This window comes from Mycobacteriales bacterium, from assembly GCA_030697205.1.
Lineage (GTDB): Bacteria > Actinomycetota > Actinomycetes > Mycobacteriales > SCTD01 > JAUYQP01.
This window is the reverse complement of record JAUYQP010000023.1, coordinates 1-57,494: the sequence shown is the minus strand read 5'-3', so window position 1 is coordinate 57,494 and position 57,494 is coordinate 1. Positions and strand designations below refer to the sequence as shown.

Sequence of the window (57,494 nt, the reverse complement as noted above, 5' to 3'; positions counted from 1 at the left end):
CCCCGACCTGCCCGCGCGTGCCTGTGACGCGGTCCTACTACTTCCACCTCACGGTGTCGCCGTCGCGCGCAGCAGGGGACACGGCCGGGTGAGGAGCAGGTGGAAGCAGTGGGACCGGCCCCGCCCGGCCCCGCCGCAACCGTGGTGATCTTCGCCTTGTTGCGGGTCGCCACGCTCGACGAATCGCAACAGGGCGAAGATCGTCGGCGCAAGGCGGGCGGTACGGGCTGCGCGGTAACAGGTGGGCGGGGGCGGCGGGGGTCAGGCAGCGGCGGGGGCGCCGGCGTCGTTGCCGACGAGCACCGGAGCGCGACCGTAGCGGCGGCGCTGCCGCCCCTCGAGCCAGCGGGCGACCTGCGACAGCGAGAGGCAGACCGCGATGTACATGACCGCGACGACGACCAGGCACTGCAGCAGGTCACCGGTCACCTGGCCGGCGATCTGGCCACGACGCAGCAGCTCCTCGAAGCCGATCACGAAGCCGTAGGACGTGTCCTTGAGGACGACCACGCCCTGCGCCACGATCGACGGGAGCATCCGGGAGATCGCCTGGGGGAGTACGACGAAGCGCGACACCTGGCCGGTGGTCATGCCGACCGCGAGCGCCGCCTCGGCCTGGCCGCGGGGCAGCGACAGGATGCCGGCGCGCACGATCTCGGCCATCACCGCGGAGTTGTAGAGCGACAGGCCGACGACGATGGCAGCGAACTGCCCGAGCCCGATCCCGAAGAACATGATGAGGATGAGCAGCAGCGACGGCAGCGCGCGGAACAGCTCGACGTAGGTGCCGGCGAGGTAGCGCAGGAAGGGGATGCGCGAGAGCCGACCGAGGGCCATGAGGGTGCCGACCGACAGCGAGAGCGCGACCGCGATGACAGCGACCTTGAGGGTCTGCACGAGCCCCCCGAGGAGCAACTCGAAGCCGTCCTTGGACAGGATCTGCTCCCAGTCCTGCTGGTCGAGCTGGCCCTGGCTGTCGAGCCGCCTGAGCGCGATGACGAGCAGGCCCAGGATGAGGACGAGGCCCGCGGCGGACGCGATGCGGGTGCGCAGCCGCCCCTTCGGACCGAGCGGGTCGCTGAAGGCCTGCAGACCTGCGGAGGTGCTCATCGGGCAAACGCCTGTTGCCGCTCGAGCCGGCCGAGGTAGAGCCCGGTGGGCAGGGTGAGGACGAGGTAGCAGACCGCCGCGCCGAGCAGAGCGCCGAGCGGGTCGACGGTCTGGGTGGTGACGGTCTCGCTGACGTTGGTGATGTCGCTGACGTCGACGGCGTAGGCGATCGAGGTGTTCTTGGTCAGCGCGATGAGGACGTTGCCGAGCGGTGGGATGACGGTGCGGAAGGCCTGCGGCAGGACGACGAGGGTGAGGGTCTGGCGGAAGCCCAACCCGATGGCGCGCGCCGCCTCGCCCTGGCCGACGGCGACGGAGTTGATGCCGGAGCGCAGGGCCTCGCAGACGAAGGCCGCGTGGTAGAGCGCGACCCCGAGGCACAGCAGCACGAAGAAGCTCGTGACGGGGACGACCTTGGGCAGGCCGAACGCGAAGAGCACGACGACGACCGGCAGCGGGAAGTTGCGGAAGGTCTCGACGTAGACGAGGCCGGCGGCGCGCAGGCTCGGCACCGGGCTCACCCGCATGGCGGCGAGCACGGTGCCGAGCGCGAGCGCTCCGACGGCCGAGACCCCGGTGATGGCCAGCGTGCCGACGATGCCCTCGGCGTAGGCGCCGAGGTTGTCGGTGAACGTGGACAGCTTCACGGGGCCAGGGGGCTAGCGGATCAGTAGCGGACGATGGTCGGCGGAGCCGGCATCTCGGGCGCGACCTTGCCGACGGTGGCGTCGTACGCCGCCTTGTAGGTGCCGTCGGCGACCGCCTTCTCGATGGCGTCGTTGATGAAGTCGCGGAACGCCTTGTCGTCCTTGGCGAGGCCGATGCCGTAGGGCTCCTCGGAGAACTGCTCCCCGACGACCTTCATCTTGAAGTCCGTGTTCTTGCTGACCAGGCCGAGCAGGATCGCCTCGTCGGTCGTGACCGCGTCGATCTGGTCGTTCTTCATGCCCTCGACGCACTCGCCGTAGGCGGCGAGCAGCGTCAACTTCGCGGTCGGGACGAGCTTCTTGACGTTCTCGGCCGGCGTGGAGCCCTCGACGGAGCACACCCGCTTGCCGGCGAGGTCCTCCTTCTTGGTGATGTCGGTGTTGTCGTCCTTGACGAGGATCGACTGGCCGGTCTGGTAGTACGGCCCGGCGAAGGAGACCTCGAGCTTGCGCTTGTCGTTGATCGTGTAGGTCGCGACGACGATGTCGACGGTGCCGGCCTTGATGAACGGCTCGCGGTTCTTCGAGACCGCCTCCTGGAACTCCGCCTTCACGCCGATCGCCTTCGCGACGATCTTGGCGATCTCGACGTCGAAGCCGGTGATGTCGCCGTTGATCTGCTTCTCGCCGTAGAGCGGCTGGTCGAACTTCGTGCCGACCTTGAGCACGCCGGCCTTCTGAATCTTCTCCATCGTCGAGCCGGCCGCGAAGGTCGGCTTCGTGTCCGGCGTGGAGACGTCGTCGCCGTCGTCGCCGCAGCCCACGGCGGCCAGCGCCAGGGCCGCGCAGGCGGCGGTGAGGCGGAGTCGGGTGGTCTTCATGCGGGTCCCCTCCAGGGTGATGTGCGTGGTGCCCGGGTCAGTGGGTCAGGATCGCGGCCAGGAAGTCCCTGGCGCGCGCGCTCTTCGGTCGGGTGAAGAAGGCGTCGGGGGTCGCGTCCTCGACGATCTCGCCGGCGTCCATGAAGACGACCCGGTCGGCGGCCTGTCGGGCGAAGCCCATCTCGTGGGTGACGACGATCATCGTCATGCCGTCGGCGGCGAGGTCCTTCATGACGTCGAGGACCTCGCGGACGTACTCCGGGTCGAGCGCGGAGGTCGGCTCGTCGAACAGCATCACCTTGGGCTGCATCGCGAGAGCGCGGGCGATCGCGGCGCGCTGCTGCTGCCCGCCGGACAGCTGAGCCGGCATCCGGTCGGCCTTGTCACCGATGCCGACCCGGTCGAGCAGTTCGCGGGCGGTCTTCTCGGCCTCGACCCGCGGCACGCCGCGGACCTTGATGGGGCCGAGCGTGACGTTGTCGAGGACGCTCTTGTGGGCGAAGAGGTTGAACGACTGGAAGACCATGCCGATGTCGGCCCGGAGCTTTGCCAGCTCACGGCCTTCCGCAGGGAGGGGTACGCCGTCGACGAGCACGCGCCCGCCATCGATGGTCTCGAGCCGGTTGATGCAGCGGCACAAGGTCGACTTGCCGGAGCCGGACGGGCCGATGACGACCACGACCTCGCCGCGCGCCACCGACAGGTCGACCGACTTCAGGGCGTGCAGGGCCCCGAAGTGCTTGTCCACCTTGTCCAGCACGACCAGCGGCGCATGCTCCGTCACGACGCGGAACCTAGCGGACGGATGTCACGAACCGCGCACAGCGACGCTCGTTAGTGTCACAAGCGTGACCCGACCACGCGTGCTGGCGGTTGTCGGGCCGACCGCGGCCGGCAAGTCCGACCTCGGCGTGGCGCTCGCCCGCGCGCTCGGCGGGGAGGTCGTCAACGCCGACTCGATGCAGCTCTACCGGGGGATGGACGTCGGGACCGCCAAGCTGACCGAGGCCGAGCGCGGGGGAGTGCCGCACCACCTGCTCGACGTCTGGGACGTCACCGTGACGGCGACGGCCGCGGCGTACCAGGTCCTGTGTCGCGAGCGGGTCGACGCCCTTCTCGCGGCCGGCACCACGGCGGTCCTCGTCGGTGGCAGCGGGCTCTACCTGCGCGCGGCCCTGGACCAGCTGGACTTCCCCGGCACCGACCCCGAGGTCAGGGCGGCGCTCGAGGCCGAGCTCGACGAGGTCGGCCCGCTCGTGCTGCACGCCCGGCTCGCGGCCCTCGACCCGGCCGCGGCCGAGCGGATGGAGCCGACCAACGGGCGGCGGGTCGTGCGCGCGCTCGAGGTGGTGGCGCTGACGGGGCAGATGCCTGGGCGGATGACGAGCTACGCCGCGCACTACGAGACGACCTACGTCGGGGTCGACCGCGCCGACCTCGCCGACCGCACCGACCTGCGCGTCGACCGGATGTGGGCCACCGGCCTGGTCGAGGAGGTGGAGTCGCTGCTGCCCGACCTGCGGGCGGGCGTCACGGCCTCGCGGGCGCTGGGCTACGCGCAGGTGCTCGCGATGCTCGACGGCACGCTCACGCCCGACGCGGCGCGGGAGGCGACGAAGGCGGCGACCCGGCGGTTCGTCAAGCGGCAGCGGGGGTGGTTCCGGCGCGACCCGCGCGTGACCTGGCTCGACGGCTCCGCACCCGACCTCGTCGGGCAGGCAATGCAGCTCGCGGGCTGAGCGGCCTGACCCGGCAGGAGGTCGGGCGCGCGTGGCGAACAGGTCCGGATGCGCCTGACCCGCCTGCTCGCCGTCGCCGTCGCGGCCTCCGTCGTCGTGCCCCTCGCCGGGACCTCCGGCGCCCATACCGGCCATGTCGCCGCCGACACCAGCAACGGCACGACGACCGGCCCGGTGCGCAGCACGTCCGCGCTGCCCGGCAAGGCCTCGACGAAGAAGCTGCCCGACATGGCGAAGCTCGACCCGGTGCGCTACAGCCTCAAGGACGCCGTCGTCGAGCACGCGCAGGTCCCGAGCCGCAACGGCATCGACACGATCTGGGTCGACATCATCCGGCCGAGGACCAAGCCGGGCGTCAAGGTCCCGACGATCATGGACGCCTCGCCCTACTTCAACACCCTCGGCCGCGGGTGGGAGGGCAACTGCAAGACCGCCCACCAGCCCGGTATCGGCGACCCGCTGTGCGCGACGGCGTCGGCCTTCCCCGAGTTCTACGACGACTACTTCGTGCCGCGCGGCTACGCCGTGGCGCTGATGGACCTGCGCGGGACCCGCAACACCAGCGGCTGCCAGGCCTACGGCGACCGCGACGAGGTCTTCGACGCCGTGGACGTCGTCGACTTCATCGCCGACCAGACGTGGAGCAACGGCAAGGTCGGCCTCACCGGTGGCTCTTACGACGGGACGATCGCCAACGGCGCGGCCGTCGAGCAGCCGATCAGCGGCCGGCACAAGAGCGCCGTCGCGGCGATCATCCCGATCCGCGCGATCGACCGCTGGTACGACTACCACTTCCTCAACGGCGTCCCGTCCGCAGGCCACGTCGCGACCCCGGCGGCCTTCACCGCGCTCTACGCCGCTCAGGACATCCAGAACAGCGGCACGTCGGACCCGCTCACCGCGGTCCGCATCGCCCAGCGCAAGGCCTGCATCCCGACCCTCGGGCTCGCGGCCGACGCGGGCTACGCGCCGACCTACCAGGACGCCACCAACCCGCACTGGTCCGAGCGTGACTTCGTCAAGGACGCCAAGGGCACCAAGGCGGCCGTCTTCATCATCCACGGCCTCTACGACTTCAACGTGAAGACCAACAACGCGGGCCACCTGTGGACCGCGCTGCCGAAGAAGGCCCCGAAGAAGATGTGGCTGCTCAACGGCGACCACGTCGACCCGGACAGCCCCGACGAGGAGACCGCGACCCGCGGCGGCCACGTCCTGCCCTTCACCTTCCAGAAGGCCTACCGCGACGCGACCCACCGCTGGTGGGCGCAGTTCCTCAAGGGCCTCAAGGCCGGCGCGCTCGACACCCCGACCGTCGAGGTCCAGGGCGCCGACGGCCGCTGGGCCGGCAGCCGGTCGTGGCCGGTCGCGAGCCGTGACCAGTCGCTGTCGCTTGCCGCCGGCGGCGCGCTCGTCACCGGCTCCGGTCGCGAGGGCGAGGTCAGCTGGTCCGACGGTCCGAGCAGCGCCCCGGCGACCCAGGCCTTCGTGGCCGCGCCGGTGAAGAAGGCGACCAGGCTGTCGGGGCAGGTGGTGTTCGACCTCGCCTACACCCTGACCGGTCCGGACACGACCCTCACGGTCCAGATCGACGACCTGCCCCCGGACGCCGCGGACGACGAGGCGGCCTCCGACCGCATCCTCGACGGCGAGCTCGACGGGCCGTTCACGATCTCCTACGGCTTCGCCCGTGCGGCCTACAGCGACGAGATCGAGCCGCGCGGCATGTCCACTCCCACGACGCCGATCCTTGTCGTGCCCGGCACCATGACCCGGACGACCTTCCCCTCGCTGCCCCTCGACTACGTCCTGAAGAAGGGCCACCGGCTGCGGGTGACCTTCGGCAACGACCTCGGCGGGACCCTCGGCGCGATGACCGGCGGAGACGTCTCCGTGCAGCTCGGCAGCCAGTCCACCGTCCGGCTCCCGATCGCGAAGTAGTCCGAACTGCGCCCGTCCGGTGGTCCCGCTGGGCCATGTTCCTCACCCGTGGGCGGGCTGATCATCGGTCCATGACGGCCACTCTTCTCCGCACCGAGGACCTCGCGGCGCTGCGGCGCTGTGCCCATGACGGCACGCTCGAGCTGCTGTACCAGCCCGAGGTCGACCTCGACACGGGTCGGATCGTCGCCATGGAGGGCCTGCTGCGCTGGCACCGCGGTGAGCTCGGGGTCCTCATGCCGCTGGACTTCCTCGACCTCGCCGAGCGCAGCGGTGACATCGTCTCCATCGGGGAGTGGGTGCTCTTCGAGGCCGCTGCGGAAGCCGCTCGCTGGCGGGACATCCCCGGCGAGGACCGACAGCTGTGGATCAACGTGTCGCCGGCCCAGCTCGCGAGCAAGGGCTTCGCCGATCTCGTCGCCGTCGCGGTCGCCGACGCCGGGCTGCCCTTCGGGGCGCTCGGCCTCGAGGTCACCGAGGCTTCGCTCGCGATGCTCGGGGGGCGCGCGGTCGAGGTGCTCTGCGAGCTGCGCTCCGCCGGTGTCGCGCTCGCCGTCGACGACTTCGGCACGTGGTACTCCACGCTCGGCGCCTTCGCCGACCTCCCGCTCGACGCGGTCAAGCTCGACCACCGCTACGTCCGCGGCGTCGGCGGCGACCTCGACGACGACACCATCGTGGCGAGCGTGATCTCGCTCGCGCACGCCCGCGGGCTCTACGTCGTCGCGGAGGGCGTCGAGTCCTGGTCGGAGAGCGCCCGGCTCACCGAGCTCGGGTGCGACCGCGCCCACGGGTTCCTCTTCGCCAGCCCGCAGCGCGCCGACCGGGCCCGCTGGCTGCTGTCCCAGGGCGCCGGCTGGCGGGGCGCCGTCTACGTGCCGGAGCCCCGCACCGACTGAGTGCGAGATGATCACCATGGTTGCGGCGATGGTGATCCACTCTCGAGCCGCGCCGGTGTGTCGTCGCGAGACGATCAGCCACCCCTCAGGAGTACGCCGACGAGGCGGGCGTCCGCGTCGACCACCGCGGCCGTGAGCCGACGTCACCGGCGGCCGCCCCCGGCGTACATCGTGTCTGATCATCTCGCGCGGATCCGCGGCGCGTCGTCGATGGTGATCATCTCGCGGTCCCGCCGTAGGGTGGACGCGTGATCCCCGGCACCGGTATCCGCTACCTCAAGGGCCACGGCACGGAGAACGACTTCGTGCTGCTGCCGGACCTCGACGGCACCCTCAAGCTCGACGCGGACCTCGTGCGCCGGCTGTGCGACCGGCGCGCCGGGATCGGTGCCGACGGGGTGCTGCGCGTGGTCCCCGCCGAGCTCGACCCCGACGGGTCGGTCTTCGCCGGCACAGGGGAGGGCGAGGCGCGCTGGTTCATGGACTACCGCAACGCCGACGGGTCGGTCGCGGAGATGTGCGGCAACGGCGTCCGGGTCTACGCCCGTTTCCTCGTCGACGCCGGCCTCGCCCGCCCCGGTGAGATGAACCTCGCGACCCGCGGCGGCGTCAAGCGCGTCGACGTCAGCCCCGGTGGCGGTCCCGTCACCGTCGACATGGGCCGCGCGGTCGTGGGGGAGCCGGTCGAGATCGACGGCCTGCTCGCGACCGCCGTGGACATGGGCAACCCGCACGCCGTCGTCCACGTCGCCGACGTCGACGCGCTCGGGGTGCTCGACCCGAGCCGCAAGGACCTCAACGTCGAGTACGTCGCCGACCTCGCCGAGCACCACATCGCGATGCGCGTGCACGAGCGCGGCGTCGGTGAGACCCGCTCCTGCGGCACCGGAGCCTGCGCGGCCGTCGTCGCGACCGCCCTGCGGACCTGCACCCCACGCGGCACCGCCCACCGGGTCGACGTCCCGGGGGGCACGCTCGACGTCACCTGGCAGGAGGACGGCCACGTCACCCTGCGCGGACCAGCGGTGATCGTCGCCGAGGGCGAGCTGCGCCGCGACTGGCTGGACCAGCGGTGACGAGCCCCCGCGACGCGGTCCGCGGCGCCGCCGGCCCGGTCGGCCGGCTCGGCGGGGCCTTCATGTTCGCCACCGAGACCCACGCGCGCGGCGCCGAGCTGGGCTTGCACGGCTGGAGCTTCTACCACCTCGGCCGCGGCGGGGTCCTCGGCGACTGCGACGCCTCGGTGGTCGTCGCGGCGTTCGGCTTCTTCCCGCCGGCGCTGCAGACCAAGGCCTGGGACAAGGGCCGCGATGTCATGAGCCCGACGCAGGCAGCCAAGGAGTACGCCGACTGCTGCACGCGCTACGGCACGGAGCAGTTCGCGTCGTACGCCGGAGCCGGTCGGCTGGCCGACCTGCTCACCGAGCTCCACGAAGGTGCCGGGGTCATGGGGCTGCCGCTGTTCGCTGGCTGGCGCGCCCTCGCCCGGGAGACCACCGCGCCGGACGACGGCGCCCGGCTCGCGCTCGCGCTGCAGGTCGGTCGCGAGCTGCGCGGTGGCGCCCACCTCGTCGCCGTCGCCGCGCAGGGCGTCGACCCGCTGCAGGCGGTGATGTCGGGTCGCTACGGCGCGACCAACACGGAGTTCTTCGGCTGGCCCAACACCGACGACGCGCCGTGGCCGGACCCCGACGCCGCGAAGGACCGGATGGCCGCCGCCGAGGCGCTGACCGATGACCTCGTCGAGCCTGCCTTCGCCCGGCTCGACGAGAGCAGCCGCACCGAGCTCGTCAGCCTGCTCCGGGACCTGCAGGCCGCCCAGCGGACCTGAGCGCGGCGGCAGCGGCCGCGGCCCGGTCGGGGTCGAGGAAGAACGGCGAGGTGTAGGCGATCGCGTTGCCCGCGGTCGTGTAGGCGGCGGTGGTCGCGCGCCCGTCAGCCTTCTGTGACGGGTCGCAGATCCGCAGGACCACCCAGCGCCCGTCGGCGACGTCGAGCGGCACGGTGAAGCGGACCACCGGCTGCGACGGCCGCGGCACCGTGACGGTGCGCTGTGCGACGACGGTCGGCAGCGGCCGGCCGGTCTGCAGGACCTGCACGACGAGCTTCTTGCCGTAGAAGGCCGGGCCGCGGTCGAGGTCGAGGGCGAAGGTCGCCGCGCCCGACCGCAAGCCGACGGTGGAGCCCATCCGGGCGCCGTTCATCGAGGCGTCCACGCGCAGCCCGCGCAGCCGGGTGGAGAAGAAGCGGCGGGCCTCCATCGCCTCGCGCACGCCGGCCCGGGTGAGGGCCTTCACCCACAGCCCGGTCCGGCCCTTGCCGTCGGGGTAGCCCCAGTCGGTGCCGTGCTCGTCGGTGACGCCGAGCAGCCCGACCTTCCACCCCGCGTCGAGGCACTCCGGCAGCGGTGATGCGAAGCCGGCGTCGGTGCCCTCGAACAGGTAGTCCTCGCCGCGGTTGAAGACCTCCAGCGACACGAGGCGCTGCTGGAGCCGCTCGTCGTAGGTGAAGTAGCCGAACCGTCCCGGCTCGCGCCCCGGGTGGTTGAAGCCGAAGATCGCGTCGGCCCCGCCGCCGAGCACCGGCCGCGCCGGGTCGGCCGCGAGCCAGTCGTGGAACAGCCGCATGCCCGTGCCCGTGGTGGGCAGCGCGCGCACCGCCTCGTCGAGCGGGCCAGAGATCGCAGGACCCAGACCGGGTATGTCGTGGGCGAACTGCCCGAGGCCCTCGCCGGTCGTGTTGCCGCCCGTGGACGCGGGGTCGATCCAGGTCTCGGAGAACCACACGTTCATGTGCCCCAGCGTCGGCGAGGACCACTCGAAGCCGCGGATGCTCGCAAAGCTGCCGTCGCGGTTGGTCTGGTCGGCGAGCCCGCGCGAGGCCTGCCACTTCCCCTCGTCGATGCCGACCAGCCCGCAGCCCTCCGGCCCGGTGCAGGCGAGCTCGGCGGCCTGGGCCGGCAGCGCCTTCGCGACCGTGGCGTGGTCGGTCAGCGCGGCGACGTCGAGGCCGGCGTCGCGCATCGAGGCGAAGGCGAGCGCGGGGTCGCCGGCGCCGTCGCTGTAGAGCGTGTGGTTGTGCAGGTCGGCGTGCGCGAGGCGGGTGCCCGGGAACAGGCGACTGGCCCGCGACGGGCCGGCGGCGACTCCTCCGAGCGGTGCGGCGAGCGCACCACCGCCCCCCACGAGCAGGGCACCGGCGGCGGTGCCCCCGGCGAGGAAGGTGCGACGGGAGACGGTCATGCCGTCAAGGGTGCGCGACGAGGGTGAACGCGCGGTGTACCGCGAGCGTCACAGCAGCGTGGCTGGAAGGCCCGCGAGCAGTGTTCGTGGCAGGCTGGGCCCTCTTACCCGGAGGTCACCATGGTCCGTTCCTCTGCGCGGGGTCGCCGCGCTCTCCTCGTCGTCGCCCTCGCGGGTGCCGTCGCCGCCCCCGTGGCGGCTGCCGGCCCGACGCTCATGAGCGCCGAGCCTGCCGCCCCCGCAGTGACGTGCCCGGCCGGCACTGCGCTCACGACGAAGACCGCCGGTGAGCGCGCCCAGGAGCGCAAGGCGGCAGGGGCTGCGTTCGAGGAGCTGCTGAGCAGCCTCGACCAGGCTTCCGCCGACCGGGCGGTCTCCTGCCGCCCGGTCAAGCAGCCCGAGCCCTATGCCGAGCTCGCCGCGATGCAGGCGGAGCGCAACCTCATCACCGCGGGTCCGCTGGGAGTCACGCCGCAGGGCGCGCTGCGGGCGGCCGTCCAGGCCAAGCAGGCCCTGCAGGCGGCGACCGGCGTCACAGGGACCTTCGCCAAGCTCGGCACGACCCCGCTGATCGCCGACGACCCTGACGCGCCCTCGGTCGCGGGCCTCGGCCTGGCCGACCAGGCAGGTCGCATCGACAGCTACACCTACGACCCGGTCAACAAGCGGCTGTTCTCCGCGCCGGGCACCGGTGGCGTGTGGGTGTCGACCGACGTCGGGCAGTCCTGGCGGTCCGTCGGTGACTCGCTGCCCTACCAGGCGGTCGGTGCCGTGACGTGGAGCCCGGCGGGCACGCCCGCGGACGGCACGCTCATCGTGGTCTCCGGTGAGGCCTCCGGCGGCGGCAGCGTCTACACCGGGCTCGGCGGCTTCTACAGCACCGACAGCGGCACCACCTGGAAGCAGTCGACCGGCATCCCCGACGGCCTCATGGGCTTCGAGATCGAGGTCGACCCGAGCAACCCGACGATCGTCTACGCCGCGACCTCGCAGGGCCTGTTCCGCTCGACCGACACCGGCCGCACCTACGTCAACGTCAACCTCCCGACAGGGGACTGCGCCGGCAACACCAGCGTCGGCAATGTCTGCCAGAACGCCAACTGGGTCACCGACGTGCAGATCAAGGTGCCCGGTGGTGTCGGTCTCGACAAGGACGGCGGGCAGGTCCTCGCCGCCGTCGGCTACCGTGCCGGCCGCCGGGCCTACCCGGGCACCACCACCCCGCAGTCGCCGGCCAACGGCCTCTACCGCTCCGACACCGGCGCGCCCGGCACCTTCGCCATGCTCGACGTGAGCGGCGACGGCACCACCCCGATCGGCTTCGCGCCGCAGGAGCGGATCGGGCGCATGGAGTTCGGTGCCGCGACCGGGCCGCTGCAGGACCACGACTTCGTCTACGCGATCGTGCAGGACGCCGTGCTCTTCAACGGTGGCGTCCCCGGCATTGACGCCGTCGACACCACGCCGATCACGGCTGCACCCAACAACACCGCGCTCAACGGCATCTACGTCTCCAGCGACTTCGGGACGTCGTGGATGCGGATGGCCGACGAGGTGGAGCTGCAGGCGCCGCTCACCGAGTCGGCGCTGATCGGCACCTCGCAGGTGCTGCTCTACGCCCCCGGTGTGCAGTCCTGGTACAACCAGTGGATCGAGCCCGATCCCACGTCCGCGACTGCGGCGGGCATCCCCACCCGCCTCGTCTTCGGCCTCGAGGAGGTCTGGGAGTCGCGCCTCCCGGGCACCCCGCAGGACGGCCTCACGCAGTCGGTCGAGCCCGCGTCGTTCCGCGTCATCGGGCCCTACTTCTCCGACGACACCTGCGCGTTCCTCGACAACCCGCTGCCGGTCTGCGCGACCCAGCAGACCGAGTCCGGTGACACCACCACCCACCCGGACCAGCAGTCCGGGATCTGGATCCCGCGCGAGGACGGCGGGGTGACGCTCGTCGTCGGCAACGATGGTGGCACCTACTCCCAGTCCGTCGGCGTCGGGGAGGACCTCACCAAGGAGTGGGGCCGCGGCAACCAGGCGGGTTACAACGCCAACACCCTCCTGCCCTACGATGCCTCCGCGGCCAAGGACGGCACCGTGGCCTTCGGCCTGCAGGACAACGGCTCCGGGGTCATCCGGCCCGACGGCCGGGTCGTGGAGACCTTCGGTGGCGACGGCTTCTTCGCCGCCATCGACCCTGACGACAGCGACGTCTACTACAACGAGACGACGCTGGCCGACATGCGCGTGACCCAGGACGGTGGCCGGTCCTACACGACGATCGCGCCGCCGGTCACCAACCCGATGTTCTCCAACCCGTTCGTCATGGACCCGACCGACGCAGACCACCTGCTCACCGGCGGACCGGAGATCGTCGAGCGCACCAGCGGACCGTCGGGCGAATGGGTCCAGGTCTTCAACCTCGACAACGAGGAGATCACCGGGCGTCAGATGACGGCCGTCGAGCTGCACGGCGATGCGGCGTACGTCGGCTTCTGCTCGGTCTGCGACATCGTCAACAAGGACCCCGAGCTCGGGCAGGTCTTCCAGAACGGCCTCGCGACCAACGTCGCCGGCAGCGAGCCGCCGGAGAAAGGCTCGAGCGCAGGCTGGCAGATCGTGCCGGCGAGCGGCCTGCCGAACCGCTACATCACTGGCATCGCGGCAGACCCGGCCGACCCCGAGACGGTCTACGTCTCCCTTGGCGGCTACGCCAACCGCCAGTGGTGGCCGCCGGGCTCGTTCAACGACCGCAACCCCAACTTCGGTGAGGGTCACGTCTACCGCTCCACCGACGGTGGGCGCTCCTTCACCGACGTCAGCGGCAACCTGCCGGACGTCCCGGCCCGCTCCATCGAGGTCCGCGGCAGCCAGCTGATCGTGGGTACCGACGTCGGGATGTTCGTCTCCGACGGTCCGACGTCGCCGACGTGGACGGCACCGCCCGGCCTGCCTGCCGCGCCGGTGGTCTCGGTGAAGAACTGGCCGGGTCGCCCGGACCAGCTCGTCATCGCGACGTTCGGCCGCGGGATGTACTCCTTCACCTTCGGCCCCGGCACCACGGTGCCGCCGCCGGTGGTCCAGCCCCCGCCGCCGAGCGCCCCCGGCGGCGGTGCGCTGCCCGCCACCGGCCTGCCGGTGACGGTCGCGCTGGTCGGACTGCTCGGGATCGCCACCGCCGTCGGCTTGCGCCGTCGGCTGGGGCAGCCCGCGGGTTAGTCGTTCGCGCCCATCGTCGCGACGTGGGACGATGGGCGCGATGACCACACCGACTCCTGACACGTCGTACGACCACCCGTCCGACGCCGGCCCCGACCACGCGATCCGCCTGGACCGCGGTGTCGAGCCGCCTGCCGACGGTGACGGCTTCCACGACATCGAGGGCGAGGGCTTCGAGCTCGAGGAGCGCAACGCGCTGCGGCGCGTCGCCGGGATCCGCACGGACCTCGAGGACGTCACCGAGGTCGAGTACCGCGCCCTGCGCCTCGAGCGGGCCGTGCTCATCGGCGTGTGGACCTCCGGGACCGCCGAGGACGCCGAGAACTCCATGAAGGAGCTGGCCGCGCTCGCCGAGACCGCCGGCTGCGAGGTCCTCGACGGGCTCATGCAGCGGCGCGACAAGCCCGACCCCGCGACCTACGTCGGCTCCGGCAAGGCCAAGGAGCTGCGCGACGCGGTCATCGCGACCGGCGCGGACACCGTCATCTGCGACGGCGAGCTCACCCCGGGCCAGCTGCGCCAGCTCGAGGACCTCGTCAAGGTCAAGGTCATCGATCGCACCTGGCTGATCCTCGACATCTTCGCCCAGCACGCGACCTCGCGAGAGGGCAAGGCGCAGGTCGAGCTCGCGCAGATGACCTACATGCTGCCGCGCCTGCGCGGCTGGGGTGAGTCGCTGTCGCGCCAGGGCGGCGGCGCCGGCGGGTCGGGTTCAGGCGGTGTCGGCACCCGCGGGCCCGGCGAGACCAAGATCGAGACGGACCGCCGCCGGATCCGCTCCCGCAAGTCCAAGCTGGCCGCCGAGATCAAGCTCATGAAGACCGCCCGCGACGTCAAGCGCCAGGAGCGCGAGCGCGGCAAGGTCCCGTCGGTCGCGATCGTCGGCTACACCAACGCCGGCACGTCCTCGCTGCTCAACCGCCTCACCGGCGCGGGCGTGCTCGTCGAGAACGCGCTGTTCGCCACCCTTGACCCGACCGTCCGTCGCGCGACCACGCCCTCGGGGCGCGAGTTCACGATGACCGACACGGTCGGTTTCGTCCGGCACCTGCCGCACCAGCTCGTCGAGGCCTTCCGGTCCACCCTCGAGGAGGTCGCCTTCGCCGACCTGCTGCTGCACGTCGTCGACGGCTCGCACCCGGACCCCGAGTCGCAGCTGTCCGCCGTGCGAGCCGTGCTCTGCGACGTTCCCGGCGCGAAGGACATTCCCGAGGTCGTCGTCGTCAACAAGGCCGACATCGCTGACCCGCTCGTGCTGTCTCGCCTGGCCCGCGCCGAGCGCCACCTCGTCACGGTGTCCGCGCTCACGGGTGCCGGCCTGCCTGAGCTGCTCCAGCTGCTCGAGGACGAGGTCCCGCACCCCGACATGCTCGTGTCGGTCGTGCTTCCCTACACCGCCGGCGCGCTCGTCTCCCGGGTCCACTCCGAGGGAGAGGTCCTGTCCGAGGAGCACCTGGAGACTGGCACAGCCATGCAGGCCCGCGTCGGCGCCGCCCTCGCCGCCGAGCTCTCGGCCTACGCCGTCGCCTGACGCGGCTCCCGGCCGGTCACGACGGGGTCGGGTGCCGGGCCGGGTGCGAGGGCGAGCGGGTCGAGTCGGGTGAGGACGCGCGGTACCCAGTGGGGTTCAGCGCCTGGACCGCTGGCGCTTCCGCGGAGGCGCCACCGGGCGGGTCGAGCAGCCTGAGGCTCAGGCGGCGGCGGTGACCCGACGGCGGACGACGACAGCGGCGCCGAGCAGGACGAGGCCGAAGACCGCGAGCGGCACCCCGCCGGTCGCGGGCAGCGCACCGCCGCCACCCGGAGCAGTGGGCCGCGGCGCGACGACGACCGGCGGACGGGCCGCCGCGGCACCGAAGGTGTAGACCCAGACCGAGCGGCCGTGGGTGGCCGCGACGAGCTTCTTGCCCAACGGGTCGAGGTTGACGTCGAAGGTCGCGACATTCGGCAGACCCTCGCCGAGCCGGGCCCAGGTGCCACCGGTCACCGGAGCGGTGAAGACACCGACGTCGTTGCCGACGATGACGTGCCCGTCTCGCAGGGCGACCGCGTTGGCGGGGACGTCCGGGAGCCGACCGGCGCCCGTGCCGGAGAGGTTGGTGAAGGTCGCGCCCGCGTCCTTGGAGACGAAGATCGCGCCGTCGCGGTTGCCCGGGGCGTTGTCACGCGGGAGCAGCCAGCGGCGGCCGTAACCGCCGACGGTGACGTAGACGGTCTTCGGGTCGGCCGGGTCGATCTCGACGTCGGTGATGTAGCGGTTCGGCAGACCCGCGCCGGCCTTCAGCGACCAGCAGTCGGCCGAGCCGGGGGAGGGCTCGCAGCCGGGGGCGACGTTGGTCGCGATGCCGTTCTGGAAGGCCGACGGGTCGCTGTTGCCCTGCGTGATGATGTCGCAGACCCCGCAGAAGGCGGCGTAGACCGACGAGCCTTGCACGTCGAGAGCGGTCGTCTGGTTGACGAAGCCGGTCCGCGCGTTCATGCCGAGGTCGAACGACACGGCGAAGGCACCGGAGCCCGCGCCGTCGGTCTTCTCCGCGACCTGGCGCCCGCCGATGACGAGGTGCTCGGGGTCGGTCGGGTCCATCTCGAACGGCGTGTAGAAGAGCGGGTTCGTGATGTTGGTCGTGCGGGAGGAGAAGGTCTCGCCACCGTTGGTGGACGACACGAACGCGCCGTTCTGGGTCTCGGCATGGACGATGTTGCTGTCCTCCGGGTCGACTGCGACGTCGACGCCGTCGCCGCCGTGGACCATGTTCGCGGTCCGACTGCCGGGCTCGACCTTGAGCGTGCCGTTGTCCTGCTGGCCCGCGTAGATCGTGCCGTCTCCGCCGATGACCGCGTAGTTCGGCTGGGACGTGGTGTAGCCGACGTTCTGGAACTCCCACGACTGGTTGTCGTAGCCGCCGAGCGGGTTCGCGGTGTCGCCGAGCGGGTCGGCGTTCTGCGCGAAGACGCCGCCGTCGTTGCCGATGTAGAGCCGGGTGCCGTTGTCGCCGATCTTGGCGAACGCAGCGGTGTGCTGGTCGGGGTGCGCGGTCTTGCCCTCATAGGTGGGCACGCCCTCGCAGTCGACGTTGATGGCGAGGCAGGCGTTCCAGTAGCGGCTGATGGTCTTGAACTGCGCCGGAACGCCCGGGACGTAAGGGTTGCCGATCGTGGAGTAGACCTCCTCGAGGCCGACGATGAGGCGGTTCGCGTCGGTCGGGTCGACCTCGATGTACTGGTCGTACCAGGCCTGGACGCCCGGCGCGGACTGCAGCGCGGTCAGCACGATCATCGAGGTCCCCGGGGAGGACACGAAGTTCGACGAGTCGGCCTTGCGGGTGAAGGTCGCGCCGTCGTCGAGCGACAGGTAGATGCCCGCGAGGACGGTGGGACGGACCGGGATGGCGGTCTGGAAGTAGGTCTCTTGCTGGAACAGCCCGGCGTCCTGCACGAGCGCCCACAGGATGTCGGGGTCCTGGCCGTTGCCCTCGGCGTAGGCCAGCGAGGTGCGGCCGATCGGGTCGTCGGTGAGGCCGGGCGCGGTCGCGGTGCCGAGGTTGGTCTCGAGGCGCGTCCAGGTGCCGGGCAGGCCACCCTCGGTGGAGCGGTAGAGGCCGTTGCCCTCACTGTCGGGGTCGCCGGCCGCGTTGGCCTGCTTGCCGCGACGCCAGCCGACGGCCGCGGTGATCTGCATCGGAGTGCCGGGCTTGACCCGGACGTCGGTGACGAAGTTGCCGAAGCGGGTCTTGGTGTAGGGCGCAGTGCCGGCCGCGTTGGTCGGCAGCTTCGCGTCGGCGTAGCTGTCTCCGCCGTCGGTGGAGACGTAGAGGCCCTGGTTGGTGGCGACGAAGACCGAGTCGGCGGTCGCGCCGGACGGCCGGGAGATCGCGATGTGGAAGACCGTCGAGGCCTCGCCGAGGTTGGCGGCGACCCGCTGCCAGGTGCGGCCGTCGTCCTTGGTGCGGTAGATGCCGGTGCCGGACAGGCCGTCGCCGTTGGTGTTGGCCTCACCGGTGCCGGCGTAGACCCAGCCGGTCCGCGGGGACAGGGCGAGCGCCCCGATCGGCATCGACGGCTGGTCGTCGAAGGTCGGCGTCCAGCTGTCGCCACCGTCGGTCGAGCGCCACACGCCACCGCCGGCAGCGCCGGCCCAGACGGTGTTGCCGGTGTTGTCGCGCGGGTCGACGGCGAGCGCGACGGTGCGACCGCCGAGCTCCTCCCAGCCGAGGCTCGCGACCGAGTAGCGCGGGTCGTCGGCGCGGAACTCGTCGTGGCCCACCCGCCAGGTGCCCGACAGCGACGGGCTCGAGGCGACGGGGAGCGCGGCTGCCTGGGCCGCGGCGCCGAGCTTGGCCGAGACGGCCTTGCCCGCGGGCGGACCGTGCACCGCACCGAGCTGCGCGGTCGCCATGAGCTTGTCGCGACCACCCTCGATACGGGGTACGACGGAGCCGTCGGTGCCGGCCAGCAGCTCGCGGACGCTCTGCTCACCGGGCGCTGGAGGGCGCGTGCCCGTCGCGGTGGCCGCGCCGGGGCCGGTCGCGATGAGCAGGCCCCCGACGAGGGCAGCCGCACCGGTCAGGGCGAGCGCCGGGGACAGGGCACGGGTCAGGGGGGTGCGTCGCACAGGTGGCTCCGGGGTTGACGAGCAGCGGTGGAGAGCGGGCGTTCCCGTCGTACGGGGGCTAGATCGACAGGCGACCGAGGTCGACCTTGGTGCCCCTGTCGAGGAAGACCTTCTTGACGACCTTCTTGCGGCCGGGCGCGGTCACGGTGACGGTCCAGAACTCCTTGCCGCGGCCGTCCTGGATCGTCGTCGGGCGGGTCGAGGGGTTGGCGTGGACGGTGAAGGTGCCGTCGGAGCGCACCGTGGTGACCGTCTTGATCGACTCCGCCACGCCACCGTCGGTGCCCGCGTCGACCTCGACCGCCGTCGGGGTCTTGAAGGAGCGGGTCAGCGTGACCGTGGCGCCCTTGGGGGCGCCGTTGACCCGGCCGGTGATGACGCCGTGGTTGCGCGGGTCGGCTGCGGCCTCGGCGAGGATCAGCCAGGCCGGGCGGTTGAGCGCGTAGGTCTTCGGGATCTCCGAGGCGTAGTCCGGGTGGAACTCCTGGTTGTGCTCGAAGGTGTAGACGATCGTGCGCAGGGCGCCGTAGGACCAGTCGCGGCTGGTGCCCGCGGTCGGGTAGAGCGACAGGCCGATCTGGTTCTTGTAGCCGTGGTGGTCGCACATCTTCTCGCCGAGGGCCTCCTGGAACTCGCCGTCGGGCGAGTCGTCGGAGGTGTAGCCCCAGGGCCGCATGCACAGCTGGCCGGACGTGTGGTTGGTGAGATAGGCCGTGGTCTGGTGGGCCTTCATGTAGCCGGAGATGTTGCGGGCCTCGGGCTCGGCGTAGGGCGCGGCGCCGCCGTAGGTCTGCGAGGTCGGATCGGCGCCGCCGCCCTCGCCGCCCCAGTAGAAGGGGTAGTTGCGGTTGGGGTCGGTGCCGTGAGCGTCGGCGTTGAGGTAGCCGTTGACCTCGCCGGCGGCGTAGAGCGCACCGGTGAAGGAGCGCTTGTTCTTGCGCCAGTAGGCGTCGAGCCCCGGCACGCCGAGTGCGGTCTCGGTCGCGGCGTTGGCGACGGGCGCGGTCAGGCCCTCGCGGGAGTGGTTGAAGCCGTCGGGGTTGACCACGGGCACGACCACCACGCGGATCTTCTTGAGCAGCTTCGTGATGCGGTCCTGCGTGCCGTAGCTCTCGAGCAGGTCGAAGGCGAACATGATGGAGTACTCGCTGGAGGGCCACTCGCGGGCGTGGTGGACGCCGTCGACGAAGAACGTGGGCCGGCCGTCGGTGGCGGCTTTGACGGGGTCGTCGGCGATCTCGATCGCGAACATGTCGCGACCCTCGAGCGACGGCTCGGCGAGCTTCACCATGCGGGCCCGCTTGGGGTACTTGGTGGCCAGCATCTGCATGTCGGCGTAGTAGTCGCCGAGCCGGCGGTAGCCGGTGGCGCGCTCGCCCGGCTGCAGCGGCAGGCCCGACGTGCGGCCCGGCGCCGGACCGGTCGGCTGCGAGGCGATGACCTGGTAGTCGACGCCGATCCTGTCGAGGCGGGTCCGGTCACCGGGCCACAGCAGCAGCTCCATCGAGCCGTCGGCGAAGGCCTTGTGGGTGTCGTCGAACGCCATGAGGGCCTGCGCCTGCTTCAGGGTGCGCGGCCGGACCTTCGCGAAGACCGCGCCGTCGGCGAGCACGGTCGTCGCGGGGGCCGCGCCGAAGGACTGGGTCGCGAGCGGACCCGCCCCGACGATCAGACCGGCGTAGGCCGAGCGGCGCAGGAAGGTGCGGCGGTCGAGAGGGGGCAGGGTCACGAGGCGCTCCAGGTCAGGCGGGTGTGCGTGAACCTTCGCCGCCGTCGAGCGGAGTCCTGCCTGTCAGGGGCGGTACTCGAAGATCCACAGGCCGGCGTCGCGGTCGCTCGCCGCGACGTACTCCTTGCCGCCCTGCTGGAAGACCTCGACTCCCCAGAAGTTGTTGCCGTCCGGGGCGATGTAGTGGCCCTTCTCGACGATCTTGTCGTTCTCGATCTCAGCGACCCGGAACCCTGCCGCGTAGTAGGAGAAGTAGAGCCGCGACGGGACGGTCGGGGAGGTGGCGACCTCGTGCACCGACAGGTCGCCGTAGCCCTCCGCGTAGGCCGGGTCGTGGGCCTCCGGGACGGCGTAGGTGTCGAGCTCGGTGAGCTTGCCGCCACCGTTGCGGAACAGGTGCACGTAGCCCCAGCCGTCGAACTGGGAGGAGAACGTCAGGGTGTCGCCGAGGGTGCCGAGCGCGATCGGCGCTTGAGGTCGTGCTCGGCGATGAGCACCGGCCGCTTGGGGTTGGTGATGTCGAGGATGTCGACGTCGGCTTCCTCCACGTTGTCGACGATCACGGCGTAGGCCTTCGCTCCGGCGTCCCACGCGAAGACGCTGTGGATCTCGTTGGCGTCCTTCTTGCCCTCGCCCCTGGCGGTCGTGTCGCCGATGCCCTCGGCGAGCGGCGTCGGGTGGGCCGGGTTGCTGATGTCGTAGAGGTTCAGCCCGCCGAAGCCGGTCTTGTCGTTGCAGGTCTCGTTGTTGGTGATCAGCAGGTCGCCGGTGAAGGCCGGTGTCGTGATGCGGAGCGCCTGCACGCCCTCCCCGGGGTAGCTGCCCTCCTTGGACCCGATGAAGGCGACCTCCTTCGGATTGGCGACGTCGGCGATGTCGACGACGTGCACTCCGTTGTACTTGCAGGTCACGACGCCCCAGGCCGCGAGGTAGGCGTAGTTGCCGAGCACCCCGACGTCGGCGATCTTCTCCGGCACGACGTTCTTGAGCGTGAGCTTGCTGACCACGTCGACGTTGGCGTTGCTCGGGGGCAGGTGGCCTTCGGTGTTGCCGTGCTGGTGGGCGTCGCGGGGGCCGTCAGAGACGTGCTGGCTGCCGTCGGACACGGCTTCCGGGTGGGCCGACACCTGAGTGGCCACGGTGGCCAACCCGGCGAAGGCGAGGCCCAGGGCGGTCAGGCCCCTGGCGAGCGGACGGGACAACTGGGTCGACAGCGCTGCGGACATGACGGACCTCCCCCTTGGGGCCCACCGGTGCGGTGAACCCGCCGGCCCGGCGAGGAGCCGACAGGGTGAGCCTAGAAGCCCTGGATCGTCCTGAGAAGTACCTATTTCGGGTGATTTGTGGAGCAGCGGTCGTTAGACCTTTCGGAGCACCGTCACGACGCGCCCGAGGATCTCCGCGTGGTCGCCGTCGATCGGGGCGAAGGCGGCGTTGTGGGGCATCAGCCAGACCTTGCCGTCGCGCTTGCGGAACGTCTTGACCGTCGCCTCGCCGTCGATCATGGCCGCGACGATGTCGCCGTTGACCGCGGTCGGCTGCTGACGCACGACGACCCAGTCGCCGTCGGCGATCGCGGCGTCGATCATCGACTCGCCGACGACCCGCAGCATGAACAGGGTGCCCTCGCCGACGAGCTCGCGGGGGAGCGGGAAGACCTCCTCGACCCGCTGCTCGGCGAGGATCGGGCCACCGGCGGCGATCCGGCCCACGACCGGGACGTAGGCCGGGGTCGGGAAGGTCTCGCGGCGCGCCAGCTCGTCGTCCTCGACCTGCTGGACGACCTCGCCCGCGGTGCGGACGTCGACCGCGCGCGGCTTGGCGGCGTCACGGCGCAGGAAGCCCTTCTCCTGCAGCTGCTTGAGCTGGTAGGCGACGCTGCTCGTGCTGGTCAGGCCGACGACCTCGCCGATCTCGCGGATCGTGGGCGGGTAGCCGACGGTCGCGACGGAGTGCCGGATGCACTCGAGGATCTTGCGCTGCCGGGTGGTCAGGCCGGCCTCGTCGGGCGGGCCGTCGGGCAGCTCCCGGACGTTGTCCCTGCTGTCGCTCATCGGCGTCTCCTTCGAACGGGGCGAACGGGTTCAGGCGGCCCTTCGACCGTGTGATCGAAGGCGACCGTAGCCCATCAGGAGCCCCTCCGAGCGTGAAATCACACAACCGTTCGACGTGTTGTGGAAATTGTCGGAGCGGTGGGGTACAACTTCGCCAGGGCGTTCGATCGAACGCGCTAGCGAATGCAGGGAGAGAGACCATGACCGAGTACGCCGACTTTGGTGCCCCTGTCGGTGCGCGCACCGGCCTGCCCGCGCGCCGGTTGGCCGGTCCCGCGGGGACCCGGTTGACCCGCCGCGGCCGGCTCGTCGTGGTGGTCCTCGCCGCCGGGCTGCTGCTCGCGGCCTTCTCCCTGGGCCGCGTCGACTCCCAGGCCGCCGTGCCCTCCGACCGGGCCGCGCAGGCCGCGCTGACGCAGACCGTCGTCATGCCCGGCGACACGCTCTGGTCCATCGCGCAGGACCTCGCCCCCGACAACGACCCGCGCGAGGTCGTCGCCGCGATCCGCGCGCTCAACGACCTGGCCGGCGGGCTCGTCGCCGGCCAGCAGCTGCTCCTGCCGGCCGTCGCCTGAAGGATCAGGCAGCAGCGGGGAGCGGGCGGGCCACCGGCTCGGTGACCGCGGCCGGCACCGGGCGGAAGCGGGAGGCCAGCCGCAGGGCAGGCGCCTCGACGAGCCGCCACGACACGATCGCGCACAGCAGCGAGCCGCCGACTCCGAGCGGTACGCCGACCCAGACCGGCAGCGGGTGGGTCCAGGTGGCCCACAGGTAGTGCCACAGGTAGATGCCGTAGGAGCGCTTGCCGAGCCAGGTCAGGACGCGCAGCGACAGGAACCGCGAGACCACGGCCCGCGGCCGCTGCGCGAGGACGGGCACGAGCGCGGAGACCGCGAGCGCGAGCACCAGCGTGCCGACCTTCGCGCGGACCTCGAACCAGGTCATGAAGACCCACCACCACACCATCACCGCGAAGCCGAGCCAGGCCAGCGCGGGCTGCCAGCGGGGCAGGCCGAGCCCGAGCCCGGCGCGGCGGTGCCACACGACGGCCGCGGTCGCGCCGCCGAGCAGCGCAACGGCGCGCACGTCGGTGCCGAAGTAGATGCGGTCCATGTCGCCGGCGGACGGGTCGAAGTAGAGGAACGGGAGTACGGCGGAGACCGCCCCCAGCGCGAGGAGCGGCCAGTGCCGGCGCACCGCGGGCAGCCGCACGAGCAGCAGCACCGCGAGCGGCCACAGCAGGTAGAACTGCTCCTCGACCCCGAGCGACCACAGGTGCGGGATGGGCGCGGCGCCCTCGCCGAAGGCGTGCTGCCAGTTGAGGACGTAGGCCAGCGCGAGCCCGACGTCACGCAGCGCCCCGCTCACGTCCACGGCACTGCCGACGTCGTCGCCCTCGGGGCTGGCCGCGAACCAGGTCGTGTCGTGGAACGCGAGCAGCATCAGCGTCCAGACCCCGAGCATGAGGAACAGCGCCGGGAGCAGGCGCAGGGACCGGCGGGCCCAGAAGCGGCCGAGCTGCAGCCGGCCGTGGACCCGCAGCTCATCGAGCAGCAGCGCGGTGATGAGGAAGCCCGACAGCGCGAAGAAGACGTCCACGGCGGCGGAGCCGCCCGGCAGCGTGCGGCTGTCGCCCCGCGTGAAGTGGTAGACGACGATCGCGACCAGTGCGAAGCCGCGCAGGCCGTCGAGCGCGGGGGAGTGGCCGAGCAGGCCGCGGACCGCGCGGCGGCGCGGATCGAGCGCGGTCGGCCGGGTCGGCCGGGTTGGCCGGGTCGGCCGGGTTGGCCGGGTCGTCGTGGCGGTCGTCACCTTCACAGCACTGCCCGCTTCGAGCGCGGTGGAGACGTGACCTGGCTCTCCGTCACCTCCGGGACAGCACTGACTAGACCTTTCGCCACCTGTGGCCCAGACTTGGAGAAACCTGCACAACAGGCCCACGGCGTGGTGACTTCCACAAGCCGCGTCCTCGCACCTCAGGCCTGACCGGTCAGCCCACGCGCCCACCCAGCGCTCCCGACACGCCTCTGGAGCACTCGATGACCCGCGTGGCGCCCGTCCTCGCCGCTGCAGCCCTGCTCGGCCCGGCCCTCCTGCCCGGCCTGCTGCCGAGCGCGACCGCCGGACCCGCCACGCTCAGCACGGTCATCGTGACGCTCGCGCCGACCTCCCCCGCGCCGGCTGCGGTCGCCGCGCTCACCGCGCCGATCACGGGACCGCTCGGCGGCCGGGTCACCCACGTCTACACCGCCGCGCTGCGCGGCGTCGCCGTCACGGTGCCCACGGCCGCGCTCGGCACCGCCGTCCCGGCGCTGCGCCGGCTTCCGGGCGTGACCGCCGTCGAGCGCAGCCGCCCGGTCGCGGTCCAGGGCACCCAGCGGCCGACCCCCTCGTACGGCCTGGACCGCATCGACCAGCGGGCCCTGCCGCTGAGCCGCACGTTCCGCTACGCCCGCACCGGGGCGGGCGTCACCGCCTACGTCGTCGACACCGGCGTCAACCTCGGCCACCGCGACCTCGCCGGCCGGGTCGCCAGCGGTCTCGACGTGATCGACGGGGGCCGGGCCGACGACTGCAACGGCCACGGCACGCACGTCGCGGGGACCCTCGCGGGCACGTCGTACGGCGTGGCGAAGCGGGCGAAGGTCGTCGCGGTCCGCGTGCTGGACTGCGAGGGCTCCGGCGAGACCGCAGGCGTGATCGCCGGCCTCGACTGGGTCGTGCGGCACCACGCGCCGGGCGTCCCCGCCGTCGCGAACCTCTCCCTCGGTGGCGGCGCGAGCGCCGCGCTCGACAAGGCCGTCGAGCGGGTCATCGCCGACGGGGTCACCGTGGCTCTGGCCGCCGGCAACGAGGGTGGGCTGCTCGGGTCGCTCACCGGTGCGCAGGACGCCTGCTCCAGCTCGCCCGGCCGGGTCGCGGCCGCGCTCACCGTCGGGGCGACCGACGCCGACGACGCGCGGGCGTCGTACTCCTCGATCGGTCGGTGCCTCGACCTGTTCGCGCCCGGCACCGACATCGTCTCGGCCTGGATCGGCTCGCCGACCGCCGCGGCGACGCTGAGCGGCACCTCGATGGCGACGCCGCACGTCGCGGGCGTCGCGGCGCTGGTGCTCGAGCGCAGCCCGAAGGCGACCCCCGCGCAGGTCGGGGCCGCGGTGCTGAGAGGCTCTACCCCTGGGGTCGTCGACAGCCCCGGATCGGGTTCGCCCAGCCGGCTGGTCTTCAGCGGCGCATAGGGCGACCCCCCGAAGCGGTGGACGGGCTGGGTCCTGCTGGGTGGTCCCGGCCCGTTCACCTTCGGCGGCCGTGCGGTAGGGGCAAGCGGCACCCCGCGACGGCGCCCACGAGCGCGGGCGCGAGGCGGTGAGGTGGAACGCGTTGCAGGAGTGTTGCCCTGGCGTGGCGAAGACCCACCACGCACGGACCGGCGCACCGACCCCCCGCGGAGCCCTCCATGCGCGTCCTGTCCCGCCGACCTGCCCTGTTGCTCGCCGCCTTCCTTACCGCAGGCCTCGCCGTGCCGGTGTCGCAGGCAGCAGCCCCCAGCAAGGCCCCGCGCTACGACGCCACCGTCCGCTACACCGAGTTCGGCATCCCGCACGTCGAGGCGCGCGACTGGGGCAGCCTCGGCTTCGGCTACGCCCAGGCGCTCGCCCAGCAGGCGATCTGCACGCTGGCCGACACCTACACGACGGTGCGCGCGCAGCGGTCGCGCTTCTTCGGCCCCGACGCCAGCTACGTCTTTCGCGGCAACGGCGCGACCGTCAACAACCTCAACAGCGACTTCTTCTTCCAGCAGATCATCGACGCGCGCACCGTCGAGACGCTGCTCGCGCAGAAGGGCCCGGGGGCGCCGCGCCCGGAGGTCCGCGAGACCGTCCGCGGCTACGTCGCCGGCTACAACGCCTGGCTGAAGAGCGTCGGCGGCAGCAAGGGCGTGCCGGACCCGACCTGCCGCGGCAAGGCCTACGTCACGCCGATCACCGAGATCGACGCCTACCGCCGCTTCTACCAGCTCGCGCTGCTCGCGAGCGGTGGCGTCGCGATCGACGGCATCGGGGCCGCGCAGCCGCCGCACCCGAGCGCACCCGTCCCGTCGGTCGACGCCGAGCAGATGACTGCGCAGATGGCCGAGGGCCTCGCCAACGAGTTCAAGGGCCTCGCGATCGGCTCCAACGCGGTCGCGCTCGGCAGCGAGTCGACCCAGAACCGCCGGGGCCTGCTGCTCGGCAACCCGCACTTCCCGTGGCTCGGCTCGGAGCGGTTCTTCCAGGCCCACCTGACGATCCCCGGCACGGTCGACGTCGCGGGCGGGTCACTGCTCGGCGTGCCGATCGTGCTCATCGGCCACACCGCGACCCAGGCCTGGTCGCACACGGTCTCCACGTCGTACCGCTTCACGCCCTTCCAGTACCAGCTGGTCCCCGGGTCGCCGACCACCTACCTCTACGACGGCACCCCCCGGAAGATGACGTCGCGGACGATGAAGGTCCAGGCGCTCGTGAACGGCACGCTGGAGACCCGCGAGCGGACCCTGTGGTCGACCCACCACGGCCCGGTCCTCACCAGCCTGCTCGGCCTGCCGGTCTTCCCGTGGACCCCCGCGACCGCCTTCGCGATGGGTGACGCCAACGCGCCGAACTTCCGCTACCTCAACCACTTCTTCGAGGTCAACCAGGCCAGGAGCGCCCCCGAGGTCCTGCAGGTCCTCACGCGCAACCAGGGCATCCCGTGGGTCAACACGATCGCGGCCGACGACCAGGGCAACGCGCTCTACGCCGACATCTCCGTCACGCCCCACGTCACCAACGCGAAGGTCCAGACCTGCGCGACCGCGGCCGGCCAGGCGACCTTCGCGGCGCTGCGGCTGCCGGTCCTCGACGGCTCGCGCTCCGCCTGCGAGTGGGGCACCGACCCCGACGCGGTCCAGAAGGGCACCTTCGGGCCGGGCAACATGCCCGCGCTGCTGCGCAAGGACTACGTCACCAACTCCAACGACAGCTACTGGCTGGCCAACCCCGAGCAGCCGCTCGAGGGCTTCGCGACGATCATCGGTGACGAGCGCGCCGAGCGGACCCTGCGCACCCGCGCCGGCCTGGTCTACGTCCAGGAGGGCCTCGCCAACGGCGGCCGCTTCACCCGCCAGGAGCTGCAGGACCTGCTGTTCTCCTCCCGCCAGCACGCCGCGGAGGTCGTCGGTGACGACGTCGTCGCGATGTGCAAGGCCTTCCCGGGCGGCTTCGCTCCGTCGGAGAAGGGCCCGGTCGCGGTCGGCAAGGCCTGCGACGTCCTCGCGGCGTGGGATCGTCGCGACGGCGTGGCGTCCAAGGGCGCCGTGCTGTTCCGCCGGTTCTGGTCGCGAGTGACCTCGGTGCCCGTCGGCCTGCAGTCCGCGCGCCAGCAGACCGCGCTGTGGCGCACCCCCTTCGACCCCGCAGACGCGGTGCGCACCCCGCGCGGGCTCAACACGGCGCTGCCGACCGTGCAGAGGGCCTTCGGCGATGCGCTCAACGACCTCGCCGGCGCCGGGATCAAGGTCGACGACCCGCTGGGCATGTGGCAGGTCGACGTCCGCCCGGACGGCACCCGCACGCCCTACCACGGCGGCCCTGGCGGGCTCGGCGTCTTCAACGCGATGGCCGCCCCGTGGAGCGCGGACAAGGGCTACCAGGGCCCGCTCGCGCACGGCTCGTCCTACATCCAGACCGTCGGCTTCGACGGTGACGGCTGCCCGGACGCCAAGACGATCCTCACCTACTCGCAGTCGACCAACCCGACCTCGAAGCACTACGCCGACCAGACCCGGCTCTACGCCAAGGGCGGCTGGGTGACCGACCGCTTCTGCGCCGCCGACGTCCGGTCCGCCACGGTGCGGACCCTGCGCGTGCGGGGCTGACCGGCAGGAATCCGGGCCCTGGTGGCGAACACCCCCTCATGACCCTTCGTACGACTGCCCGTCGCTCGTCCGCCCTGCGCCTGCTGACCGCCACCGCGGTCGTCGCCGGGCTCGCCGTCGTCGCGCCCGCCGGTGCCGCGCCGGTGAGCAACGACGCCACCTGGACCGAGGCGTGGATCCCGTCCGGCGACGGCACGATGCTGCACGCCGACGTGATGCTCCCGAAGGAGCGCAAGGACGGCCAGAAGCACCCGATGATCCTGTCGATCGGTCCCTACTTCGGCTCCGGCAGCCAGGGCGCGCCGGCCTACGACCCGATGGGCGAGGGTCCGAGCGACCGCTTCAACGACCTCGTCGAGCAGGGCGAGATCTTCCAGAAGGGCTACGGCCTGATCTACGTCGACAGCCGGGGCTACGGCAGCAGCGGTGGCTGCAACGACCTCGGTGGCCCGGGCGAGCAGTCCGACACCAAGGCCGCTGTCGAGTGGGCCGCGAAGCAGACCTTCTCCAACGGCAAGGTCGGCATGTGGGGCAAGAGCTACGACGCCTGGACGCAGGTCATGGCGCTGTCGCAGAAGCCGAAGGGCCTGGCCGCGACGGTGATCCAGTCGCCGCTCATCGACGGCTACCGCCTCGCCTTCGAGAACGGCGTCCACTGGTCCGCGACCTGGTACGTCACGCCCACCCTCTACACCGACTACGACCTCACTCCGCCGACCCTCAACGACTCGCCCGAGGAGTTCGTCCAGGCGCTGTCCGGTACGGCCACGAACCCGCAGTGCTACGTCAGCAACACCTTGGAGACCGTCAACCCGGACCCGACCACGGCGTACTGGAAGGCCCGCAACATCATCAAGGCCGCGGGCGAGTCGAAGGTCCCGTCGCTGTGGTCGTTCGGCTTCAACGACGTGAACACCAAGCCGACCAACATCTTCCCGGTCTACAGCGCGCTGAAGGGCCCGAAGCGGGCCTGGTTCGGGCAGTGGGACCACGTCCGTGGCAACGAGGACCAGCTCGTCGGCCGTGAGGGCTTCATGGCCGAGGCCATGAACTGGTTCGACCACTACCTCAAGGGCAAGCCGCTCAACAAGAAGCTCCCGGCCGTGGAGATGCAGGACGGCGACGGTGCGTGGCGCTCCGAGAAGGCCTGGCCGCCGAAGGACGCGGTCATGCGCAAGTTCCCGCTGCTGCCCGGCTCCTACCTCGACACGCCGGCCGACCCGGCGGGTGGCTTGAGCCCCGCCGCCAACCGCGCGTCGACCCCGCGCGGCGGCACCTGGACGGTCTCGCAGCCCGCACCGCACGACACCCGCATCGCCGGCCTGATGAAGTTCGACGGTCGCGTCGGTGTGCAGAACCCCGCGGGCGGCAACCTCGTCGCGCTGGTCTTCGACGTCGCCCCCGACGGCAGTAGCCGCCTGATCACGCGTGGCGCGAGCGCGGTCACCAACGCCAACGACGGCGTCGTGTCCTTCGTGACCTGGCCGCAGGACTGGCTGCTCCCCAAGGGCCACCGCATCGCCGTGCAGGTCAGCTCCGACGACGCCACCGTCTACAGCCCGACCCACAAGCCGGGCACGATCACCCTTGACCAGGCGACGCTGTCGATCCCGATCCTCACCGGCAAGCGCACGAGCAACCTCGAGGGCGACAACGCCAGCGCCGCGGCGCGCAACCCCACGCCGACACTGACGACCGAGCTCGAGGGTCGCGCGTCCAAGGCCGACTTCGGCCCGAAGCCGAAGTAGCGCTCAGGCCGGGCTGCTCGTGAGGCAGCCGGCCTTGCGGCCGAGCCTCGCCAGGCCGGCGAGGTCGCCGCGCTGCCAGGTCGCGACCGCGCTCGCCGAGCCCCTGCCGTACATCACCTGCGGCAGGGCCCGGGCGTGCCCGAGACCGACCGCGTGACCGAGCTCGTGCAGGTAGACCGCGCCCTGGGTGTTGCCGGTGCCGAACCCGCGCGGCTTCTTGGCGAGGTCGACGCGGTCGAGCAGGACGTAGCCCTTGCCGATCTGCCAGCGGCCGTCGGTGTGCCAGCGCAGCTGCGCACCGCCGTCACCGACGACGGTGCCGCCGAGGGCCGGGCGCTGCTGCGCGGTGGCGTAGCCGATGACGAGGTCGGTCGTGCCCCAGCCGAGGAACGTCTTGCCGTCGGGCAGGATCGACGTGCGGCCGTCCCGGACGAAGACCAGGCCGGTCGCGGCGCTGATGCGGCGCAGGGCCTCCTCGATGTGCTGGCCGCCGTCGACCGGCGCACCGGTCGCGTTGACGCGCCAGTGGATCGCGCGGCAGGGGTTCCAGCGGGCCGGGCTGCCGTCCTTCTGGTTGGTCGCGAGGAAGCTGTAGTCGGTCGGGCTGCCGGCGACCGCGGTGACGGCGGCCCCGGCGCTGTCCGTGCCGGTCGTGCTGTGGACCAGCGGGGCCACGAACAGGGCCAGGGCGGCCAGGGCGGCGGGGCGGAGGGGGAGGCGCATGGCTCCTGTGTCGGTCCCGCGGGGCCCCGGCTTGTGGTAAATCCGGTACAACCACCCGCAATGACCATCAGGATCCCCCATCGGGACGGGGCCGACAGGGTGACGCCCAGGGCGAACGGATCAGCGGTAGGGCTCGACCGTCAGCACCACGGCTGTCCCCGGCCGGACCTCCTCGCCCGCGGGCGGGTCCTGCGCGACGACGGTGCCCAGCCCGGCGAACGGCGCCGGCAGCCCGCGCCCGTCGAGGACCGTCTTGGCATCGAGCACGTCGAGCCCGGTGACGTCGGGGACGCGCACCTCCACGACGGCAGGCGAGCGGCTCCCCGTGACGAGCAGCGCCGCGACGGCGACGGCGACCAGGGCCGACGGCACGCCGATGAGCACCCGCGGATCGCGCAGTCGCGGGTGCTCCCACCAGCGGGTCGGGGAGGGTTCCCACGAGGCGGTCACGAACGACGAGCCCACGGCGTACGACGGGATCGTCGGCTCGGGCTCGGGCTCCGCGTGCGGGGCCGGTGGCTGCGGCTGCGACGGGAGGTGCCGGCTCGCGAGCGGGTCGGGTGCGACCACGGGTGTGCGGGTCACCGGCGGCGGCGGGATCATCGCGCGGCTCTGCCGGATCGCCGGCAGCTCGGGCCGCGGCTGCACCGGGGAGGTGAAGGGGATCCCGCATATCGGGCAGCGCTCTGCTCCCTCGGCGACGGTGGCCAGGCAGGCCGGGCAGGTGCTCACCGTGATCTCGTCGGCGCGTCCGGGGCCAAGGTGTAGGGCTCACCGTGGCGACAGGTCTCACTGTCGAGTAATCTGATCTGCTGGTGTACCCGTTTTGTGCGCACCTGTCCGTGGGTCACCCTCGAGGTGGCCGGTCGTGGGAGACGCTGTGACCGGATTTGTCTGCCTCGCCTGCCCCGAGCCGGCTGTCGAGGGCGGCTACTACTGCGCGGCGTGCCTCGCCCTCGGTCGCACCATGCGCGCGAGCGCGGCCGGAACGCGCTCGGTCGTGCAGGTCGTGTGCCCGGGCTGTGCGGGCTCGAGCCCGGCGTTCACCGACGTGGACCGTGCCGCCTGCCTGCACTGCTTCATGGTCCTCGACCTCACCGCCGTGGCCGCCCCGGCGCAGCGACGCCCGGGGGGTGGCGCTGGGGGTGGCTCAACTGAGCGGGCGTCGCGCACGGTGACCACACTCCTGCCGGGCGCCTAGCACTACTGCGCGCCCCCGGTGCGGTCGTGCCCTGGGCGGCACGGTCAGGCGCGGCTCATCGGGTGACGGTCAGCCGGTCTTCCACCAGCGTCGCTTCCCGCCACTCTCGCCGTCGCCGTCGCCGTCGCCGTCGCCGTCGCCGTCAGCGCCGGGCGCAGGTGGTGCGGCGTGCAGTGCGGGCGGCGCCGCTGGGGCCACTGCGGGCAGTGGCGCGGGCGCCGAGGCAAGGACCGCAGGGAGCTGGGGGCCCGGCTGGCCGGTCGGCTCGCTCGGGTCGGTGGCGGGCTGCGCCAGGGCCGGCTGGGTGGGTGCTGCGGTCCCCGGGATCGCAGCGGTAGGGCTCGGTCCAGCGGCCGGTCCTGCGGCCGGTCCAGAGGCCGCTGTCGCGGTGTCCGGCGAGACCGGCCGGACGACCTTGCGGACGACCTTCTTCTTGCGCACCGGGGCGGGCGGGTCGGGCATGAGGCCCGGGATCACACCAGGCTCGACCAGAGGCGGCAGCGGTGCCTTGCTCTGGCCGGGCATCCCGTGGTTGTCGCCGAGGAAGCGGCGCGCCGGTGGTACGCCGGTCGGGCCGGTCGGCGGGAGCAGCGCGGCCTGCGACGCGAGCGTCGCAGCGACGGTGGCCGCGATCTGGGCCACGATCTCGGGCGAGAGCTGCGCGCTGGCCGTCGCGGGAAGATGCGCGAGCACGGCCGCCACATCGGCGGGCACGTCGGTCACCGGCGCGGCGGCCGCAGGCGCGGGCGCGGCGGCGGGCGCCGCGACAGGAGCCGCATCAGGAGCGGCATCAGGAGCGGCAGCGGCAAGGGGTGCTGCCGCAGCGGGCACCGGGACAGGGGGTGCCGCGGCAGGGGGTGCCGCGACGGCGGGTTCTGCGGCAGCAGGTTCCGCGGTCGGTAGTGCAGAGACGGGGAGCTCGACGACGGGGAGTGCGGCGACAGGCGGTTCCGAGACGGGGAGCTCAGCGACTGCGGGGTGCGCAGGCGGGGGTGCCGCGATCGGCGCGGGAGCGAGGAAGGGGGCCGGCGCGTCCGCGACGGCGTGGTTGGTCGGCTCGGACGGTGCGAACTCGGGGGAGGCCGCGGGGGAGAAGGCGGCCAGCAGGCGGGAGGTGAGGGCGGGCGGCACGAGCTCGGCGGGCTCCGGCGGCAGGTCCTCGTCGGAGGTGGGGTGGACGAAGGCGGCGGCGAGCGCCGCCGCGACCTGCGCCATCTCGTGGTCTTCCGGGAGGGGCTCGGCTCCGGGAGCGATGTCGATGAGGAGCTCGGGCAGCGGCGCGGCCTGCTCCTCGGTGAGCTTCGCGGCGATCTTCGCGGCGATGCCGACTGCGTCGGGGACGTTCGGGTGGACCGGGTCGGGTGCCCCGACGGCGACCGACTCGACGGCGAGGGGCTTCACGGCCGACAGCGCCGCGAGTGAGGACACGACCGAGGGGGGCGACGCGGCGGGTGCGGCGGGCCCGGGTGGCGAGTCGACCGCCTGGGCCGGGATGGCGGGGGTCGAGGCGGCTCCGAACGACATCGGTGGGGTGCGCCGCACCGTGGAGTCGAACACCCGACCGGGGTCGCCGAGCGGGTACTGCTCGAGGGAGGGGTCGGGGCCCGCGACCGGTGGGGTGTCACCGAAGGCGAAGGAGGCGAGCTGGGGTGCCTTGCAGGAGGGACAGCGCTCCGAACCGTCGGGCACGCTGGCCCAGCAGGTCGGACAGGGGCGCATGCCTGCTTCCTCGGCTGGTCTGGAGCAGATCCTTATCACCCGGACGGCCCAGTCTCGCCCGGATGGCCGTAGTCACCCGTTCGGCCCAGTGGCCGATCGGTCGCGGGGCCGGCGGGGTCAGTCCGGGGTGTGCTCGAGCTCCCACGACGCGGACAGGTCCCCTGCGTCGGCCGGGTGGACCTCGACGAGCGCGGTGAGGCCGGTCAGCGCGAAGACCCGGTAGGGCAGCGGCTGCGCACCGGAGACGACCAGCCGGCCTCCGAGGACGCCCATCCGCTTGGCCGCGGTCGCGAGCACGCTCATGCCGGTGCTGTCGCAGAAGTCGACGCCGACCAGGTCGACGTGCAGGACGTCGGGTCCGGCCTTGGTGCCTGTGAGCAGCGCCTCGCGCAGGGCGGGCACGGTGTGCAGGTCGAGGTCACCGGTGACGACAACGGTGGCGACCCGTCCCGAGGCGCTGAGGGCCACGGACGGCTTCGCGGTCATCGCTAGGACCTCAGCTGGTCGAGCAGGCGGCGCAGGAAGGCGCGGCGGGTGTCGGTCACGGCATCGGTGGCGCGCGGCATGAGCAGCTCGCCGGCCGAGCCGAGCCGGTCGGCCTCGTCGAGGGCGTGCATGAAGTCGCGGACTTGCTCGGCGTGCTCGCGGCGGACCGTGACCGTCACGTCGACGGTGGTGCGGCCCTGGCGCACAGCGGCGGCGACCTGGCGGCGGACGTCGCTGCGCAGCTGGTCGAGCGGGAGCGCTTCCTCGAGCAGTCGACCGGCGACGCCGCGCTGCGGGTTGTCGGCGTTGGCCGCGATCAGGGTGAGCTCGCGGAGCACTCCCTCGGTGTGGGCCTCGCTCGCGGCGGCAGCAGCGGTGTCGAGATCGGTGAGGACGGCGCGCACGACCTCCTCGGCGGGGTCCATGTCCAGCTCGTCGCCCCACGACAGCAGCAGCCGGGTCGCCTCGTCGGGGTCGTCGTCCTGCTCGGAGCTCTCGGCGCCCACGACGAACCACACGACCTTGCCCTCGCCGTCGGGGTCGACGCCCCAGCGGTCCGCCACGGCGGACACGAGGAGCAGACCGCGGCCGGTGACGGCGGTGGGGTCCAGCATGCTGAAGGCGGGGCTGAGCGCACTGCCGTCGCGGACCGCGATGCACACGCCCCCGTCGACGAGCCGCACGGTCAAGGAGATGGGCTCGCGGCCGTGGAGCACGGCGTTCGTGACGAGCTCGGTCGCGGCGAGCTCGACGTCCTCGCGGCGGTGCGCGGCGCTCGTCTCGTCCAGTGCGGCGAGCACGAACCGGCGGGCCTCGGGGACCGAGGTGGGCACGGCGTCCAGGTGCAGGACATGCGGTGCGTCAAGGGGGGATGTCAGCGGCTGGTCCCCGCCCTCGCGCGCGTAGCCGCGCGCGGCGTCGTGCTCCATCATCCGTCCTTCCGGTCTCTCCGGCTCCCGCCACGATAGGCACTCGGTCCCGCTCGCGCGAGCCCTGCGCCCCCTTCGGGTCGGCTTCGGTACGTGCTCCTCCACGTCGTACCCGGGGGTCGCTGGGGCCTAACGCGCCATGGCCCAGGTCTCGTCCAGGACAGGACCTCCTGCGCGGCGCCGGGGACCTTCGTCCCTGGTGGCTGTCCCGCGGTGGGGCCACGGTGGTCCTACTGCGACGGCGCTGCCCCTCCGGACGCACCGACCACCGGACCCACCTCAGGGAGATCCTCATGACCCGCACCGCACACGCCCCCCGCACCCTCCTGCGACGCCACATCGACCTCGACGCGTCGAGCCCGGCGCCTGGTGTCGGCCACGCGCCGCACCCGGCCAGCCGCATCACCCGCCTGCTGGGCACCCTCGTCCTCGCCGCGGGTGTGGTCCTGGCCCTCTCCGGCGCCGCGACCTGGACCCTGGTCCAGACCAGCCTCGCCGACGAGCGCATCACCGTCGCGGAGGACGCGAGCTGGTTCGCCGGCCAGGACGTCAACGGCCCGTTCACGGCCTTCAGCCAGGCGCAGACCATCGAGAAGCACGCGCTCGAGTCGAGTGGTGGCAAGACCTACGCCGAGCTCGACCGCAAGGACCCGGTCCGCGCCACGGTGATGAACGGCTCGTTCCTCCGCGCCAGCCTGTTCACGTCGGTGCTGGCCTTCGGTGTCTCCGCGATGGCGATGGGCCTCGGCCTGCTGTTCGTCGTCGTCGGGATCGCCCTGCGGCGTACCGCAGCCAGCGCTCCTGAGGGGGTCCGCGCTCTCTGACCCCGGCGCGGACTGCAGTGCCCCGGCCCCGCACCCCCCGGCGGGTCGGGGCACTGCTTTGCCCGGGACCGGGTGGCGCCGGTGCGGGGATCAGGTGAGCGGGGCCCACCAGCTGAGCTGGGCGCCGCCGGTCTCGCGCTCCTCCAGCAAGCAGCCGCCACCGTGGCGCTGGGCGCGGGCGGTGAGGTTCGCCAGCCCGTTGCCCGAGCCGTCGCCGCTGTCCACGCCGGGGCCGATGCCGTCGTCGCGGACCTCGAGGCGGACCTGGTCGGTGACCTTCACCGTCACCTCGACGTGGCTGGCCTTGGCGTGGCGGGCGACGTTGGACAGCGCCTCGCGCAGGACAGCCAGCAGGTCCTCCGCGACGTCGTCACCGACGGCGGTGTCGACCAGGCCGGACAGTCGCAGGGCCGGCTCGGAGCCGATCACCTCGGCGCCCGCGTCGACGACGTCGAGCAGCCGGGCCCGCAGGCTGGGGCTGCCGGGCGTGACGTCGCGCTGGATCGCGTGGATCGTCGAGCGGATCTCGCGGATCGTCGTGTCGAGGTCGTCGACGGACTCGCGCAGCCGCTCCGCGAGCTCGGGCCGGTCGACCAGCCGGGACAGCCCGTCCAGGCGCATCCCGGTCGCGAACAGCCGCTGGATGACCAGGTCGTGCAGGTCGCGGCCGATCCGCTCGCGGTCCTCGAGCAGGCCGACCTGCTCGGTGTCGCGGCGACGCTGCGCGAGCTCGAGGGCGAGCCCGGCTTGGCTGGCGAACGCGCGCAGCTCGTGGGTGTGCGTGGAGCGCAGCCCTGGCTCGTCGGCCGCGGACGCCACGATGAGCAGCCCGCCGACGGTCGGCAGCGGGACGAGCAGGGCCGACGACACCGGGCAGGCCGACAGGACCTGCGGGACCGCGTCGCCCGAGACGAGCAGCGGCTCGCCGGTCGCGACCACGGCGCCGAGCGGCGTGCCCGCGAGCGACAGGACCACGCCGGCGAGCTCCGGTGGACCGTCGACGACCTCGACGAGCAGGTGACCGGCGGCGACGGGCAAGGCGATGCAGGAGTACGACGCCTCCGCCAGCACACGAGCCCGGGTCGCGACGAGCCGCAGCACCTCCTCCGGCTCGGTGCCCGACAGCAGCGCGGTCGCGACCTCGGCGCCCGCTGCTCGCCAGCGCTCGCGGCGCTGCGCCTCGTCGTACAGCCGGGCGTTGTCGATCGCCACGCCGGCGGCGGTCGCGAGGGTCAGCACGACGGCCTCGTCGCCCTCGTCGAACGCCCGGCCGCCGCGCTTCTCGGTGAGGTAGAGGTTGCCGAAGACCTCGTCGCGCACCCGGACGGGCACGCCGAGGAAGCTGTGCATCGGCGGGTGGTGGGCCGGGAAGCCGTAGGTGGCCGGGTGGGCCGACAGGTCCACCAGGCGCAGCGGGACGGGGTGGCGGATCAGCTCGCCGAGGATGCCCTCGCCGTGGGGGAGCGGGCCGATCCGGGCGCGGGTCTCGTCGTCGATGCCGACCGCGAGGAACTGCGACAGCCCGCCCCAGTCGCCCACGACGCCCAGGGCGCCGTACTCGGCGTCGGACAGCTCCATCGCCGCCTCGACGATGCGTCGCAGCACCACCTGGAGGTCAAGCGCGCTGCCTACCGCCAGGACGGCGTCGAGGAGGGTGCGTTCCACGACCAGACCTTGTCACGGCTTCGGTGCGGCGTCAGGACCTTGGTCCTCCCCGTCCTGCCCGTGCGGCCCTGGTGCGGAGCCGGGCGTCGTCGGAATGTGGGAGCTCCCCTGTACAAGGAGCCCCGCGATGACGCCCGAGCAGCTGCAGACCGCGATGGAGGCGGCCATCCACGCGCCGTCCCTGCACAACTCCCAGCCGTGGCACTTCTCGCTCGACGGTGAGGGCGCGCTGCTCGTGCACGCCGACAGGCGGCGTCAGCTGACCGCCCAGGACGCGGACGGGCGCGAGCTGGCCATCAGCTGCGGCGCGGCCGCCGCGCACGCCCGGACGGCTCTGCGCGGCGAGGGCCACGCGGTGCGGTTGACCATCCGCCCCGATCCCTACGACCTCGACCTGCTGGCGCGCATCCAGGTGATCGGGATCGCCTGGCCGTCGCACGAGGAGCAGCGGCGCGCCGACGCGCTCGCGCTGCGGCGGACCGACCGCACGCCGTTCGCGGACGCACCTCTGCCGGACTCGCTCGTCGAGGAGCTGTGCTCGGCCGCCGAGGTCGACGGGGCCTGGGTGCGGGTGCTCGACCGCGACGACGAGGTGGAGCTCGCGGTGCTGCTGTCCGCGGCCGACGCCCTGCAGCGGCTGGACCTGGCCGTGCAGGAGGACCTGCGGCGCTGGACGCGCGAGGGCATCGGCAGGCCCGACGGTGTGCCGTCGGACCAGCACCACAGGCCTGGCTCGCCGGTCGTGCTGCGCGACTTCGGGCCGCACCTGCCGCACGCCGACGCTGCCTCGGGGGCCGTCCCAGGGGCCGTCACGGACCCGCCGCACGCGGAGCACCCGGTGCTGCTCGTCGTCGGCACCGACGGGGACACCGCGGCCGACTGGGTGCGGGCGGGCGTGGCCCTGTCGGACCTGTGGCTGGCCGCGACGGCCCGCGGCGTCGTGGCCTCACCGCTGAGCCAGGTGATCGAGGTCCCCGCGACGCGGGCCCGGCTGGGCGCCGCGCTGCGCGTCCTCGGTCGTCCTCAGGTGGTGCTGCGCGCCGGCTGGCCGCAGGGCCTCGGGTCGCCGCCCACCGGCAGGCGCGCGGCGCACCTGGTCGAGCCTCCGTCAGCCGGCTGAGGGCCGGTCGCGGCGGGCGCGCTCCTGCTCGGCGACGACTGCGGCCTGGGTGCGGCGCTGGAGGCCGAGCTTGGACAGCAGCGACGAGACGTAGTTCTTGACGGTCTTCTCCGCGAGGTGCAGGTCCTCGCCGATCTGGCGGTTGGTGAGGCCCGCGCCGATGAGGTCGAGGATGCGCCGCTCCTGGTCGGTGAGCGCCGCCAGCGGGTCCTGCTCGGTCGGCCGGCGCAGCCGCTCGAGGACCTGCGTCGTCGTCACGGGGTCGAGCAGGCTGCCGCCGGCGGCGACGGTGCGGACGGCGCCGATCAGGTCGGAGCCGCGGACCTGCTTGAGGACGTAGCCGGACGCCCCCGCGAGGATCGCGCCGAGCAGCGCCTCCTCGTCGGCGAACGACGTGAGCATCAGGCAGGCCAAGTCCGGCATCTTGCTGCGCAGCTCGCGGCAGACCGTGACGCCGTCGCCGTCAGGCAGGCGGACGTCGAGCACCGCCACGTCGGGCTTCAGCGCGGGGACGCGCGCGAGGGCTTCGGCCGCGGTCGACGCCTCGCCGACGACGGTCACGTCGCCGTCCGCCTCGAGCATCTCGGTGACGCCACGGCGCACCATCTCGTGGTCGTCGAGGAGGAAGACCCGGATCGTCACGGCGCCGATGCTCCCACGCGTCGGGGGCCGTGCGGGCTCCGGCCACGGACAGGGGTGCAGGTCAGGGTGGCGATCAGGCAGGTGCCGGCTGCAGGAAGCGCAGCGACCCGGTGAGGTCGCGATCGCCGAGGGCCGTGACGGCAGCGACCACCCGCCCGATCAGCGCGCGGTCCTGCGGGAACGCGCGCGCACCCAGCAGCAGGACGCCGGCATGCGTGCGGTCCGTGGCTCGCCACTGCTGGTCGAGTGCCACGAAGTCCGCGATGTTGAAGGTCACCACGACCCTCCCCTCGGCGGTCGCTGCGGCGAGGACCACGTCGTCGGACGCACCGACGAGCTCGCGCCGGGTGACCACGGCCTCGACGTCGAACCCCCGGTCGCGCAGACCCTGCGCGAGTGCCTCGCCGAGCATCTCGTCGAGCAGCAGCCTCATCAGCGCAGGAGGCTGTCGACCTTGGCCTGCTGGGCCAGGCCGCGCACCTCGAGGTCGTCAGCGTGGGCGATGAGGGCCTCGACCTCGTCGGGGTAGGCGGACCAGTAGCCGACCGCGATGCGCAGGACCGCCGGGGGCAGCCCGGTGTGGGTGGCGAGCATCGCGAGCAGCGCGGTCTCGTCGAGGTCGGGCTCGGCGGCGCGCGCCGACCGCACGGCGCGCACGACCTCCCACACGTCGGGCCCTGCGACCAGGCCGGCCCGCCGCCCGGCCGCACCGTCGCGGAACACCACCCCCGGGTGCTCGTCCATCCGCAAGCCCTCGTCGACGAGCCGGGCAGCGACCGACGACGCCGACAGCCCGGGGTGCCTCGCGACGTACGACGACAGCCGCTGGGTGACGCCGGTCTCGAAGCGGATCGACCTGGGGGTGCTCACAGAGCGACTTTACTACGTCGTAGTCGGTTGTCGTCACGGCTCGGGGTGACGTGTGTGCGCTGGCGAGGTGCACTCGATCGAGTGCCGGTGCTCGTGATCAGGTGCACCTGCACTCCTTCGAGTGCAGCTCTGAGGTGGACAGGGCCCGCCCTGGCGCGGCGCGAGCGGGCGAGCGGCCACGGGGCGGGCGAGCGGCGCGGCGGGAGTGTCGGACCCCGGTGCCAGGGTCGGTTGTGTGCAGAGCCGCGTGGACAACCAGGGCGGGTACGACGGCGCGCGACCGCAGCTGACCCGGACGGCTGACGGCCCGCGACCGAGCCCGGGGCGGCCAGCACCCGGCCTGCTGTCGCGGCGGGGCGCGCGACACGCCGGGCGACACGCCGGGGTGGGCGCGACTTCACGCTCGACGACCTGCGACTTCGCGAAAACTGTCCCGTTGCGCTGGACACCAGCCGTGCCCCACGCCTACCTTCTCGGCACAACATCTAGTACTTACACCGGTGTAGTTCTCCACATGCTGTGGGCAACCGCATCCACAGGTGTGGACGAGCGACCGGACGCGTGAGCGGGTCAGACAGGGGGCAGGAGACCAGTGCGCTGCCCCTTCTGCAAGCACGCGGACAGCCGCGTCGTCGACAGCCGCGAGGCCAACGACGGGGACGCGATCCGGCGTAGGCGCTCGTGCCCCGAGTGCGGCCGTCGCTTCACCACGGTGGAGGAGACCTCTCTCGCGGTGGTCAAGCGCTGCGGGGTGACCGAGCCCTTCCGGCGCAGCAAGGTCATCAGCGGCGTCCGCAAGGCCTGCCAGGGCCGCCCGGTCGACGAGGACGCGCTCGCGCTGCTCGCCGAGCAGGTCGAGGCGACCTGCCGGGAGCTCGGGGGAGCGGAGGTCGCGGCCAACGACGTCGGCCTCGCGATCCTCGCCCCGCTCAAGGAGCTCGACGAGGTGGCCTACCTCCGCTTCGCGAGCGTCTACCGCGGCTTCGAGTCCCTCGCGGACTTCGAGGCCGAGATCAGCGCCCTGCGCGCCTCCCGGCCGGACACGGTCGACCTCGAGCACGAGACCGGCCCGCCCGGTCGCCTCGTCCCCGCCAGCTAGCGCCGGCACGGGACCCCGCCCCGAGCGCACGCCCCTGCTCAGGGCACATCAGTTCCAGGACTTCAGCACGGCCACGCAGCGTTCTACCTACAGACGACGAAGAGGACACAGGCATATGACGGAGACGGTCAGCGGACCCACCAGCGCCACCCAGGGCAGCAACGGCGCCCCGAAGCAGCGCAAGCAGCGGCTGCGCCTCGAGCGCGTCTACACGACCGCCGGCAGCCACCCGTTCGACCTCGTCGACTGGGAGCGCCGCGACGTCGTCATGACCAACTGGCGTGACGGCTCGGTCAACTTCGAGCAGCGCGGTGTGGAGTTCCCCGTCGCGTGGAGCGTCAACGCCGCCAACATCGTCACCACCAAGTACTTCCGCGGCGCCGTCGGCCACGACAACCGCGAGTGGAGCCTCAAGCAGCTCATCAACCGCGTCGTCGACAAGTACACCGCGGCGGGCATGGAGCACGGCTACTTCGCGACCGACGAGGACGCGGAGATCTTCGACCACGAGCTCAAGCACATGCTGCTGCACCAGGTCTTCAGCTTCAACAGCCCCGTCTGGTTCAACGTCGGCACGACCGCCCCGCAGCAGGTCAGTGCCTGCTTCATCCTGGCCGTCGACGACCACATGGACTCGATCCTCAACTGGTACCGCGAGGAGGGGATGATCTTCAAGGGCGGCTCGGGCGCCGGCCTCAACCTCTCCCGGATCCGCTCCTCCAAGGAACTGCTGTCCAGCGGTGGCACCGCCTCCGGCCCGGTCTCCTTCATGCGCGGCGCGGACGCGTCCGCCGGCACCATCAAGTCCGGTGGCGCCACCCGCCGCGCGGCCAAGATGGTCGTCCTCGACGTCGACCACCCCGACATCGAGGAGTTCATCGAGACCAAGGCGCGCGAGGAGGACAAGATCCGCGCGCTGCGTGACGCCGGCTTCGACATGGACCTCGGCGGCAAGGACATCGTCAGCGTCCAGTACCAGAACGCCAACAACTCGGTCCGCGTCAGCGACGAGTTCATGCGCGCGGTCGACGGCGGCAAGGAGTTCGGCCTGCGCGGGCGCCTCGACAACAAGGTCATCGAGACCGTCGACGCCAAGACGCTGTTCACCAAGATGGCCAAGGCCGCCTGGGAGTGCGCCGACCCCGGCATCCAGTACGACGACACCATCAACGACTGGCACACCAACCCCGAGACGGGCCGCATCACCGCGTCCAACCCGTGCTCGGAGTACATGAGCCTCGACAACTCCTCCTGCAACCTCGCCTCGCTGAACCTCATGACGTTCCTGCGCGAGGACGGGACCTTCATGGCCAAGGAGTTCGCGAAGTCCGTCGAGCTCATCATCACCGCGATGGACATCTCCATCTGCTTCGCCGACTTCCCGACCGAGCCCATCGGTGACACGACCCGCGCCTACCGCCAGCTCGGCATCGGCTACGCCAACCTCGGCGCCCTGCTCATGGCCACCGGTCACGCCTACGACTCCGACGGTGGCCGCTCGCTCGCGGCGGCGATCACGTCGCTGATGACGGGCACGGCGTACAAGAGGTCGGCGGAGCTCGCAGCGATCGTCGGGCCGTACGACGGCTACGCCCGCAACGCCGACGCCCACAAGCGCGTGATGCGCAAGCACGCCGCGGCCAACGACAGCGTCCGCACGGTCGGCGCCGACGACGCGCGAGTCCTGCACGAGGCGACAAAGGCGTGGCAGGAGTGCCTGGCGCTCGGTGAGAAGAACGGCTACCGCAACGCGCAGGCGTCGGTCATCGCGCCCACCGGCACGATCGGTCTGATGATGGACTGCGACACCACCGGGCTCGAGCCGGACCTCGCCCTGGTGAAGTTCAAGAAGCTCGTCGGTGGCGCCTCGATGCAGATCGTCAACCAGACGGTCCCGCGCGCGCTGCGTGCCCTGGGCTACCAGGAGGAGTCGATCGAGGCGATCGTCGAGCACATCGCCGAGCACGGCCACGTCATCGACGCCCCCGGCTTGCGCCAGGAGCACTACGAGGTCTTCGACTGCGCGATGGGCGTGCGCTCGATCTCCCCGATGGGCCACGTCAAGCTGATGGCCGCGATCCAGCCCTTCGTCTCGGGCGCGCTGTCCAAGACGGTCAACCTGCCTGCCGAGGCGACGATCGAGGACGTCGAGGAGGTCTACTTCCAGGGCTGGAAGATGGGTCTCAAGGCGCTCGCGATCTACCGCAACAACTCCAAGGTCGGCCAGCCGCTGCAGGACAAGAAGGGCTCCGAGGCCACTGGTAATTCGGCAGAGGACGATGTCCTCGTGGCCACCCGACCGACCCGCAAGCGCCTGCCGAAGAAGCGCCGCTCGCAGACGATCTCGTTCTCCGTCGCCGGGGCCGAGGGCTACATGACGGCCGGCGAGTACGAGGACGGCCAGGTCGGCGAGGTCTTCATCAAGATGAGCAAGCAGGGCTCGACCCTCGCCGGGGTTATGGACGCCTTCTCGGTGTCGATCTCGATCGGCCTGCAGTACGGCGTGCCGCTGCGCGCGTTCGTCACGAAGTTCACCAACATGCGCTTCGACCCGGCCGGCATGACCGACGACCCCGACGTGCGGATCGCGCAGTCCGTCATGGACTACCTCTTCCGCCGCCTGGCCCTGGACTACCTCCCCTACGACGACCGCGCCGAGCTCGGCATCTTCACCGCCGAGGAGCGCGCCGCCACGGTGGCCGCGTCCTACGGCTCGGCGCCCGCCGTCGCGGACGAGGACGTCGACGTCGAGGGCCTGGCCCAGTCGGTGCCCGTCGAGACCCCCCGCGCTGTCGCTCCGGTGGCGTCGGTCGGCTCGTCGACGGAGCTCATGGAGGCCCAGCAGGGCATCGGCGCCGACGCGCCGCTCTGCATGACCTGCGGCGTCAAGATGCGCCCGGCCGGCTCCTGCTACGTCTGCGAGTCCTGCGGCTCCACCAGCGGCTGCAGCTAGGCCGCCACGCGGTAGGCGCGCGGGGATCCGTCCCGCGCGCCTTCCGCATGTGGTGTGTCGGTCACCCGTTGTGAAGCGCCTCCCTGAGGTGTTCACTGTTCACGTGCACGCAAACACTGAACGTGGGTGGCAGGAGGTCATCGAGGACCTCAGTGCCGTGGGTCTGCGCGCCACGAGCGGCGGCCGTCGGTACGACCTCGTTCTCGACATCGACGGGCGGACGTGTGGCGTCGAGGTCACGCGCGCCTCAGTCGTCAGCCCAGCCCACGTGCACGCGCTGTCCCCGCGCGAGGGGACCGATTCGGCTGCCATCTCCCTGCTCGTGGCCGATCGCATCTCCGAGGCCGCCCGCCGACTGCTCGTAGACCGCGGGTGGTCATGGCTCGACATGCGGGGTCACGCCTACGTGCGCGCCCCCGGAGTGCTCGTCGATGCCAGCTTCCGTCCGCGCGACGTCGTCCCGACGCCACGCTCGGCCGGCCGCGCCTGGCGCGAGGTCTGCTTCGCGCTGCTGCGCGAGCCCCAGGTGGCGGTCGGCGTGCGGCCGCTCGCGCGGATGCTCGATCTCTCACCGGCTGCGGTGTCGGGGGTCCTGGCTCAGCTCCGCGAGGCGAGTCTGCTGGATCGCGATGGCCGTCCGTTGCTGCCCGAGCTGTTCTGGGTCCTCGCGGAGCGGTGGGAGGTCAGGAGGGTGGCCTTGCGGCGGGCCCCACAGCCTCAGGACCCGGACCTCGAGCTCGGACTCGACACGAGCCAGGCAGCTCCAGGTATCCCCACGGGGACCCGCGGTTGGGCCCTCACCGACACCGTCGCGGCCACGCTCTACGGCGCGCCGCTCGGGGTCGGTACGGGATGGCCACCGGACTTCTACGTCCCCGACTCCGTCGTACTGCGCCGTGCTGTGCGGGCGCTCGGCCAGGCCGAGACCTGGGACGACCGTGGTGCCACTGCCGCGGTCGCCCCCGTCCGGCAGGTGTGCTCGCTGCGGCAGAACGCACCGGACACTCACGTCCCGGGTACGCACTGGCTGCTGGCCGATCCGCTCGCGGTCGCCCTCGACCTCGCGCAGGACACCTCCCGAGGAGTAGAGGTCCTGAGAGACTGGACACCACCGGCCTGGGCCGCGCGGGTGTGGGCATGACGGTCAGCGTGGCCCTCGTGGTCGCCGAGAACAGCGAGCTGATCGGTCTCGTCCGGGCCCTCGCCGCGCTGGAGCGGCAGGACCTTCCCGAGCACGCGCTCATCGGTGGTGTCGCTGTCATGACGCGACTCGCTCAGGCGCATCGCGTCACGCTCGACGTGGACCAGGTGCTCCGCGAGACGGTGCCGTCCACCGTCGACAGCCTGGTGGCTCGACGGGCCGCACAGCGCGTCGGTGCCCACGTGGAGCTGCCCGGTGGAGTCCGACTAGACGTCATCTCCACGCTGGAGCAACCACTCGAGGAGGCCGACCTCCCCGACGACGACGCCGACCGACTCTTCCTCCTCGCGCACGAGTGGGCCCTGGTGAGTGCCGAACGGGTCGAGCTGAGCGTTCACGTCGCCGGAGCGACAAGGCCGGCTGCTCTGGCTGCCCTACCGGTCGCGACGGCACCAGCGCTGTTCGTCGCGAAGCTGCAGGCTGCGACGCGGCGCCCGCAAGCCACCCTGGCCAAGCGGGGAACCGACGTGGACGACGCCCGGCGGCTGCTGGAGAGCGTCGGATCCGCAGCCGTGGCGCGTGGGATCGCGGATGCCCCAGATGGCCTGACGGCGCTCACTGCCCGGCTCGTCGACCGTCTCCTCGTCCAGGACTCCGAACGCAGCGTCCTGTGGATCAAGCAAGCCGGGGCGCCGGGAGGAGGTGCCGTCTCTCCCGACGAGCTTCGCGATCTGGGCCTTCGGCTTCACCGCGCACTCACGGGTTCGTAGATCTGTGCCGCGCGCCCTCGTCGCGACGTGCGTCAGGTGCGCACCGACGACTACTACCTACCCCGCGCCTCCCCAGATCTCGTCGAGCTCGGCGAGGCCGGCGGGGCAGACCAGGTCCTTCCGGCGTGAGGCTGCGCGGCGGAAGGTGTTCATGAGCACCTCGCAGTCGCAGCAGCAGCCGCCGTGCGCCTGCACGAAGTCGAGGACCGGGCGTCCGCGGATCGTGCGGGTGTTGGCCCAGGTGATGGTGAAGCGATGCCCGCGGCACCCGAACTCCTGCAGCATCCGGCCCAGGTAGTGGTAGAGGCACTCCGCCGGCTGCGGGGCCGTCAGCTCCGCGGAGTGCATGGTCAGCGCCTTCTCGGCGTCATCAGCGATCGTCATGCCCGGCACCCTGACGACGCCCTGCGACAGTCGGACCCCAATCGTCCACAGGGCCCGCCCCGGTCGCGCAGGTCGTCAGACGACGGCGCGGAGCCGAGTCGCACCGTCGCCGCTGACCAGGGTCGGGGTCGTCCCTGCGGGGCCGGTCGTCGACAGCAGGTTGCGCCAGCCGTGATCGGTGACGAGCAGCCAGTCCCCGACGTACGCGTCCATCTCGCCACTCGCGTTGAGCCAGCTCGACCACCCTCGGAACTCGCGACGGGCGGGCACGGTGCGGCCGAGGCGGCGTCGGACCAGGTGGGCCGTGCGGTCGCGCGCACGTCGGTCCGCGGACCACTCGCCGGCTCCCGCTCGACGAGCCGCGGCAGCGATGCCGTCGCCCGTCCGGTCGCTCTCGAGGTCGGGGAGCTCGGCCACGCCCAGGACCTCGCCGGTCGTGTTGCGTACGACGACGACCAGGTCCGGACCCGGCCTGAGCAGGTGTCGGCGTGCGAGCTCGTCGAGCAGCACGCGGGGGTGGTGGAGTCCGCCGGGGTGGCACTGGGCGCAGTCATCAGCCATGCCTCGACCTTGACCGATCCGCGGCCCGAGCGGGCCGTGCCTGTGGACGACCGAGCCTCCTGTGGACAGCCGGGCCCTGGGCGCCGGCGGGTCTGGCACCGTCCCGGCGACCGAGAGGAGCGGGACATGGGCTACAGGGTGACGGCGGTCGGGCACATCGATGTCCGTCCAGCGTTGAACGACGAGGAGTTCGAGTACCTCATGGCCTTCGCCGAGAGCAGGCGCTGGCGGCGCTCGTCCGACCTGTGGGCGGTGCCGTCCTCGCCCTTCGGGATGGACGACGAGTACGACGAGGTCGAGGCCTACAACGACCCGCCGGCGGGGCAGCCGGGACTGTGGTGCCCGTGGGTGCCGGCGTGCGAGGGCAGGTGCCTCGTCGTGCGCGACGCGCATGACGGCAAGCACTACGGCCTGACCCGGTGGCTGGCCTACCTGGACGAGACGTTCCTGCGCCGCGGCGCTCGTGCGCAAGGCGCTGCCGGCTTCGATGCCTTCACGTTCGACCACGAGCTCGGTGGGGTCGTGGCTGCCCACCGCAGTGACTCTGGCGAGATGTGGCTCGTCCGCCCGCGCGCTGGTCGGGTCGAGGAGGAAGTGCTCCGACAGGGCGACTCGCTCGCGGAGCAGATTGCGTACGAGGAGGGATGACGCCGCAGGTGTACGTGGACGCGGCCGTCGAGCTCGTGCTGCGGCGCCAAGGCATGACTCGGGCAACAGGGCTGCCTCGTTGACACTCTATGGCCTAAAAGCCATAGTGACCGCGAGGTGAGGGACATGAGCGAGTACTCCGACGTCGTCAAGGCCCGACGTGCACGCATGTCCCCCGAGGGCCGCACTCAGGCGCAGGTCTTCAACCGCGGCGCTACCCTCGCCGCAGACGTGCTTGCCCTACGACTGTCGCGCGGCTGGACCCAGATCGATCTCGCAGAGCGCAGTGGCATCGACCAAGCCGACATCAGCCGCATCGAGCGCGGTCTGGCCAACGCGACGGAGACGACTCTCGGGCGGCTCGCTGACGCACTCGGCGCCGAGCTGCACATGGTGGCTCGCGAGGCAGCTCCGTGACTCGCTCGCGGAGCGGCTGGCGTCCGAGGACGGATGGCGTCGCTGATGCCAGACGCGCTAGACGGGTCCGATCGAGTGCGCCACGATCGTGGCCATGGGTGTCGAGCCGCTGCGATCCGTCCGTGACCACCTGTCCGAGGTCGTCGACCGGGTCGAGAAGCAGCACGAGCGCGTGACCATCACGCGACGCGGGCGGGCTGTCGCCGTGCTCATCAGCCCGGAGGACCTGGCGGGGCTCGAGGAGACCGTCTCGGTGCTGGCCGACCCGGCTGCCCTGGCCGACATCCGCGAGGCTGATCTGAGCTACCAGACCGGAGACGTGGTCCGCGGCGTGGAAGCGGTCCGCAACCTCAGGCGCTGAGCATCGAGGGCAACGACCAGCTGGGTCCTGACACTCACGCGACCGTGCGCCCCAGCAGGTGTCGGTTCTTGGCCAAGGAGCCCGGGAGGATGGCGAAGTGCACCTGACCGTCGTCGTCCACGGCGACGATCCGCACGACGGCTCGGCCCGACTGGTTGCCCGCGAGCACCATCGCGCCCACGACGATGCGATCCGGTAGCCGCGCATCTGTCAGCGTCGACCAGCCGAAGCCGTCGTCGTCCTGCGCATTCAGGTCCGCGACCAGGTCGATGTCGTCCATCACGGTTGCCTCCTCGCTACCCCTCATAGTACGGGTTGACGATCACTCTGTGTGTGCAGTTCGCCAGCCGCGCGACCCCGTCGTCAAGGTCATCGAAGGTGACGTCGTAGTGGCGTGGATTGCGTCCGGTGGGCTCCAGCCTCAGCCCCAGAGCGCGCAGTTCCCCCACGGTCACCGTGGTGAGAGAGGCGAACCGGATCAACGGGGGCTGCTGGGCCAGCTCGTCCAGGCTTAGGTCGCGAACGGCGAACACCGAGATGCCGTAGATGCCGTAGATGCTGTGGTTGCGCAGCGCGTCGGCACGCAGCACGACGGGGTCGAGCTCTCCACCGCGGACGACGAGCGTCACGGAGTCCGTCAACTCGTCGCCGGTGCGAACGAAGCGCTGCTTCACGCGACAGATGGTCACAGGCGGGTCCGACAGCGAGGTTCCGCCGTGTGGACGGACGGTGCCGATAGCGTCCACCGGGTGAGCGCCGCGCCCTACGACCGACTGCGCCTCACCGCCCTGCGCTACGCCGTCAACGACGAGTCAGAGCAGTACGTCGCAGTCATGCGCGTCTTCACCGCCGGCACGGCCGGGCTGCTCTCCGACCTGTCGGCCCGCGAGGTCGCCGACAGCCTGCGCGACCAGCACGGCCTGGAGCTCGACGTCGACGTCGTGGACGCCCGACTGTCCTACCTGGTCAACCACGGCAACCTCGCGCGCAGCCCGCGCGAGACCGAGGCCAAGAGCATCCGCGAGTACCTCACCACCCGTGCCCGCTACCAGCTCACCCAGCGCGGCGAGCTGGTCCACCGCCAGGTCGAGGAGCTGCTCGCCGCGACCGATGAGGTGCGCGAGGTCTCCACCGAGATGCTCGGTGGCATCCTGGCCGGCCTGCGGATCCTCGAGGCGTACGACGAAGCAGCCCGGGCCGACGCCGATCCGGACGTGCTGGCCGGTCAGGTGGCGACGGTGTTCGCGCAGTTCGAGCGGCTGGTCACCAGCACCCGGGCCTTCTACGCCAGCCTGAGCCAGGTGCTGTCGCGCTACGACCTCGGCCGCGAGGACTTCCAGGCGTTCAAGGCCGCTCTCATCGACTACCTGCAGCGCTTCGTCGACCAGATCGCCCGCACCATGCCGCAGATCGGCGAGCTGCTTCGCGGGATCGACCCGGCACCCCTGCTCGCCCGGGCCAACGCCGGCACCCGGCTGGTCGGGCTGGACGGCGCAGTGGCCAGTCGGAGCACCGGCCTGGCCGAGGCCGACTGGGACGGGCTGCGGGCGTGGTTCCTCGGCACGCCCGGTCGCCCGAGCGACGCCGAGGAGGTGCGCACCCTCGCGACGAAGGCCATGCGCGCGCTGCTGGTCAACTTGCGCCGGCTGGCCACCAGCACCGACCGCGAGGTCAGCCGCTACGCCGACCTCGTCCGGCTGGCCCGCTGGTTCGACGACAGCGACGCCGACCAGGCCGCGGCGCTGTGGGCAGCGGCTTTCGGGCTCTACCCCTGCCGCCACCTCGGCTTCGCCGCGGACACCGACGGCGAGCCCGCGCCGGCGACCAGCTCGTGGTGGCGCGCTCCGGTGGCCGACGTGCCGGTGATGCTGCGCACCAGCGGCGAGCGCAAGGCCGCCGGTGTCAGCGCCCGCCGCGAGGACTTCGGTGCGGTGAAGGCGCAGCGGCTGCGCGAGCGCGCCGCGGCCGAGGCGGCGCGCGCGAAGGCCCTGCAGGAGCTGCAGGCCCTGGTCGGACAGGACCTCGCGGCCGGCGTCGAGGTCAGCGACGAGGCCCGCGTCGAGCTGCTCGAGCTGCACGCCCGCGCGCTGTCGGGCAGCGGCGGTGCCCTCGCTCGCGGCACGGTCGGCGCCACGGCCAGTGCCTCGAGGCCCGACCGGGCCAGCGCCACCGCCTCGCTGCCCGACGGCACCCAGGTGTGCCTCGTCGTGCGGCCGAGCCCCGGCCGGCAGACCCGGATCGCCAGCCCCGCCGGCGCCCTGTGCCTGCACGACCTCACCCTCGAGCTCGCATGAGCGGGACCGCCGAGGACACCCAGGTCGCGGCCGAGCGCCGCACTGCGCTGCGGGCGCTGCTGCTCAACCCCCTGCTCGCCGCCGACGGGCCGCGCGCCGACGACCTGCTGCTGGTGCGCAAGCACCGCGAGCACCTGCAGCGGCTGTGCGCCGAGGGCCTCGGCTACCGCCTGGTCGTCGAGCCCAGGGTCGCCCGGCTCTTCAAGGCCGGCCTCGGCCGCGACGCGACCCGCCCGCTGCGCAAGAGGACGAGCAGCGGGAGAGGTCGGCCCTTCGACCCGCGGGCCTACTCGCTGCTCTGCCTCACGCTGGCGGCGCTCACCCGCTGCTCCGGGCAGCTGCTGCTCGACGAGCTCGTCGCCCAGGTGCGCAGCGCGGTCGCGGACGCCGGCCTCGCCGTCGACCTCGACGCGGTCGCGGACCGGCGCGCGCTGGCCGCGGCGCTGGGCGTCCTCGTCGAGCTCGGCGTCCTGGTCGAGCGCGACGGCGACCTGGCCCGCTTCGCCGAGGACGCCAGCGCGCAGAGCCTTCTCGACGTACGCCGGGAGCGCCTCCGGCTGCTGGTCGCGGCCGGGTTGTCGGGCGCGCAGAGCCCGCAGGACCTGCTCGACGCCGCCGCGTTGCCGAGCGCGGCCGGCGGTGCGCGGGTCGCGGTGCGGCGCAGGCTGCTCGAGTCGCCGGTGCTGTCGGTCACCGACCTCACCGCCGACCAGGTCGAGTGGTGGAGCCGCAACCGCAACCGCGAGCGCGACTGGCTGCGCGACAACGTCGGGCTCGACCTCGAGCTGCGGGCCGAGGGCGCGATCGCGATCGACCCCGACGAGGTGCTCACCGACGTCGCCTTCCCCGGCACCGGCTCGGCTCGCCATGCCGCCCTGCTCGTCCTCGAGCGCATCGCCGACGCCGCCCGCGAGCCGGCCCGCGGGGCCGAGCTCGCCGACCGGGTCTGGCGCCCGGTCGTGGACTTCGACGGGGCGCTCGCGGCGGTGGTGGCCGAGCACGGCCGCGGGCTCAAGAAGGCCTACGACGACGTCGCACTGCTGCGCGCCGACGTCGTCGAGGTGCTCAGCGAGAGCGGCCTTCTTCGTCGTACCGACGAGGGTTTCGAGGTGCACGCCGCGGCGGCGCGCTATGCCGCCAGCACCTCCTACGCCGAGGGGCTCTTCTGATGGCGCGCGACCCGCACCGCTACCGGCTGACGCGCGCCGGGGTGCTCAACGTCTGGCAGTACGACGAGCAGGTGTTCGTCTTCGCGGACGGGCGGCTGCTGCTGCGCGGCACCAACGGCGCGGGCAAGAGCAAGACGCTCGAGATGCTGCTGCCGTTCGTGCTCGACGGTGACAAGGCGCGGATGACCGCGACCGGGCGGCAGGGCAGCCAGCTGCTGTGGCTGATGAGCGACGGCGCGAGCGGCACCGGCACCCGGCTCGGCTACCTGTGGGTCGAGCTGGCGCGGGTCGACCCGAGCGGCGAGGCGCAGGTCGTGACGTGCGGCATCGGGCTGCGCTACGCAGCCAACGCGCGGACGGTGTCGACGTGGCAGTTCACGGTGCCGGGTGGCGTGCCCGACCTGTGCGAGCCCGACGGCGCGCCGCTGTCGGCGCCGCGCTGCAGGGAGCTCGTGGAGTCCCTCGGCGGCAGCGTCTTCGACTCGCCGCGGGCCTACAAGGAGCACGTGGGACGGCTGCTGTTCGGCCTCGAACCACAGGCGTACGACGACCTGCTGCGGCTGCTCTACTGGCTGCGCCAGCCGCAGGTCGGTGAGGACATCGACCCGGCCCGGCTCGTCGCGATGCTCGACGAGGCACTGCCGGCGCTCGACGACGAGGCCGTGCGCCAGGTGGGCGAGGCCTTCGACGACCTGGCCGAGCACGGCGAGCGGGTCGAGAAGCTCGCGGCCGCGGCGGCTGCTGTGGCTGCTTCCGCGACGGTCTATCGGCGCTACGCCGCCACGGTCGTGCGGGAGCGGGCCGCAGCTGCGCTGGCCGCGGAGAAGGAGCGCGCCGCGCGGGCCCGCGCCGTCGGGCAGGAGACGGCGGCGCTCGAGCAGGTCGTTCTTGCGCTGGGGGAGGCGGAGACCGAGCAGCGGGCGGCGGGGGAGCGGCTGGCCCAGGCCTCGAGCCGGGTGTCGGCGCTGGAGTCCGGGCCGCTGGCGCGCAACCAGCAGGTGCTGCGACAGATGCAGCGGCGGGCGTCGGACCTGATGGAGGTGGCGGGGCGTGCGCGCGAGGCGTCGGTGCGCGCGACCGAGCGGGCAGACAACAGCGGGGCCCGGGTCGAGCGGGAGGCAGGTGACCTGGCCGAGCAGGGGCGCCGGCTGGTGGGCTCCGCCGGTGAGGTCGACGCCGGGCTGCGTGGCTGCGGGCTGCCCGGCGCGCTGCCGGCCGGCGAGGACCCGGTCGCCTTCGGCGAGGCGCTGGTGGAGGCGGTGCCGGCGGCGCGCCACCGCGTCACGACGGTGCGCGCCGCGGTGTCGGTCGTCCGCGACGCGGTCGGTCGGGTCGAGCAGCAGACCCGGGCGCGAGACGCCGCCGCGGAGCGCGCGGCCGAGGCCGAGCGCCGCGAGGAGCAGGCGGCGGGTTCGCTCGCCGACGCCGCGCGTGAGGTGACGTCGCTGGCCGAGGCGTGGAGCCGCGACGCCTTCGCCTGGGCGGGCGAGCGGCCCGACCTCGCCAAGGGGCTGGAGATCCCGGCACCGACGCCGAGCGCTCTCGAGACCGTGGCAGAGCAGGCCCGAGCGGTTGCCGCGCCGGCGCTGGACGCGCTGCGGGCCGACGAGGCCGAGGCGGCCGCCCGGCGGGTCGCCGCGCAGACGCTGCTGAGCGAGCTGGACGGCCGCCACGCCGCGGTGCTCGCCGAGACCGACCCCGCGCCGCCCGATCCGGCGCTGCCGCGGCCGGGCCGCGACCCGCAGCAGGGGCTGCCGCTGTGGCGGCTGGTGGATGTCCGTGACGGCGTCGACGCCGCACCGATCGAGGCGGCGCTGCAGGCGGCCGGTCTGCTCGACGCGCAGGTCCTCGCCGACGGCTCCGTGCTCGCGGCCGACACCCTCGACACGGTGATCCGGACAGGCGCGCCAACCCAGGGTCCGTCACTCGCCGAGGCATTGCGACCGGACGTTCCCGAGGGCAGCCCGGTGACGACGGAGGTCGTCGCGGGAGTGCTCGCCACCGTCGCTCTGCTCGACCGGGTCGACGACGCCGACGGTCCGGCCGCGATCGGCCGCGACGGGTCGTGGCGGCTCGGTCCGCTGCGGGGCCGCGCGGACAAGCCGGTCGCGCAGTACGTCGGGAGCGCCGCCCGGGTCGCCGAGCGGGCCCGCCGGCTGGCCGCGGTCGAGGCGGAGCAGGTGGCAGCGACCGCGGACCTGGATGCGGCGACCGAGGCCGAGCGGGCTGCTGCCGAGGAGCGGACTGCGCTGCTCGGCTGGCTCGACCGGCTGCCGGCGTCGGACGCGCTGCGCGCCGCGTGGGTGCGGCGTGACGAGCGGTCGGCGGCTCGTGACCGCGCCCAGGCCGACGCGACCGCGGCCAGCGAGCGGCTGACCGCCGCGACCGCCGAGCTGGCCCGTGACACCGACGCGCTGAAGCGGCTGTGCGCCGAGCACGACCTGCCCGCCGACCGTGACGCCCTCGAGCTCAGGGGCGCCGCGCTCACCGATCTCGATGTGCGCCTGGAGGCTCTGCGCGCCGAGGCGACCCGGCTGCTCGCGGCTGCCCGCCGGCTCGAGGAGGACGGCGAGGCCGCCGAACGCGACGCCGACGACGCCAAGCGCGCCGACGCCGAGGCCGACACCGCCGAGCGCGACGCCCGCGAGGCGGTGGCTGAGCACCAGGCGCTGCTCGACACCCTCGGCGTCGAGGTGAAGCAGATGCAGGCCGACCTCGACGCCGCGCAGCAGGCCCAGCGGCAGGCCCGGGGCGAGCGGCAGCGGGCCGACCAGCAGGTCCTCGACCTCACCGGCCGTCGCGGTGCGGCGCGCTCCCAGGTCGCGGCCGCCGAGCAGAGACTGGCCGAGGCCCTGCCCGAGCTCACCGAGCAGGCGGGCCGGGTCGCGGCTCTGCGCGGCGTCCCCGGACTGCTCGACGCGGCGCTCGACCGGCCGCTGCAGGACACCGACCACGCCGGCCTCGACGCCCTGCCGACGCTGCCGCTCCCGAGGGCCGCCGTGCAGCTGCTCACCGCCTGGAGCGAGCCGGGCACCGATCGGGCCGCCGACGCCAACGACGTGCACGCCGAGGTCCGGTCGCTCGCTGCCGGCCCGGCCGCCGACGCCGAGCCGCGGGTCGTCCCCGTCGGGGAGGCGCTGGCGGTGATGGCCCGCGACCCGGCGGGGTCGGAGCAGCCGCTGGCGCTGGCCGCTGTGCGCCTGGCCGAGGAGGCGGTGCGGGAGCGCGAGCTGCTCACCGACCGGGAGCGGACTCTCTTCGAGGAGCACCTGCTCGGTGAGCTCGGCGACAAGCTGCGGGCGCGACGGGCCGAGGCGAGCGACCTGGTTAAGGGCATGAACGACCTGCTCGCCGACGTGAGGACCTCTCAGGGCATCCGGGTGCGGCTCGACTGGTCGCTGCGCGAGGACGCCGGCCAGGACGTCCACGACGCCGTCGCCCTGCTCGGCCGGGCCCACGGCTCGCTGACTCCGGAGGAGCGCACCCGCTTGCGTGACGTCCTGAGCGCGCTCATCGCGGTGCAGCGCGACGCCGACCCCGAGCGCGGCTACACCGAGCACCTCGCCCGGGCGCTCGACTACCGGCGCTGGTCGGCCTTCGCGGTGCGCCTGCACCGGCCGGGCGCGACAGCGTGGACGACCCTGACCCGGCGCACCCCGCTGTCGCAGGGCGAGCAGAAGGTCGTCTGCTACCTGCCGCTCTTCGCCGCCGCAGCCGCGCACTTCACGTCGGTCGCCGGCGCCGCGCCGCACGCGCCCCGCCTGATCCTGCTCGACGACGCCTTCCCGAAAATCGACGTGCGCACCCACCCGCTGCTCTTCGGACTGCTCGTCGACCTCGACCTCGACTTCGTCCTCACCAGCGAGCGACTGTGGGGCGACCACCCGACCGTGCCGTCGCTCGCGATCTACGAGGCGCTGCGCGCGCCGGGGGAGCGCGGCATCGCGCAGTACCGCTACACCTGGGACGGGCACGCGCTCGTCGGCGAAGGATGACCCTGCCCGACTGGCTCGCCGACCCGGCTCTGCTCCCGGTCTGGCAACGGCTGCGCGCACCCCTCGAACGAGGCACGCGTACGACGCGCCTCACGGCGCTCGACCGCGCAACCCGGCATGCCCTGTCCGGTGTTCTCGGCCGGCCGCTCGTCGGTGACGTGCCGCTCATGCTCGCCGACGTGTCGGCGCTGCTGGAGAGCCGCGCCGGGCTGACACTCGAGCAGGTCGTCGTGGCCGCGACCGGGCCCTTGCGCGACCGCGCCGCCGAGCAGGCCGCTCGTGAGGTGCCGCTGTCGCTGCTGGCGGCCGTGGACCTCGCGTGGGCAGAAGACGTACGCCGCAGCGGCCTGCTGACCCGGCTGCCCGACGCCGAGGCCGTGGCCTGCCAGGCCGTGGCGGTGCGTGCACTCCTCCCGGCATCGCCTGCGCGGTTGCGCACGGAACTCGCGGTCGCCGTGACCGGTGATGCGCACGCTCTCGACGAGGGACGGGCGTTGGCCGCGGTCGTTCTGCGCGGCTTGGCCGGCGGCGCTGTTCCCGCGACCGCCGCCCAGCGGCGGAAGCTGTGGGAGGAGTCCGGCGTCCTCGCCGACACGGTGTCGACCAGCGTGTTGACCCTCGGGCTGCGGCCGGTGGCTTCTGGGCCGCGCGAGCAGGCGTTGCGCGACGCCGCCGATCGGGGGGACCCGGTGCACCTGACGCCGTGGGACCTGCGCCGGGTCGACGTGGCGCTGGGCACGGGACGCGTGCTGGTGGTGGAGAACCCGTCCGTGCTCGAGTCGTTCGCCGCGCGGCACGGCGGACGCTTCGCTGTCGTCTGCACGGCGGGCTGGCCCGCGGCGGTCGCACTCGACCTGATTGACCGCCTTGCCGTGCCGCTCGACTACCACGGCGACTTCGATTGGCGGGGGGTCGAGATCTGCAGCTGGCTCATCGAACGTCGAGGCGTGCAGCCCTGGCGGATGTCGACGGTCGACTACCTGGCTGCTCCTGGAGGTGGGTCGCTCACGGGACGTGAGGTGGCGACGCCGTGGGATCCGGGGCTGGCAATCGCCATGCACGAGCGGGGTGTCGCCGTGCACGAGGAGCAGGTGTTCGAGGTGCTGTTGGCCGAATGGCGAGACGCCTAGTTCGCATTGAGGCGGCTGAATGGCGCCGCGTTTGCAGTCTGATCCCTTTTACTGGCCCCCATGTCCAAGTTTGGCGCCTCGGCCAGAACGCTCAAGCAGTTCCACGTCTACGTCATCGAACTGTCGTCGCAGGCTCCGGACGACAACCGTCCGAGCGTTTACGTCGGCCAGAGCTGGCACGAGCCAGAACGGCGGTTCTTGCAGCATACGGAGGGCATCCGCGCCGCTCGAATCGTACGCAGATCGGGTCTGCGTCTCCGTCCTGATCTGACTGAGGGATGGGGGCCATATATGTCGCGGGAGGACTCGCTGGCCGCCGAGGCCGAGTTGGCGGCAGACCTGCGGGAGAGGGGGTACCGCGTGTTCGGCGGTCATTAGGGACCAAGATCTTGGTTAATGCATGGCAGCACGCGCTGATTCGACCTGCATATGGCAGACGTCCTTGCCGGCGCGGAACGTCGGGCGACTTTCGTGCTCGCGCGTGCGAGCTCAGGTATCAGCGAGCGACTACTGCTGCTTAGGGGCTAGGCGGCTGCCATGTCTCGTACCGGGTTTGATGGAGACCATCAAGCCACGGAGGATCAAGAATGGCGGCACCACGGAAGTACCCGGAGGAGCTTCGGGAGCGCGCGATCAGGCTGACGCTGGACGCTCGGAAGGACCCGGCCGCTCGGTCGGG

Annotated in this window: 49 protein-coding genes; 25 read left to right on the top strand and 24 right to left on the bottom strand. The window is 72.5% G+C overall.

Translation table 11 applies throughout. The annotated features are described in order from the left end of the window. Positions 1–261 precede the first annotated feature (261 nt). From Q8R60_07665 to Q8R60_07650, 4 genes are read right to left on the bottom strand one after another with little or no spacing between them, the layout of a single operon-like run. Positions 262–1,110, bottom strand: coding sequence for an amino acid ABC transporter permease (locus tag Q8R60_07665; protein ID MDP3712345.1), 849 nt, complete (start codon positions 1,108–1,110; stop codon positions 262–264). Then, on the bottom strand, positions 1,107–1,751 hold the full coding sequence (locus Q8R60_07660) for an amino acid ABC transporter permease (GenBank protein ID MDP3712344.1): 645 nt from the start codon (positions 1,749–1,751) through the stop codon (positions 1,107–1,109). The genes Q8R60_07665 and Q8R60_07660 overlap by 4 nt, the downstream gene beginning before the upstream one ends. A 26-nt stretch (positions 1,752–1,777) precedes the next feature. Further along, positions 1,778–2,638 carry a glutamate ABC transporter substrate-binding protein gene (locus tag Q8R60_07655; GenBank protein MDP3712343.1) on the bottom strand — a complete coding sequence of 287 codons (861 nt, stop codon included), beginning with the start codon at positions 2,636–2,638 and terminating at the stop codon, positions 1,778–1,780. Positions 2,639–2,675: 37 nt separating this feature from the next. Beyond that, on the bottom strand, positions 2,676–3,422 hold the full coding sequence (locus tag Q8R60_07650) for an amino acid ABC transporter ATP-binding protein (GenBank protein ID MDP3712342.1): 747 nt from the start codon (positions 3,420–3,422) through the stop codon (positions 2,676–2,678). Positions 3,423–3,486: 64 nt separating this feature from the next. On the opposite strand from Q8R60_07650, the gene miaA reads away from it, so the two are divergent. The 5 genes from miaA to Q8R60_07625 all read left to right on the top strand — a co-directional run bounded on the left by miaA (position 3,487) and on the right by Q8R60_07625 (position 9,048). Next, positions 3,487–4,377 carry a tRNA (adenosine(37)-N6)-dimethylallyltransferase MiaA gene (miaA, locus tag Q8R60_07645; GenBank protein ID MDP3712341.1) on the top strand — a complete coding sequence of 297 codons (891 nt, stop codon included), beginning with the start codon at positions 3,487–3,489 and terminating at the stop codon, positions 4,375–4,377. A gap of 48 nt (positions 4,378–4,425) precedes the next feature. Next, positions 4,426–6,318, top strand: a complete 1,893-nt coding sequence (locus Q8R60_07640; protein ID MDP3712340.1) for a CocE/NonD family hydrolase — start codon at positions 4,426–4,428, stop codon at positions 6,316–6,318. Positions 6,319–6,389: 71 nt separating this feature from the next. Further along, a complete protein-coding gene (locus Q8R60_07635) occupies positions 6,390–7,217 on the top strand; it encodes an EAL domain-containing protein (GenBank protein MDP3712339.1) in 828 nt (275 codons plus the stop codon). A 248-nt stretch (positions 7,218–7,465) separates the two neighbouring features. After that, entirely contained in the window at positions 7,466–8,293 is an 828-nt protein-coding gene (dapF, locus tag Q8R60_07630; GenBank protein MDP3712338.1) for a diaminopimelate epimerase, read from the top strand. Continuing rightward, on the top strand, positions 8,290–9,048 hold the full coding sequence (locus tag Q8R60_07625) for a hypothetical protein (GenBank protein MDP3712337.1): 759 nt from the start codon (positions 8,290–8,292) through the stop codon (positions 9,046–9,048). The genes dapF and Q8R60_07625 overlap by 4 nt, the downstream gene beginning before the upstream one ends. On the opposite strand, the gene Q8R60_07620 is transcribed toward Q8R60_07625, so the two are convergent. Then, positions 9,008–10,459 carry a hypothetical protein gene (locus tag Q8R60_07620; protein ID MDP3712336.1) on the bottom strand — a complete coding sequence of 484 codons (1,452 nt, stop codon included), beginning with the start codon at positions 10,457–10,459 and terminating at the stop codon, positions 9,008–9,010. The genes Q8R60_07625 and Q8R60_07620 overlap by 41 nt on opposite strands. Positions 10,460–10,579: 120 nt before the next feature. On the opposite strand from Q8R60_07620, the gene Q8R60_07615 reads away from it, so the two are divergent. Both Q8R60_07615 and hflX read left to right on the top strand, forming a co-directional pair. Continuing rightward, on the top strand, positions 10,580–13,672 hold the full coding sequence (locus tag Q8R60_07615) for a hypothetical protein (GenBank protein ID MDP3712335.1): 3,093 nt from the start codon (positions 10,580–10,582) through the stop codon (positions 13,670–13,672). A gap of 40 nt (positions 13,673–13,712) precedes the next feature. Then, entirely contained in the window at positions 13,713–15,203 is a 1,491-nt protein-coding gene (gene hflX / locus Q8R60_07610) for a GTPase HflX (protein MDP3712334.1), read from the top strand. A 159-nt stretch (positions 15,204–15,362) separates the two neighbouring features. Here the strand turns inward: hflX and Q8R60_07605 are convergent, their stop codons facing one another. From Q8R60_07605 to lexA, 5 genes are all read right to left on the bottom strand, one after another. Beyond that, the gene (locus Q8R60_07605) at positions 15,363–18,284 is read right to left on the bottom strand and encodes a hypothetical protein (GenBank protein MDP3712333.1); all 2,922 of its coding nucleotides are present in this window, start codon (positions 18,282–18,284) and stop codon (positions 15,363–15,365) included. A gap of 58 nt (positions 18,285–18,342) precedes the next feature. Then, positions 18,343–20,013: a M14 family zinc carboxypeptidase gene (locus Q8R60_07600; protein ID MDP3712332.1), complete on the bottom strand. Its 1,671-nt coding sequence runs from the start codon at positions 20,011–20,013 to the stop codon at positions 18,343–18,345. Positions 20,014–20,076: 63 nt separating this feature from the next. Continuing rightward, positions 20,077–20,415, bottom strand: a complete 339-nt coding sequence (locus tag Q8R60_07595) for a hypothetical protein (protein MDP3712331.1) — start codon at positions 20,413–20,415, stop codon at positions 20,077–20,079. 32 nt (positions 20,416–20,447) lie between these two features. Next, positions 20,448–21,239 (bottom strand): hypothetical protein, encoded by a 792-nt coding sequence (locus Q8R60_07590; GenBank protein ID MDP3712330.1) that lies wholly within the window; start codon positions 21,237–21,239, stop codon positions 20,448–20,450. A 132-nt stretch (positions 21,240–21,371) separates the two neighbouring features. Further along, positions 21,372–22,067 carry a transcriptional repressor LexA gene (lexA, locus tag Q8R60_07585; protein ID MDP3712329.1) on the bottom strand — a complete coding sequence of 232 codons (696 nt, stop codon included), beginning with the start codon at positions 22,065–22,067 and terminating at the stop codon, positions 21,372–21,374. Positions 22,068–22,267: 200 nt separating this feature from the next. Between lexA and Q8R60_07580 the strand changes: the two genes are divergently transcribed. Next, entirely contained in the window at positions 22,268–22,642 is a 375-nt protein-coding gene (locus Q8R60_07580) for a LysM domain-containing protein (GenBank protein MDP3712328.1), read from the top strand. Between the two features lie 4 nt (positions 22,643–22,646). Here Q8R60_07580 and Q8R60_07575 read toward each other — a convergent pair whose 3' ends face one another. Then, positions 22,647–23,879, bottom strand: coding sequence for an acyltransferase (locus Q8R60_07575; GenBank protein ID MDP3712327.1), 1,233 nt, complete (start codon positions 23,877–23,879; stop codon positions 22,647–22,649). Between the two features lie 227 nt (positions 23,880–24,106). Here Q8R60_07575 and Q8R60_07570 point away from each other — a divergent pair, with 227 nt between their 5' ends. The 3 genes from Q8R60_07570 (at position 24,107) to Q8R60_07560 (ending at position 29,714) form a co-directional block, all read left to right on the top strand. Beyond that, a complete protein-coding gene (locus Q8R60_07570) occupies positions 24,107–25,306 on the top strand; it encodes a S8 family peptidase (protein ID MDP3712326.1) in 1,200 nt (399 codons plus the stop codon). A 218-nt stretch (positions 25,307–25,524) separates the two neighbouring features. Continuing rightward, a complete protein-coding gene (locus tag Q8R60_07565; protein ID MDP3712325.1) occupies positions 25,525–27,966 on the top strand; it encodes a penicillin acylase family protein in 2,442 nt (813 codons plus the stop codon). A gap of 38 nt (positions 27,967–28,004) precedes the next feature. Then, entirely contained in the window at positions 28,005–29,714 is a 1,710-nt protein-coding gene (locus tag Q8R60_07560) for a CocE/NonD family hydrolase (GenBank protein ID MDP3712324.1), read from the top strand. A 3-nt stretch (positions 29,715–29,717) separates the two neighbouring features. Here the strand turns inward: Q8R60_07560 and Q8R60_07555 are convergent, their stop codons facing one another. After that, positions 29,718–30,437, bottom strand: a complete 720-nt coding sequence (locus Q8R60_07555; GenBank protein ID MDP3712323.1) for a matrixin family metalloprotease — start codon at positions 30,435–30,437, stop codon at positions 29,718–29,720. A 120-nt stretch (positions 30,438–30,557) separates the two neighbouring features. After that, positions 30,558–31,169: a PASTA domain-containing protein gene (locus tag Q8R60_07550; GenBank protein ID MDP3712322.1), complete on the bottom strand. Its 612-nt coding sequence runs from the start codon at positions 31,167–31,169 to the stop codon at positions 30,558–30,560. 136 nt (positions 31,170–31,305) lie between these two features. Here Q8R60_07550 and Q8R60_07545 point away from each other — a divergent pair, with 136 nt between their 5' ends. Beyond that, entirely contained in the window at positions 31,306–31,638 is a 333-nt protein-coding gene (locus Q8R60_07545) for a hypothetical protein (GenBank protein ID MDP3712321.1), read from the top strand. A 69-nt stretch (positions 31,639–31,707) separates the two neighbouring features. Here the strand turns inward: Q8R60_07545 and Q8R60_07540 are convergent, their stop codons facing one another. From Q8R60_07540 to Q8R60_07530, 3 genes are all read right to left on the bottom strand, one after another. Then, on the bottom strand, positions 31,708–33,357 hold the full coding sequence (locus Q8R60_07540; protein ID MDP3712320.1) for a hypothetical protein: 1,650 nt from the start codon (positions 33,355–33,357) through the stop codon (positions 31,708–31,710). Between the two features lie 117 nt (positions 33,358–33,474). Beyond that, positions 33,475–33,843, bottom strand: coding sequence for an STAS domain-containing protein (locus Q8R60_07535; GenBank protein ID MDP3712319.1), 369 nt, complete (start codon positions 33,841–33,843; stop codon positions 33,475–33,477). A 2-nt stretch (positions 33,844–33,845) separates the two neighbouring features. Further along, positions 33,846–34,772, bottom strand: a complete 927-nt coding sequence (locus Q8R60_07530; protein ID MDP3712318.1) for an ATP-binding protein — start codon at positions 34,770–34,772, stop codon at positions 33,846–33,848. Between the two features lie 293 nt (positions 34,773–35,065). Here Q8R60_07530 and Q8R60_07525 point away from each other — a divergent pair, with 293 nt between their 5' ends. Beyond that, complete coding sequence (locus tag Q8R60_07525) at positions 35,066–35,596, top strand: hypothetical protein (GenBank protein ID MDP3712317.1); 531 nt, start codon at positions 35,066–35,068, stop codon at positions 35,594–35,596. 90 nt (positions 35,597–35,686) lie between these two features. Here the strand turns inward: Q8R60_07525 and Q8R60_07520 are convergent, their stop codons facing one another. Then, complete coding sequence (locus Q8R60_07520; GenBank protein ID MDP3712316.1) at positions 35,687–37,261, bottom strand: GAF domain-containing protein; 1,575 nt, start codon at positions 37,259–37,261, stop codon at positions 35,687–35,689. A gap of 127 nt (positions 37,262–37,388) precedes the next feature. Between Q8R60_07520 and Q8R60_07515 the strand changes: the two genes are divergently transcribed. Then, on the top strand, positions 37,389–38,381 hold the full coding sequence (locus Q8R60_07515; protein MDP3712315.1) for a nitroreductase family protein: 993 nt from the start codon (positions 37,389–37,391) through the stop codon (positions 38,379–38,381). Here Q8R60_07515 and Q8R60_07510 read toward each other — a convergent pair. The 3 genes from Q8R60_07510 to Q8R60_07500 form a co-directional block, all read right to left on the bottom strand. Further along, positions 38,370–39,023, bottom strand: a complete 654-nt coding sequence (locus Q8R60_07510) for a response regulator transcription factor (GenBank protein ID MDP3712314.1) — start codon at positions 39,021–39,023, stop codon at positions 38,370–38,372. The genes Q8R60_07515 and Q8R60_07510 overlap by 12 nt on opposite strands. A 73-nt stretch (positions 39,024–39,096) precedes the next feature. Next, entirely contained in the window at positions 39,097–39,456 is a 360-nt protein-coding gene (locus Q8R60_07505) for a DUF5615 family PIN-like protein (GenBank protein MDP3712313.1), read from the bottom strand. Further along, complete coding sequence (locus tag Q8R60_07500; GenBank protein ID MDP3712312.1) at positions 39,456–39,893, bottom strand: hypothetical protein; 438 nt, start codon at positions 39,891–39,893, stop codon at positions 39,456–39,458. The genes Q8R60_07505 and Q8R60_07500 overlap by 1 nt, the downstream gene beginning before the upstream one ends. Before the next feature lie 592 nt (positions 39,894–40,485). On the opposite strand from Q8R60_07500, the gene nrdR reads away from it, so the two are divergent. From nrdR to Q8R60_07480, 4 genes are all read left to right on the top strand, one after another. After that, the gene (gene nrdR / locus Q8R60_07495) at positions 40,486–40,992 is read left to right on the top strand and encodes a transcriptional regulator NrdR (GenBank protein MDP3712311.1); all 507 of its coding nucleotides are present in this window, start codon (positions 40,486–40,488) and stop codon (positions 40,990–40,992) included. Positions 40,993–41,107: 115 nt separating this feature from the next. Further along, positions 41,108–43,945: a vitamin B12-dependent ribonucleotide reductase gene (locus Q8R60_07490; GenBank protein MDP3712310.1), complete on the top strand. Its 2,838-nt coding sequence runs from the start codon at positions 41,108–41,110 to the stop codon at positions 43,943–43,945. Between the two features lie 103 nt (positions 43,946–44,048). Further along, entirely contained in the window at positions 44,049–45,086 is a 1,038-nt protein-coding gene (locus Q8R60_07485) for a hypothetical protein (protein MDP3712309.1), read from the top strand. Next, the gene (locus Q8R60_07480) at positions 45,083–45,856 is read left to right on the top strand and encodes a hypothetical protein (GenBank protein MDP3712308.1); all 774 of its coding nucleotides are present in this window, start codon (positions 45,083–45,085) and stop codon (positions 45,854–45,856) included. Before Q8R60_07485 ends, Q8R60_07480 begins: the two co-directional genes overlap by 4 nt. A 57-nt stretch (positions 45,857–45,913) precedes the next feature. Here the strand turns inward: Q8R60_07480 and Q8R60_07475 are convergent, their stop codons facing one another. Then, positions 45,914–46,240 carry a DUF2695 domain-containing protein gene (locus Q8R60_07475; protein MDP3712307.1) on the bottom strand — a complete coding sequence of 109 codons (327 nt, stop codon included), beginning with the start codon at positions 46,238–46,240 and terminating at the stop codon, positions 45,914–45,916. 75 nt (positions 46,241–46,315) lie between these two features. Continuing rightward, on the bottom strand, positions 46,316–46,801 hold the full coding sequence (locus Q8R60_07470) for a hypothetical protein (protein ID MDP3712306.1): 486 nt from the start codon (positions 46,799–46,801) through the stop codon (positions 46,316–46,318). A gap of 126 nt (positions 46,802–46,927) precedes the next feature. On the opposite strand from Q8R60_07470, the gene Q8R60_07465 reads away from it, so the two are divergent. From Q8R60_07465 to Q8R60_07455, 3 genes are all read left to right on the top strand, one after another. Beyond that, positions 46,928–47,449, top strand: coding sequence for a hypothetical protein (locus Q8R60_07465; GenBank protein ID MDP3712305.1), 522 nt, complete (start codon positions 46,928–46,930; stop codon positions 47,447–47,449). A gap of 126 nt (positions 47,450–47,575) precedes the next feature. Beyond that, complete coding sequence (locus Q8R60_07460) at positions 47,576–47,866, top strand: helix-turn-helix transcriptional regulator (GenBank protein MDP3712304.1); 291 nt, start codon at positions 47,576–47,578, stop codon at positions 47,864–47,866. A gap of 94 nt (positions 47,867–47,960) precedes the next feature. Then, positions 47,961–48,227 (top strand): type II toxin-antitoxin system Phd/YefM family antitoxin, encoded by a 267-nt coding sequence (locus Q8R60_07455; GenBank protein MDP3712303.1) that lies wholly within the window; start codon positions 47,961–47,963, stop codon positions 48,225–48,227. A 34-nt stretch (positions 48,228–48,261) separates the two neighbouring features. Here Q8R60_07455 and Q8R60_07450 read toward each other — a convergent pair whose 3' ends face one another. After that, positions 48,262–48,507, bottom strand: coding sequence for a hypothetical protein (locus Q8R60_07450; protein ID MDP3712302.1), 246 nt, complete (start codon positions 48,505–48,507; stop codon positions 48,262–48,264). 16 nt (positions 48,508–48,523) lie between these two features. Continuing rightward, the gene (locus tag Q8R60_07445; GenBank protein MDP3712301.1) at positions 48,524–48,901 is read right to left on the bottom strand and encodes a hypothetical protein; all 378 of its coding nucleotides are present in this window, start codon (positions 48,899–48,901) and stop codon (positions 48,524–48,526) included. A 75-nt stretch (positions 48,902–48,976) separates the two neighbouring features. Between Q8R60_07445 and Q8R60_07440 the strand changes: the two genes are divergently transcribed. The 4 genes from Q8R60_07440 to Q8R60_07425 are packed head-to-tail and all read left to right on the top strand — an operon-like array spanning position 48,977 to position 56,815. Then, positions 48,977–50,521: a TIGR02677 family protein gene (locus Q8R60_07440; protein ID MDP3712300.1), complete on the top strand. Its 1,545-nt coding sequence runs from the start codon at positions 48,977–48,979 to the stop codon at positions 50,519–50,521. Further along, on the top strand, positions 50,518–51,690 hold the full coding sequence (locus tag Q8R60_07435; GenBank protein MDP3712299.1) for a TIGR02678 family protein: 1,173 nt from the start codon (positions 50,518–50,520) through the stop codon (positions 51,688–51,690). Before Q8R60_07440 ends, Q8R60_07435 begins: the two co-directional genes overlap by 4 nt. Then, complete coding sequence (locus Q8R60_07430; GenBank protein MDP3712298.1) at positions 51,690–55,685, top strand: TIGR02680 family protein; 3,996 nt, start codon at positions 51,690–51,692, stop codon at positions 55,683–55,685. Before Q8R60_07435 ends, Q8R60_07430 begins: the two co-directional genes overlap by 1 nt. Further along, a complete protein-coding gene (locus Q8R60_07425) occupies positions 55,682–56,815 on the top strand; it encodes a TIGR02679 family protein (protein ID MDP3712297.1) in 1,134 nt (377 codons plus the stop codon). Before Q8R60_07430 ends, Q8R60_07425 begins: the two co-directional genes overlap by 4 nt. Positions 56,816–57,494: the final 679 nt, after the last annotated feature.

Bases quoted from the DNA above. Each gene is read 5' to 3' on its own strand.
- Q8R60_07450 (MDP3712302.1), bottom strand. From the start codon at position 48,507: ATGGACGACATCGACCTGGTCGCGGACCTGAATGCGCAGGACGACGAC.
- Q8R60_07530 (MDP3712318.1), bottom strand. From the start codon at position 34,772: ATGGAGCACGACGCCGCGCGCGGCTACGCGCGCGAGGGCGGGGACCAG.
- Q8R60_07435 (MDP3712299.1), top strand. From the start codon at position 50,518: ATGAGCGGGACCGCCGAGGACACCCAGGTCGCGGCCGAGCGCCGCACT.
- Q8R60_07570 (MDP3712326.1), top strand. From the start codon at position 24,107: ATGACCCGCGTGGCGCCCGTCCTCGCCGCTGCAGCCCTGCTCGGCCCG.
- hflX (MDP3712334.1), top strand. From the start codon at position 13,713: ATGACCACACCGACTCCTGACACGTCGTACGACCACCCGTCCGACGCC.
- Q8R60_07470 (MDP3712306.1), bottom strand. From the start codon at position 46,801: ATGGCTGATGACTGCGCCCAGTGCCACCCCGGCGGACTCCACCACCCC.
- Q8R60_07590 (MDP3712330.1), bottom strand. From the start codon at position 21,239: ATGTCCGCAGCGCTGTCGACCCAGTTGTCCCGTCCGCTCGCCAGGGGC.
- Q8R60_07505 (MDP3712313.1), bottom strand. From the start codon at position 39,456: ATGAGGCTGCTGCTCGACGAGATGCTCGGCGAGGCACTCGCGCAGGGT.
- Q8R60_07665 (MDP3712345.1), bottom strand. From the start codon at position 1,110: ATGAGCACCTCCGCAGGTCTGCAGGCCTTCAGCGACCCGCTCGGTCCG.
- Q8R60_07480 (MDP3712308.1), top strand. From the start codon at position 45,083: ATGACGGTCAGCGTGGCCCTCGTGGTCGCCGAGAACAGCGAGCTGATC.
- Q8R60_07560 (MDP3712324.1), top strand. From the start codon at position 28,005: ATGACCCTTCGTACGACTGCCCGTCGCTCGTCCGCCCTGCGCCTGCTG.
- Q8R60_07425 (MDP3712297.1), top strand. From the start codon at position 55,682: ATGACCCTGCCCGACTGGCTCGCCGACCCGGCTCTGCTCCCGGTCTGG.
- Q8R60_07635 (MDP3712339.1), top strand. From the start codon at position 6,390: ATGACGGCCACTCTTCTCCGCACCGAGGACCTCGCGGCGCTGCGGCGC.
- Q8R60_07580 (MDP3712328.1), top strand. From the start codon at position 22,268: ATGACCGAGTACGCCGACTTTGGTGCCCCTGTCGGTGCGCGCACCGGC.
- Q8R60_07525 (MDP3712317.1), top strand. From the start codon at position 35,066: ATGACCCGCACCGCACACGCCCCCCGCACCCTCCTGCGACGCCACATC.
- Q8R60_07465 (MDP3712305.1), top strand. From the start codon at position 46,928: ATGGGCTACAGGGTGACGGCGGTCGGGCACATCGATGTCCGTCCAGCG.
- Q8R60_07555 (MDP3712323.1), bottom strand. From the start codon at position 30,437: ATGCGCCTCCCCCTCCGCCCCGCCGCCCTGGCCGCCCTGGCCCTGTTC.
- Q8R60_07430 (MDP3712298.1), top strand. From the start codon at position 51,690: ATGGCGCGCGACCCGCACCGCTACCGGCTGACGCGCGCCGGGGTGCTC.
- Q8R60_07565 (MDP3712325.1), top strand. From the start codon at position 25,525: ATGCGCGTCCTGTCCCGCCGACCTGCCCTGTTGCTCGCCGCCTTCCTT.
- Q8R60_07515 (MDP3712315.1), top strand. From the start codon at position 37,389: ATGACGCCCGAGCAGCTGCAGACCGCGATGGAGGCGGCCATCCACGCG.
- Q8R60_07615 (MDP3712335.1), top strand. From the start codon at position 10,580: ATGGTCCGTTCCTCTGCGCGGGGTCGCCGCGCTCTCCTCGTCGTCGCC.
- Q8R60_07475 (MDP3712307.1), bottom strand. From the start codon at position 46,240: ATGACGATCGCTGATGACGCCGAGAAGGCGCTGACCATGCACTCCGCG.
- Q8R60_07455 (MDP3712303.1), top strand. From the start codon at position 47,961: ATGGGTGTCGAGCCGCTGCGATCCGTCCGTGACCACCTGTCCGAGGTC.
- Q8R60_07655 (MDP3712343.1), bottom strand. From the start codon at position 2,638: ATGAAGACCACCCGACTCCGCCTCACCGCCGCCTGCGCGGCCCTGGCG.
- Q8R60_07640 (MDP3712340.1), top strand. From the start codon at position 4,426: ATGCGCCTGACCCGCCTGCTCGCCGTCGCCGTCGCGGCCTCCGTCGTC.
- Q8R60_07460 (MDP3712304.1), top strand. From the start codon at position 47,576: ATGAGCGAGTACTCCGACGTCGTCAAGGCCCGACGTGCACGCATGTCC.
- Q8R60_07535 (MDP3712319.1), bottom strand. From the start codon at position 33,843: ATGACCGCGAAGCCGTCCGTGGCCCTCAGCGCCTCGGGACGGGTCGCC.
- Q8R60_07620 (MDP3712336.1), bottom strand. From the start codon at position 10,459: ATGACCGTCTCCCGTCGCACCTTCCTCGCCGGGGGCACCGCCGCCGGT.
- lexA (MDP3712329.1), bottom strand. From the start codon at position 22,067: ATGAGCGACAGCAGGGACAACGTCCGGGAGCTGCCCGACGGCCCGCCC.
- Q8R60_07490 (MDP3712310.1), top strand. From the start codon at position 41,108: ATGACGGAGACGGTCAGCGGACCCACCAGCGCCACCCAGGGCAGCAAC.
- Q8R60_07540 (MDP3712320.1), bottom strand. From the start codon at position 33,357: ATGCGCCCCTGTCCGACCTGCTGGGCCAGCGTGCCCGACGGTTCGGAG.